Raw genomic sequence first — 57,671 nt, 5'->3', positions numbered from 1 at the left:
TTAGTGTTTGTCAGATCAAGTTTTATCATATCAAGGTTTTTGACCGCGCGACCTGTTGAAGGTCGGGCGATCGGTCAAAACCCCAAAATTATAGCAAATCCGCTGCCATCACCGCTCTTGATTCTTTAGTTTGCACAGCCGGACTTTGTATGTCAAGGCGCGAATTAGATTCGCGCGGTTGAATCAGTTTGGGCTATCAACTGATTTTCCTGCCGCAGGTAAGCTTGAATAAACGGGTCTAATTCGCCGTTCATGACATCTGCGATCGCGGTTGTTTCCACCCCAGTACGCAAATCCTTGACCATTTGGTACGGGTGAAAAACATAATTGCGAATTTGGTTGCCCCAAGCCGCCTCCACCATATCGCCACGAATCTCGGCAATTTCCGAAGCCCGCTGTTCCTTAGCAATCACCAACAGCCTAGCCTTGAGTAATGCCAAAGCTTTTTCCTTGTTTTGCAACTGACTGCGTTCTTCAGTACAGCGGACGGCCAAACCAGTCGGAAGGTGAACGATGCGGACTGCGGTTTCTACCTTGTTAACATTTTGCCCGCCCTTGCCGCCAGCGCGGGAAGTAGTGACTTCCAAATCTTTTTCGGGAATGTCCAACTGTACGGATCGATCGAGAATTGGCATCACTTCAACGCCTGCAAAACTGGTTTGACGCTTGTCGTTAGCGTTAAAAGGCGAAATTCTGACCAAACGGTGAGTGCCTTTTTCCGATCGCATATAACCGTAAGCGTAGCGGCCGACAATTTCCAAAGAAGCAGATTTAATACCTGCTTCCTCTCCCTCGGAAATTTCCATTAAATGTACTTTGTAACCTTGACTTTCCCCCCAGCGGGTGTACATCCGCAGCAGCATTTCTGCCCAATCTTGAGCATCTGTGCCGCCGGCCCCGGCGTTAATCGTCAAAACGGCGCCGCCTTCATCGTAGGGCCCAGATAATAATTGTTGCAGTTCCCACTGGTCGAGTTCGCGGGTTAACTGAGAAAGACTCGATGAGGCTTCTTGGAACAGGGACTCGTCGGCTTCTAACTCCAGCAGTTCTAAAATAGCTTTAGCATCTTCCAAGCTCGTTTGCCAGCCGCGGTATTGGTCTAAATGAGATTTGAAGTCATTGAGTTCTTGGAGGGTTTCTTGAGCTCGATCTTGGTCGTCCCAAAATGCTGGTTGGGCGCAGATTTGCTCTAAGTCTTGAATTTTGGCTGTAAGTGCGGGGATGTCAAAGATAGTCCTGGGTTGTACCCAGTCGATCGGACAATGTTTCGATATTGTGTTTGATGTCTAGAACTTCCACTGTGAGTTCTCCTAGTTGTGGGGTGTATTTTTAAGTTTAGCTGAAATTTCGACATTTCAGCAACTAATCCGTGTATCCGTGTCCAAATCCGTGTCGTGCCTTCCTTCTTATATATACTGCGAACCTGTTGAATTGAAAGTTTTACCGCATTCGTGAGCGCATACGTCCAACCTTTTAGAACAGGAAAAACTTTTTGTGAGGTCTTCGCGAAACCAATCTCTGGCGATCGCATCTTTCACCGATTGAGTTCTGAGAGAATTAAAGCCATTTCCGTACTTTTCAATTAAAGCCAGCATTTGCGGTCTGTAAGTGTGGTTGTAAACAGCGTATTTAGTATGGCTTACCCAACAGCAAGGCCAGAGTTCCGCTTCAAAACTGATGAAAATCTCTTTGCTGGCTTGAGTTTGGCAGCTAATTTCTACATTTCGGTAGTAATTATTTAGGCTACCAAATTTTTCTACAGCTTGGATGAATTGGTCTCCCTGGGGATTTTTATATTGTTCCAATGATGGGGGTTGGAGTTCTTCGCTGGCTGGTTTTGATGGGATAGGCGGAGTTTGAGCTGGTGCTTGAGAGGTTTCGATAGCTATAGCTTGATACCAAGCATAATTTGCTTTTTCTGGTTGCCCCAACTGCGTCAAAACTTTAGCTAAATTGCGATAAGCTCCGGCAAAATTCGGTTTAAGCTCGATCGCCTTTTGGTAATAAGCACTAGCTGGCTGCCACTGTTGCTGTTGAGCATAAAGACTGCCGACATTAGCATAAACTTCTGGAAAATTAGGCTGAATTTTGAGGGCCTTGGCGTAACAATCTGCTGCTGCTTGCATCTTCCCCAAACCTTGAACAGCATTGCCTAAAGTTTTCCATGCTGCTGCAAAATTAGGTTGAATTTTTAGGGCTTGTTGGCTGGCTGCGATCGCCTCTGAGAGCTGTCCTTGTTTCAAACAGTGCTCAGCTTGTTGGTGCAACCCAACAGCCGTCTGTGTTTGATTTTGAGGGGCTGACGCATTATTTGTTGCTGGTTGGTTGGGGCGATCACTCTTAGCCTCTACCTGAGAGTTTTCTGCTTTTTGAGGCTGTTGATTTGCCGACTCTTTGTCATAAATCTCTTTCGCCACGAAACGAGAGGTAGCTTTCGGTACAAACTCGACAAATCCTAGTTGTTGGGCTAAATCCCGCGCTGCTTCTACTTGGTGCTGGTTGTGTTCAAATATCAAGTAATGCCAGACAGCTTTTCCGCCAGCTTGGATAAAGGCATTAACCGACTGCATTATCCTATCCCAGTTGGTATTTTGGCGGTAGATGCTATTAGTATCGGCTAAGCCGTCGATACTAAAAATTACGCGATCGTATTCTCCTGTCATCGCCTTTGCCAGGGCTTGCCACCAGTCTGGATTGCGTCCGCTACCGTTGGTGTACAGGCTGATATGAGGAACTCCCATGCGGTGCAAATATTCGATCGCCGGAATTGTTGTATTGCTAGTCATAGCATCGCCGTAGTTGCCGCACATATACACCAAATCCAACTGAGAGCAAAACTCTTGTGGGAAAATTCTCTCAATATCCTCCATCTTTAATTCCGCCCCCGGCAAAATCGGGTTGCCCGTGCGGGGACACTGCGGGCAAGCTGCATTGCACCTGGAGGTAATTTCTACGCTGACTCTCCTGATATCTTCATATTTTAAGTACATGAGTTTTCCCCAATTAATTTGTGATTAATATTGAAATCGCGATCGACACAATTAGATAGCAATAGTTTTGATTGAGTGATTAAAAATTAAAATTATACCTTATGTCTGTCCGCTGTGAACATGATATAAGTTTTTTGTATGAGGGACAGAGGAGGCGAGGACTACTATCTTGATTCCAAATCTTAATAAAAAAAACCGCGGCCGGATGTCGATCGAGCCGCGGTTTTTTTTAAGCTAAAGTTTCAATTAATCGCGGCTGTTGATAGCAATCAGCAGGCGCAGAATGAAAATGAACAAGTTGATGTAGGTCAAGTACATCGACAGAGCGGCGGGCAAATACTGGTCGTCGCGGTAGCTGCGGGGTAATATGTAAAAATCGACGATCGCAGCGCCGGCAAATATAAACACGCCGATGCCAGAAATGCCAATTTCCAACCAGGTTGGGGTGTAGACGCCAAAGAGAGAGAGCAGAAACTGACCGCCAACGACGACTAACAAAGCAATCACACCTAAACTGATAGTTTTGGTGAGGGCCATGCCGTCTTCTTCAGAAAGGTTGGAGCCAATTTGGCGGGCGGCGATAAAGGTAATGCCGCATCCGAGGGCTGCAAAAGCGATGCCGGAGATGCCGACGCCTTGGGTTCTGAGGGCTGTAAATACCAATCCGCTGAGGGTGTAGCCGGAAAGCAGGCTGTAGGTTGCCAGCAGGGGCAAAGCGGTGTTTTTGTTGCCTTGTTCGGCGGCACCGCGGGCGATGAAGAACAGAATCAATTCTACGACGATCGCGGCGATGAATGTAGGAAAGAAGATCCCGGGATAGTTACGAATCACTCCGAGGCCGCCGTAGGTGCCGACAGCAGTTAAGACAAGTCCGCCGCCCACGAAGGGGAGAGCGTTGGAGATGACGTTCGGGCCTACCAGCGCGTGGTTTTTGGCCTCGCGCACGGCTTCGCGGAAATTGCTAGTGTTACTCACGAGGATTTACCTAATTTTGGCTGAGAATTGCTATCTATCATTTTGACAGCTTTACACTTTGTTTGCAAAATCTGAAAGAGTTTAAAGATTTGATAAAGAATGGGGGTGAAATCACTCCAAAGCAGGGATCGATTGTTTATAATCGACTGCGTACAGGTCTGTGCCGTGTCGCTGTCTCGCACTGTTGCGCGTCGTGGCAAAGCTATAATTGAGTTTAAAGGGCGGGCGCTATCTGCAGCCAGGGGCGAGCTTAAAGTCAATCAAATCGCAGATAGCGAATGTAAATCAATTTTGGATTGGGGATTTACGATTGGGGATTAAGGAGTCTATGCTAGAGGCAGGGGCCACAGTTGACTTTAGGTTTTTGATTTGCAACTTATTTCAAACTAGGGACCTGAAACTTCAATAATCTAAAATCTAAAATCTAAAATCTAAAATCTAAAATCTAAAATCGGTTCCGTTAATTTCTAAGGTAGCTCAGACAGAGGATACCCATAAAATTAATGAATAGATCGAGTTATATCTACAAACTGCTAAAGAGGTAATGTCCAATGCCCACCTTTTTTGATCGCAAATTATTGCCACCTACAGCCGGAATATTATTGGCTGCCGCTGCCGTTATTTCCGGTGGTCAAGCTGCTGTTGCAGCTAATGTCGGAGCCGTTGCTACTGCTTCTTCAGGGCAGGGTTCAGAACATTTGCTGCTGGCTGATAATACCGGTCAACTCCCCCAAGGTACAACTTCTTCAACCCCGAACCGGGGGACGGCAAACCGCGTACCTCTGCCCGTAAGAATTCCTGAGCCTTCGACGGTGGTAGGGTTGGGTTTAGTTGCGGGTTCGCTGGCGCTGACTCGCCGGAGAGTGAGAGTTAAAAATTAGACTTTTTGCCAAAAGTCTAATTTTTGGATTTTTAACCGCAGATAAACGCGGATAAACGCAGATAAATGCGGGTATCAGGATTTTAGCCGATCGCGTCGCGCAGAGCATTTTTAGTCATAGCTGCGATCGACTGTTCGGTAGCTTTGGGCAAGTGATAGTATTTCCCCCCAGAAGTCTTGGCCAATTCCTTCGCAAAGCCAGTCGAAATAAACTTGCTCTCGGTATCAATCACCAGCAACTGCATTCCCAACCCGCGAATTTTGGCAGCAATTTCTAACAATTCCTGCTTAATATCAGGCTTTTCTCCATCTACAATCGGTTCGCCCAAAGAACGAGCCAAAGGAATATTGCCGCGTCCGTCAGTAATGGCGACAATCGCAACTTGACCGATATCTCCAGACTGCCGCGCGTTGACTCCCACCCGCACTGCTTGAGTCAAACCGTGGGCCAGGGGGGAACCGCCTCCGCAGGGCAACCGTTCCAAACGCTTGCGGGCCAAGGCTATCGAGCGAGTCGGCGGTAGCAGCACTTCTGCTTGTTCTCCGCGAAAGGGAATGAGAGCAACTTGGTCGCGGCTTTGATAAGCTTCTGTGAGTAGCTGCATGACTGCACCTTTGGCCGACTGCATCCGGTTGAGGGCCATCGAACCCGAAGCATCGACGACAAATACGACTAAAGCTCCAGCTTTTCTGGCCAAGCGCTTCGCCCGAATGTCTCCCTGCTCCACAAATACACGCTTCTCTCGATTTGTGATTGAGCCGGCGGTGGATTCCTGGTCTGAATTCCTGTCGCGGCGGGCTTTTTGGTAGGGTGCGGCGGCTCTGAGGGTGGCGTCAACGGCGATGCGGCGGACGGGGCCTTTGGGCAATACCGGCTTGACGTAACGGCCTCTATCTTCCGAGAAAATGGTGCTGCGGCTGCCCGATTTGCCTTGGCGGCTGGCGGCTTGGGCGAAGAAAAGCACGCTGGGGTCGAGAATTACGCCTTCGGGGTCGAAGAGAAATTCTTCGGGAATGGTATCTTTTTCTGGTTCTTCTTCAGGTTCCGGGTTGTCTTCATCCTCTTGGTCTTCTTCGTCTTCTTGCTCGTTTTCTGGTTCGTCTTGTTCTTGTTCTGACTGCTTTTGGGGAGGCGGTGGGGGGGGAGGAGGAGGAGAGTTTTCGTCTGGGGGAGTTTGGATGATGGTGGCGCGGGGTACGATGACTAATTCTACGGCGCGGCGCAAATCTTCGGCGTTAACTTCTGTGCGTCCTTCGATGGCGGCGGCGGCTTTGGCGACGCGGACTGCGAATATTTCGGCGCGGTGTCCTTGAACGCCACCCCGGATGGCTTCTTCTACTAGGTAGGCAATTTGTTCGCGTTTAATGCTGACATCTTTGAGCCATTCTCTGGCTAGGATGATTTGGGTTTTGAGGTTGTCGGTGTCTTCGCTGTATTGATTTAAAAATTCTTGGGGAGAGCTGGAGTAGGATAAAGCTTGTTCTACTGCATAGACTCTTTCTTCTATTTCGAGTGCTGCGTCGGCTGAAAGTACGATCGCGATGCGATCGAGCAAATGTTCTCTCAGCGGCCCTTCTTCGGGGTTGTAGGTGGCGATAAATAGAGGTTTGCAGGGGTGTTGGAAGCTAATGCCTTCGCGTTCTATTTGGTTGCGCCCTTCGGTTAATACTGTTAGCAATTGGTTGGAAATGTTGTCATCGAGGAGGTTGATTTCGTCAACATAAAGTACGCCTCGATTTGCTTGGGCTAAGAGCCCGGGTTGAAATACGGTTTGGCCGAATTTTACTGATTGTTCGACATCGACTGAACCTAAAAGTCTGTCTTCAGTGACACCCAAAGGAATTTGAATGAATGGTGTGGGAATTATTTCAGTAGTTAAGGAATTAGTATCGGTGGTGTGGGTATCTTTGCCGCCATTTTCTGGTAACAAGCCTGATGCTTGTTCGGCAAGAATATCATTAGGTTCGGCGTTGCAAAAAGAATCTTTAACAATTTCAATCGGTGGCAGTAAAAAGTGCAATGCGCGGGCCATTACTGATTTTGCTGTGCCGCGGCGGCCTGCGATCGCAACTCCTCCCAATCCGGGATCTACTGCTGCTAACAGCAGGGCTAATTTGATTGCTTCTTGCCCGACTACGGCGGTGAGGGGAAAGGCTGTGGTGGAAGGGCTCAGGTTGGCTGCGGGCATAGGATTTTCGGATGTAAAAATTTGAACTTAATGTTTAGCTTACTTCTTGGAGTATTTTAACTTCTTGCGGCAGAATCACGGTAAAAGTTGAGCCGACTCCTATTTGTGATACTAACTCGATTTTGCCTTGCAGCAGCGTGACGAGCCGCGATACTATTGCTAATCCCAGGCCAGTGCTTTCGGTGGGAAAGAGCTGTTTGCCGGCTTCTCCTGCTTGAAAGAAGGGGTCAAAGATGCGCTTTGTATCTTCGGGGGCGATGCCAATGCCGGTATCTGTAATTGCGATCGCCCACTTTCCGTCTCCAGCAGGGTAGCAACTTAATTCGATGCTACCAGATTCTGTATAGCGAATGGCATTGCTCACCAGGTTGGTCAGAATTTGTTGCAGCCGCTGTGCGTCAGCGATTACTTGTCTTGGGGCGCAGTCGCTGGTAACAGTGAGCTTTAATCCTTTAGCATCAGCAATTGGCTGCATCATTTCTACTACGGTGTTAATTACAGATTGTACATTAGTGGGCCGCAGGTTAAGTTTAATTTTTCCCGCCTCGGCGCGAGAAAGTTCTAGTGTGTCATTAATCATGCGAAGCAAATGTCTGCCGTTACGCAATACTCGCTCGATGTGTTCGATGCCGGGGAGAGTATCTTGGACTTGAGATTGCCATTTTTCTTTTCGCAGAAATAGCTCGGAATAACCAATAATTGAGTTGAGAGGAGTTTTAAGTTCGTGAGCCAAATGGTAGACGTTTTCTTGATGGACGCTGACCAGGCGAGAGAGTTCTTGATTGGTGAGTTGTAACTGAGTTTGGATTTGTTGAAGTTCCTGCAGCCTCTGAGCGACGTAGCTGTTGAAACACTGGGCAATTGCTTCGTCTACTACGGCATCTATCAGCCTAAAAGCTCTGAATACGTCGGCGGTGGTTCCTGCTAGCAATTCTGATTCTAACTGCGAGAATATTACTTGACGCAATAAGTGGTATTCCCGGGCTACTTCGGCAGCATCGTAGCCTTGTTCGGCTCTGAGAAATCCGTGATCTAAACTGGCTTCAATTATTAGTTTTATTTCGCTGTTTTGATATTGGGAAAGCACTGTAGCCATCGCCTCCAGCAGGTGAGGTATGTGATTTTCGATTGCTGAGTGCGGTAAGGCGTCAGCGCTTTCAATTTTCCGATCCTGACGCACTGCTTCAATCCAGTTCTGGACGATAATATCGGTTTTTTCGGCGAGCACTTGGCTGTAGTCCATAATGTCTGCGTGGGGGTTGAGTTTGGCAGAGATTGCCCATGCTTCATTGTAGTTGAGCGATCGCCCGATCGCCATACCAAACTTCGGGCGATCGCGACCCTGCCGAAAGAAGTAGTTTTGAGGTGATTTTTTCCCTGTGCCGGAGAGTTCTTGATGAGCCGCTCCCAGCTTGTTGCTGCCAAAATCAGCACTTAAATTTATTGACAGAAGAGCCAGGAAGTAGTATATTCACTCGAACCGAGACTTTTTAAATTTTAAGTTCTATTATTTTCAGGGGACTAAATGGAAAACGTGCAAGCTGTGATTGCTGCAACAACATTTATATGTGTAATTTTCTTAATAATTACAGAATGGATACACCTCACAGTTGCGGCATTTCTGGGAGCGCTGATTCTGGTTTTTACCCACGTGATGACGTTAAACAACGCGATCGAATATATCGGTCGGAGTCACGCCACGCTGGGCTTATTTTTCGGAGTCATGGTAATGGTGAGAGCCTTTGAGCCTACCAAAGTATTTGAATACTTGGCAACTCAAATTGTGCTTTTGGCTAAAGGCAAAGGCAAAAATCTCTTGCTGGGTATTGTCGCAATTACTACGCCAATTTGTTCGGTTTTGCCCAATGCCACGACAGTCATGCTGCTAGCACCATTAATTCCGCCAATGGCAGAAGAAGTCGGTGTAGATTTTGTGCCGTTACTGATTTTAATGGTATTTGTAGCTAACAGCTCGGGACTGCTGACAATCGTGGGCGATCCGGCGACATTCATTGTCGGCGATGCTATTAACATGAGCTTTACAGATTACCTGGTAAAGTTAAGTTTGGGCGGGGCAATTGCATTAGCAGTGATAGTAGTTATGTTGCCTTGGCTGTTCCGCGAAATTTGGCACAAGAACTTAGACGATTTGGAACATTTGCCGCGCCCAACAATTAATCACCCGCGAGTCTTAGCAGTGGGCGGTGTAATTATAGCTTTCGTGCTGACATTTTTTGTAATAGGAGAGTCACTGCCCGTGCCTATTTCACCGGCAGCCGTTGCTTTGTTGGGGGCTGCTTTGGCAATGCTTTTAGCTCACCATTCCCAAATTGATTCTGTTAATAATATTTTGCGGGATTTAGATTGGAGCACGCTGCTATTTTTTATGTCTATCTTTGTGCTAATTGGCGGTTTAGAAAAAACCGGAGTTATCGCCAGTATATCTGGAATATTAGCAGTAATTTTAGGTAAGAATATTTTTCTGGGTTCTTTAGTTTTGTTATTTTTTGTGGGTTTGATGTCGAGCGTGGTGCCAAATATTCCGTTGGTAGTGGCGATGGTGCCGCTGCTAAAACAGTATGTTGTCAATACCGGACTCGCACCTGCAGAGGTGCTGGCTCCGGATTTTGCAGGGCAGTTTCCACCTGCTGTGCTGCCGCTGTTTTATGCGATGATGTACGGAGCAACTTTAGGCGGAAACGGCACTTTGGTAGGAGCTTCTTCTAATATAGTCGCAGCGGGAATTTCTGAACTGCACGGGCGCCGGATTTCTTTTCAAACTTTTCTGCGTTACGGGCTGCCTGTGATGGCGGTGCAATTAATAACTGCGGCTATTTATGTAACTCTTCGGTTTCTGATTTGAAGAAGTCATTAGTCATTAGTCATTGGGCAGTGGGCAGTGGGCATTGGGCATTGGGCATTGGGCATTAGTTATTGGTCATTAGTCATTAGTTAACAGTCAACAGTCAACAGTTAACAGTAATCTAAACTCCATCCAATTCTAAGGGAAAAATTACAGTGAAGGAGGAGCCAACTCCTACTTGAGAAACTAATTCGATTTTACCTTGCAAGAGCTTGACTAATCGAGCGACAATTGCTAGCCCTAAGCCGGTACTGTCAGGAATGCCAGAACTCAGGGAGTTGTCGGCTCGAAAGTAGGGTTGAAAAATCCGCTCGCAGTCTTCAGGAGCAATACCAATTCCTGTATCTGAGACCGTTACTGTCCAATATTTATCTGGCAAAAGTTCGCTTTTTATTGTAACAGTACCGGCTGTGGTGTAGCGAATGGCGTTGCTGGTTAAGTTTGTGATAATTTGCTGCAAGCGCAAGCAATCTGTCACCACTTGATCGTCTGAGAGATGGCACTCCACAGCTATCTCTAAACCTTTGGCTTTGGCTAAAGGCTCGATTATTTCAACAACCGTGGCGAGTACACCTGGCAGTCTAATTGGAGCTAGCTGTAACTTTATTTGTCCGGCTTCGTACCGCGAAATTTCCAGAGTATCGTTGATCAATCTCAGCAACAGTCTGCCACTGTTGAGGACTCTATCAATATGCCCTATATTGGGAACAGAACCTTTAATTTCGGAATAGTTTTGTTGCTGGCGCAAAAACAAATCTGAGTAGCCGATAATAGAGGTGAGGGGAGTTTTTAATTCGTGAGCTAAGTGAGATAAGTTCTCTTGATTGGCGCGAACTAAGCGAGTCAGTTCTTGATTTGTAAGTTGCAATTGGTTTTGCAAATCCTTGAGTTCTTGGAATCTTTCTTGGGTAAAGGTTTGGAAACATTTAGCAATTACTTCGTCGAGCGCCGTGTCAATTAACCGGTAAGCTCTGCTGACTTCTGCTGCAGAGGCTTTTAACAATTCTGGCTCTAAAGCCTCGAAAGTTACCCAGCGCAGCAAGCGGTATTCCCGCGCAATTTCCTCGGCGTCGTAGCCTTGTTTTGCCCTGAGAGTTCCGTGTTCTAAACTTTTTTCTACGAGTGTGCGAATGTCGCTCTCTTGGGATTGGGAAAGCATAGTTACGATAGCTTGCAGTACCATTGGAATGCTGTCGCGCACGCCATTGTAGGTGAGTTCTTTAGCGGTTTCGAGTTGGTCGTCGGAGCGTACAGCTTCGATCCAGTTTTGTATAATTATGTCGATTCGATCTTGCAGCGCGAGGCTAAAGTCTCTCATGGCTCAAGTAGAGAAATAAGTGGGCGATCGCATTTTATCTCTCTAAGCTAGTTTAATAATTAACTTTTTGAATAGTTTGTCAACTTTTGGGCTTCGCCGATCGCTAATAGCTACTCCTAAAGATCTATTGACAATATAATACGCTCGTGCGAGCTTAAGTTAAATTGGCTTAAAACGTCAAGCCTAATCCTGCAATGCGCGCTCAGACCAAGCCTGTGGCTGGAGCGGAGGAACCAATTTTTGGGGCTAATTTCTACAGAATTAAAAAGCAAAGTTAAAAATTGCTAAATTTGAGTGTAATTTTGGATTTTGAAATCTCAGGAGAAGGACATCTCTCAGTCCTAGCCCGTCAGCTAACTTCGCAGGCATGGAGAAGAGACTGAAAAGCCAAATTTCTGAAAAAGATTGTTTGCCTTCGTCAGTGTCTCAGGTTCGTATTGTTCAAGATTTTTGTACCTGCCCTGACTCTGAAGGAGATTGAAATGTTGATACAGCTTAATTTATCTGCGATCGCACTTGCAGGAGTTGCAACGTGGAAGCGGGTAAAACCCGTTGTCATCCGAGATGCTGTTTTGTTGTCGGCCGCTGGTTTTGACTGCACGGGCGCCGGATTTCTTTTCAAACTTTTCTGCGTTACGGGCTGCCTGTGATGGCGGTGCAATTAATAACTGCGGCTATTTATGTAACTCTTCGGTTTCTGATTTGAATAAGTCATTAGTCATTAGTCATTAGTTGGCAGTCAACAGTCAACAGTCAACAGTCAACAGTCAATAGTTAACAGTAATCTAAACTCCATCCAATTCTAAGGGAAAAATTACAGTGAAAGAGGAGCCAACTCCTACTTCAGAAACTAATTCGATTTTACCTTGCAAGAGGTTCACTAATCGAACGACAATTGCTAGCCCTAAGCCGGTAGTGTCAGGAATGCTAGAACCCAGGGAGCTGTTGGCTCGAAAATAGGGTTGAAAAATCCGATCGCAGTCTTCTGAAGCAATGCCAATTCCTGTATCGCTGATGCAGAGACTCCACTGTTCGTCTGACAATAATTCGGTTTTTATGGTAATAGTACCAGCTTCGGTGTAGCGAATGGCGTTGCTCGTCAAGTTGGTGATAATTTGCTGCAAGCGCAAGTAATCTGTCATAACTTGATCGAGAAGCGGAGTACACTCAACGACGATCTCTAAATTTTTTTCTTTAGCCAAAGGCTCGATTATTTCGACAACAGTGCCGATCGCCGATCGCACATTTGTAGCACTTAGCTGCAATTTTATGCGTCCCGCGTCGTAGCGCGAGATTTCGAGAGTATCGTTAATTAATCTAAGTAAGCGTCTGCCGTTGCTGAGGACTTTATCAATATGTGCCAAATTGGGAACAGAATCTCTAATTGGATAACTGTTTCTTTGGCGCAAAAACAATTCTGAGTAACCAATAATAGAGGTGAGGGGAGTTTTCAATTCGTGAGCTAAGTGAGATAGATTCTCTTGACTGGCGCGAACTAAGCGAGTCAGCTCTTGATTTGTAAGTTGCAAGTGGTTTTGCAACTCCTGTAGTTCTTGGAATCTTGCCTGGGTATAGGTTTGGAAACAATCAGCAATTGCTTCGTCGATAGCACTGTCAATTAAGCGATAAGCTCGGCTCACTTCAGCGCCCGAGCCTTTTACCAATTCTGGCTCTAAAGCATCGAAAATTACCCTCCGCAGCAAGCGGTATTCCCGCGCAATTTCTTGGGCATCGTAACCTTGTTTTGCCCTGACAGTCCCGTGGTCTAAACTTTCTTCTATGACTTTCCCAATGTCACTGTCTTCTGATTGGGACAGCATAGTTACCATCGCTTGCAGTACAATGGGAAGGCTGTCGCGCACGGAAGTGTAGGGGATTTGCTTGGCGGTTTCGATTTTCTCGTCGGCGCGAACAGCTTCGATCCAGTTTTCGGTAATTCTGTCAATTTTATCTTGTAGAGCTTGGCTAAAATCTATCAGGGCTCTTAGATATAAATCAAGTGAACAATCGCATTTTATCTCTCTAGGTTAGTTTAATAATTAACTTTTTGAATAATTGTTGGTCAACTTTTGAACTTCGCCGATCGCTAATAGCTACTCCTAAAGACATATTGACAAAATCAAATGGTCGTGCTAGCTTAATTTAAATTGGCTTAAAACGTCAAGCCTAATTCAGCACTGCGCGATCGAACCAAGCGATCAAACCAAGCCTGTAGCTGGAGCGGAGGAACCAATTTTAGGGGCGAATCTCTACAGAATTATAAAGCAAAGTTAAAAATTGCTAAATTGCCAAATTTAAGTGTAATTTTTGATTTTGAAATCTAAAGAGAAGGACATCTCTCAGTCCTAGCCCGTCAGCTAACTTCGCAGGCATTGAGAAGAGACTGAAAAGCCAAATGTTCTGAAAAAGATTGTTTGGCTTCGTCAGTGTCTCAGGTTGGTATTGTTCAAGATTCTTGTACCTGCCCTGACTCTGAAGGAGATTGAAATGTTCATACAGCTTAATTTATCTGCGATCGCACTTGCAGGAGTTGCAGCGTGGAAGCGTGTAAAACCCGTTGTCATCCGAGATGCTGTTTTGTTACCTGCTGCGGGTTTTTTGGGAATTCTTGGCTTGTGGTGGATTGTTGCCAGCTTCAAAAGCGATTTGATTCCCACTCCCTATCAGGCGTTTATAGCTAATTTAGATTACATATTGCATCCATTTTATCAGCGCGGGCCTGGAGATTTAGGCATTGGCTGGCTGCTGCTAGCGAGTTTGCGACGGGTGTTGGTGGGATTTTTCCTGGGTGCAGCAGTGGCGATTCCCGTGGGATTTACGATCGGGATGTCGAAACCGGCCATGATGGCGCTCAATCCGCTGATTCAAATATTTAAACCGGTGTCGCCGCTAGCGTGGCTGCCGATAGCTTTATCGATTTTTAATTTAGCAGAGCCGTCGGCAATTTTTGTCATATTCATCACGTCTTTGTGGCCGACAATTATCAACACTGCTTTGGGAGTTTCTAGCGTTTCCCAGGATTATCTGGATGTGGCGCAAGTTTTGGAAATGCCCCGCTGGAGGCGGATTACCAAAATAATTTGGCCGGCGAGTTTGCCATACATTTTTACAGGTTTGCGGATTAGTTTGGGGATTGCTTGGCTGGTGATTGTGGCGGTGGAAATGCTGACAGGCGGTGTGGGAATTGGCTTTTTTGTGTGGGATGAGTGGAGCCGTTTAAATCTGAGTTCGGTATTTTTAGCGGTGTTGGTAATTGGCATAACTGGATTGTTGCTCGACGCTGCAGTTGACAAAGTTCAGGAATTGGTAACGCATCGACCGATCATTAATCATTAGTCATTAGTCAGTTGGCAGTTGTTAGGAAAGCAGTTGTCCGTTGTCAACAGTCAACAGTCAACAGTTAACAGTCAACAGTCAACAGTCAACATTTAACAGTCATTAGTCAAATTAAATATGAGTGACAAGTTTTCCAATGAATGGAACCGCCGAGAGTTTTTGCAAGGAATGGGAGCGGCGGCGGCGGGAATGGCTTTATCTGGTTGTGGAATTAGCGCGGATCGATCGGCAAAAGGACTCACAGAAGAAGCCTCAGCCGTAAAGCCGGTTGTCGATTCCCGAACCTTAGAAAAACCAAATTTAACCGTAGGATACGTGCCGGTTAACGATTGTGCACCATTTGCGATCGCCTGGAAAAAAGGCTTTTTCCGCAAATACGGTTTAAACGTCCAACTCAACCGCGAAGCAAGCTGGGCAACCTCCCGCGACGGCGTAATCTTCGGCCGCCTCGACGCCTCCCCAGTCGTATCCGGCGCCGTCACAAACGCCCGAGTTGGCGCCGAAGGAGCGCGCCACGCACCCCTGTGCGCGGCAATGACAATTCACCGCCACGGCAACGCCATGACGATGAACAAAGCTATGTGGGATTCCGGTTTGCGCCCGTGGCACGAATACAACGGCAATTTGGAAGAATTTGGCAAACAATTTCGAGCCTTTTTTGACAGTCAGCCGTCGGAAAACAGGGTTTGGGCAGTGGTTCTGAGTTCTGCTATTTACGAATACTTTGTCCGCTACATATCGGCGGCTGCCGGTGTCGATCCGTTCAAAGAATTTCGGGTAATTATTGTGCCGCCGCCGCAGATGGTAACAAACATCAGGATTGGCGCCATGCAGGCTTACATGGTGGCCGAACCTTGGAATACGCGGGCAATTCAAGGCAATTTGGGAGTGGGTTTTACCTTCGTGCAAGGCAAGGAAGTTTGGCTGGGACACCCCGATCGCCTTTTGGGAGTAATGGAATCATTCATTAACGAAAATCCGAAGACTTATTACTCGCTGGTTAAGGCAATGGTGGAAGCTTGTCAGTATTGCAGCAAGCCGGAAAATCGCAGTGAAATATCGGAGCTGCTGACTGAGCGATCGTTTACGGGGGCGAGACCGAAAAAAGGGGCGATCGACAAATTTACGCGACCGGCAATAGTTGGCGACTACAACTATGGAGGGTTTGACGAAAAAGACCGCACCATACAGTCGGAAGATGCAACTATTTTCTATGACATTCCTAAGAATTTGCCTCAAATACCCGGGAATCATTCAACATTTATGTGGCAGTCTCAGAGTATTTGGTTGATGACTCAAGCCGCTCGCTGGGGACAGATTAAGGAGGTGCCAAAAAATGCTGAGGAATTAGCTAAAAAAGCTTGGAGAACCGACCTTTACCGCAAGATTGTTGCCGAAATGGGGATCGATTGTCCCCAGGAGGATTACCAAGTGGAACCTGCGGAACTTTTTATTGATAAAAAGGCATTCGATCCTAGCGATCCGGTGGGTTATTTGAAGAGTTTTGAAATTCGAGCAAACCGCCCTCAGTCTTTTTTTCAGTCTTAATGTTTGACATCTTGCGCTTTTCCGACCGTCCCCCCAGAGATCAAAGTCCCTGGCTAATAGCTAAAGTCGGTTGAAATAGACTAAAATATTTTAGAAATTACGCAACCGTAAGGAAATCAAATTAACACTTTACTACTTTTTAGGAGAATACCGTGACTCAATACTTTTCTACTTCTCTCGAAGCCAGCAGCCAAGTCCAGAAGAACCATGAATTTCTGGAAATTAACAACTTGTTCAAGGCGTATAAAAGTGCTGACGGTAGCGAATTTAGCGTCTTGGAAAATATCAATTTAAGTATTGGAGAAAACGAATATATTTCGGTAATCGGTCACTCGGGTTGCGGCAAATCAACGCTGCTAAAAATAGTGGCAGGTTTGGAAAAACAGAGCGCGGGAATGGTGACACTGGAAGGAAAAGAAATTCGCAAACCTGGTGCCGATCGCATGATGGTATTTCAGCACTACGGATTGCTGCCTTGGCTGACGGTGCGGGAAAATATTCGGCTGGCAGTTGATGAAGTTTTGCGAAGTCTCAGTCGCCCAGAGAAGATTAGTCTTGTCAACGAACATCTAGCAATGGTAAACTTAACATCGGCAGCCGATAAATATCCAGACGAGATTTCAGGGGGCATGAAACAGCGAGTAGGAATTGCGCGAGCTCTGGCGATTCGACCAAAAATGTTATTAATGGACGAACCGTTTGGAGCGCTGGATGCTCTAACTCGCGGCAAGTTGCAGAAACAGGTGCTGGATATTTGGGAAAATCACAGACAAGCTGCAATGATGATTACTCACGATGTTGATGAAGCTATCTATATGTCCGATCGCATTGTGCTGATGACAAACGGCCCGGCTGCGACGATAGGTGAAATTTTGTCAGTGCCGTTTGCGCGTCCGCGCGATCGCCAAGAATTGCGGGAATCGAAGGAGTATTACGAAATCCGCAACTATGCTTTGAATTTTCTCGATCGCTACTTTACTCAAGACGAATAACACCCGACGGATCGACATAACAATTTACTTAAGAGAGGTTAAGCCTGTGAATCTCAAAACAATGTTAGCGCGTTTTGAAAGTGCATTGGGATACCAAAATTTAGCAGAAGAAATGGTGTTGCTGCCGGAGCCAACCTTACCAGTTTCTAAGAAATCAAAATCCCCAAAACAGGCAAAAACTATCAATTTTATTGTCGGTTACAACAGTTCTCCCCAAAGTCAAATAGCTCTGGATATTACCCTTTGGATGGCGCATCAAACTCGTTTCGTAACAACTAAAGAAGTCACGGTTCAAGTCGTATACGTGATCGACGAATCGCCAAAAAATTACCACGAAGATACTTGCAAAGTTGCTGTAGCAAATGCCTTGGCTGCACAGCAGAAAGTGTCTGATTTAGAGGAAACATTCGCCCTTAGTTGTGCAGCGCCTGCGCTCGCTTTACCAACCGAAATCCCATTGGTATCCCAGCAAAAAAATTGGGTAGATCCGCATTATTTCCAAGCAATTTACGGTCAAAATAATGAGTACGAGGTAGCAGATAAGTTGCTGTGGCAAGCGCGCTGTTTGGCTGAGGAGTGGCGCGGTTTATTCAAAGCTCATTTACGCATCGGGCGGGTTGCTACAGAACTGAGAAATGTGGTTGAATTAGAATCAGCCAACTTACTGTTCTTGGGCTGTGGTTCTGCCAACCATCGGTTGGTTAGGGAACTAGGCAATAATTTTCCCTGCTGCGTACTCGGGATTCCTTCGCCACTCAGCTATCACATGGATGTTCAGCCTGAAGAAAATTTGAGCAAGTTACAGTTGGCGACTACTATACCTGCACGTTAAACTTGTTCGCTCGTTGGGTCAGAATCTAATTATGTAAGTGCGCTAGGCGCACCCTACGACTATAATTCGCGCGCCCAACCTTTTTTGCGTAAGTTCTATATCGATCAAAAATTAAAAATGGTTTTCTCGCTCGAAGTCCTAATTATGAGACAATTAGGACTTTTTTTTGATTGTGGAGATTCTCAAAATTCTAGTCAAGGAAAATTATCGGAACTTATCTGACCGCAGACAATTCGTTAACTAATTTTATCCTTCCCCGGCACACAGAGCGCAGCAGCCGATCGATGGAGCGTTTGTCTTCCTCAGTCAAATTTTCGTCAAAAATAGCAGCCATCAAACCATACCTATCGGCTATAGTAATGTAGCCATTTTGATTCACTTCGGCAAACAGCTCGCCCAAAGCAGATGGAATCAGGTGGACAGGGGTTTGCATAGTAATTGACTCTCTACTCGACGATCGCGCGATCGGGCGTTTTTGCGGTAACAAAAGGCGATCGCACTATAAAAATTTATAGCTGTATTGCCTTTAAACGTGTGACAATAAACAGCAAAATTTGTGAATTAAATCACATTTAAAATTGGCAAATTATGATAAAGCTTGCAGGTGCGTTTTAGGGAAGACCGAGCAACTGCAAACTTGATGTTTTCTAAAGATTGAAAATCACCACTTCCTCCACAGGTTCAGCCAACTCAAACTTAAACACCCGGGAATAGAAATAGAATTCGCCGTCAAGAGTTCTTTTGATATTTTCAGCGCGGCGAAAACCGTGGTGTTCCCCTTCATAAGCAACATAAGCAACCGGCAAACCTTTAGCTTTCAATATTTCTACCATCATTTCCGCTTGATTGGGCGGAACCACTTTATCTTCTAATCCTTGAAAAAAGATAACGGGACAAGATAAACGTTCGGCGGAATGAATAGGCGAACGAGCCACATACAAATCTTTTCTTTCAGGATAAGGCCCGATCAATCCATCCAGATAGCGCGCTTCAAACTTGTGAGTATCCGTGGCCAAAGCTTCCAAATCGCTAACTCCATAATAGCTCGCACCAGCTTTAAACACATCCCGGAAAGTAAGAGCGCACAGAGTAGTGTACCCCCCTGCGCTGCCTCCGGCGATCGCCATTCTTTCGCCCTCAACTAAACCCTTTTGAGCTAAATATTTAGCACCGTTAGCGCAGTCGTCAACATCGACAATTCCCCAACTATTTTGCAGTCTTTTTCTGTATTCTCGGCCGTAACCAGTGCTGCCGCCGTAATTAACATCGAGCACGGCAAAACCGCGACTCGTCCAATATTGAATTTTCAAATTCATGCTGCTAGAAGTAGCAGCAGTGGGGCCGCCGTGACTTTTGACAACAAGCGGCGGCTTTTCACCCGCAGGTGCTGCGAAATCTTGATTTTTCGGAGGATAGAAGAAACCGAAAGCAGTCAAATTGTTTTCCGTGGGGAACTCAATTGGTTCCGGTACAGAAAGATAACCCGGATTGATGCTTAAATTGCTCGATTGGCGCAATATTTCTAGTTTATTTGTTGCTAGATTTAGTTGTACAATAGCTGTAGATTCAGTCGGTGAACCTGCCAGAAAAACAACAGTTTCTCCCCGCCCTTTGACAGACGAAATATCCGTGTAAGGTGTCTCAATTGTTGTCAACTGCTTTGTCGTTAAATCAAGACTCGCTAAATACCACTGGCCATGCTGAGTGTAGGTGCAAATAATTTGGCTTTCCGACACAACGGCATACGTAGACATTCCAAAAACCCACTGAGGAAGTCCGAATTCAGCCGCCATTTCGCACAAGCTGGTTTCTATCTCTGCTTCCCCCTTTACCAAGGAGGGATTGAGGGGGGTTCTAGATTGCCAGCGATAGAAATTCCACCAGTTAGACTTGTCAGAAACAAAATACAAAACTCCATCGGGCGACCATTCCGGTTGAAAAATCGACTCCTCAACCCCGCCAGCAACTAAGTATTTTTCACCTAAAGAACCATCAGCATTAATTTCTGCTACCCACAATTCTGTGCCATCCCACGGCATATTTGGATGGTTCCAACAAATCCAGGAAAGTAGAGAACCGTCAGGACTTAAACGAGGGGAAGCATAAAAATCATTGCCCTGAGTTAAGATTTGAATATCTTCGCCGTTATCTAAATTAATGCTAACAATAGTATTGACAGGTTCGCCCTCACCTGCATGGTCTTCGCGCACGCAAATCAGGCGATTTCTTTGCTTGTCAACTATCGCATCTGCATAGCGAGAATTAGCAGTAGGTGTCAGAGGTTCTGGTTGAGAATTTAATGTTTGAGTATAAATACGTTGGTCGGCAAAATGAGAAAAATAGACAACACCGCCAGCAACTGCAAACGAAGCGCCGCCGTATTCGTTAACGCGAGTGCGAACATTAAAAGGATGCGGTGTCACGTCGCTAATTGTACCGTCAGGAGTGCGCCGCACGAGGACGCTTCTTCCTGCTTCCGAAGGTCTTCCCTCAACCCAATAAATATCATCGCCGTCAATAGCAATTTGTCCGAGTCCGACAGTTCCAGAAACAATTAAATCGGAAGAAATAGGTGATTTCCAAGAGCCGTAAGGTGATACTGTATTCATATAGTTGAGGCAGTTGTGTTTCTCGCACAAAAAAATTAATATTTGTAGTTTACAGTAATTCAGTCACCGGGGAAGCAAAATGTCCAAAAAACTCGTACTAATGGATCACGACGGTGCAGTTGACGACTATCTCTCTGTCGTGTTGCTGATGACAATGGAGGAAGTCGAAACTCTGGGAGTAATTGTAACTCCTGCGGACTGCTACATTCAACCTGCTGTGAGTGCAACGCGCAAAATCCTCGATTTGATGGGGCGTTCAGAAGTGCCAGTGGCGGCGAGTACGGTGCGGGGACTCAACCCATTTCCGGTGTTATTTCGGCGAGATTCCTTTGCAGTCGATCGACTTCCCATTCTAAATGAAAAAGGAACCATTGACACGCCGTTAATATCAGAACCCGGACAAAACTTTATGGTGCGAGTTTTGCAAGATGCAGCCGCACCAGTCACATTAATGGTAACGGGGCCGTTAACAACAGTAGCGCAAGCTTTAGATATCGCGCCAGAAATTGAAAGCAAAATTCAAGAAATTGTCTGGATGGGAGGCGCCCTCAATGTTATCGGCAATGTTAGCAAAGATATGGAACCCGGGCAAGATATGTCGGCGGAATGGAATGCTTACTGGGACCCGATAGCAATCGAGAGAATTTGGCAAACTCAAATTCCCGTTGTCATGTGTCCTTTAGACATCACTAATAATGTACCGCTGACTGTAGAATTTTCCAATCTCTTAGCAAAACAGCGCAAATATCCAATTTCCGATTTAGCAGGACAGTGTTATGCCCTAGCAATATCTCAAGATTACTATTTTTGGGACATTTTGGCAACCGCTTATTTAGCGCATCCCGAATTTTACCAACTGCGAGAATGGGAAACAGAAATTATTACCGAAGGCATCAGCCAAGGACGCACAAAAGTTAAAAGTGGAGGGCGAAAAATTCAAGCAATGGATCAAGTAGACACCGCCACTTTTTACAATTACATACTACAACAGTGGGAAAGGTAAAAATCACCATATCTGCTAGGGACAAGCGAGCAAAATCTCCGTACCAAACCCGCCATGACACGAAGATTTACTTTCTCTTCTCTTCCCTCTCTTCCTCTGCGTCCTCTGCGCCCTCTGCGGTTAAAAAAAATCTCAACTCCCAAATGCAAAATATCAAAAAATGCTGCCACCTCTACCAATCATCCCCTTAGCCCAAACCCCTCCCGCACCTCAAGAAATAGTCCAAATCCAAGAAGTACGACCTCTCCCCGGACAGTTAGACAACATACCAGTATTTAACAGCAATAGTCCAGAAGTAGTGCTGCAAGAAGGAATTTTGCTTTCGACATTTCCCCCGGATGGTAAAAGATTTCCGGCGGCACATTTAAACTTTCCGTTTCAAGGACGTTTCGACATATTTGCCCACCACATAGCCCGCGCACCTTCGCCGGAAGATTTGCGAACCTTATATCAAGGAGTAATTGTTTACAACCCGGGCAATAAACCAGTAAAATTAGATATATTGCAAGCTGCGAGTTATCTCAGCCAACCCGATGCACCTTTTATTGAATTGCCGCCGCAAGTCGATAATTCAAACAGCAATATTTACGCGGGGCCGGGAAGCCGCGCTGTGAATGATATTCTCAGAGGAAGGAGACAGTCAGAGTTTGGGCCTGGGTTAATTATTCCACCGGGAAAAAGCGAACTGTTGATGAATCATCCGATACCCGTTCGGGGATTAGTACCGCCGCTAAACGGTCGATCGACCTTGATGCGGTTGCGGAGCGATGGTATAGTCTATGTTGCCAGTCTGGCGATGTTTGCCCGACTTGACCCAGAGGAAAACGCACAGGGAAACGAGCGATCGCCCAACTTAGCAGAATGGCAAAACTTATTAGACAATGGTAATATAGCCGGGCCGCGCGATCGACCTCCCACACCGCCAGAAATCACCGAAGGTCAACTAATTTACGGCCGAGTTGCCGGTGTAGCATTAGGTTCACAATGGCGAGCACTTCTCTCAGACAACCCCGCCACCTCAAACCTAGCAATTCCCCAACCCGGAACAGCATTTTCCTATCCATTAAGCAGCCTCCCGCGCGGAATGCTGGGCACAAATCAAGTGCAAAGTGCGAGGATGCTAGTCCGCTACCCAGATACAGCATACCGCGCCCACGGCAATTACGGAATTCAATACAGTCTCAGCTTGCCGCTGTACAATTTTACCAGCAAAAATCAAACTGTAACTGTCGCAATTCAAACTCCAATTAAGACAGACAAATTAACTTCAGGTGGACTTAATTTTTTAGAACCTCCGGCACCTCAAACTTTTTTTAGGGGGACGGTTCGAGTGCGCTATACTGATGACAGTAAAGTGCCTCAAACTCGCTACGTGCATTTAGTCCAGCGGCGGGGACAGCAGGGGGAACCTTTAGTAAAATTAGAGATGAAATCGGGAGAAAAACGACTGGTAGAAGTAGATTTTATTTATCCGCCAGATGCGTCGCCGCCGCAAGTTTTGACAGTGAAAACAAATTAAATTCTAGCGGCTGCTACGGGTAGGCAGACGGCTACAAAAACAATGCGTAATTAACCAGATTTGATATTAGTTTCGCGTGGCGCCAACTTGGTTGGTGTCTAGTCGGTATTGGCAAAAAACAAGATGAACTTCTCAAAAAGATTCTGGGTAATTGCTTGCTTTGTGTACGTTTTAATTCTTGTCAGTATCATGCTTTTAGCAGGTACGGGGAAATTAGTCAACTTTCCTCTCGCTCATCCGCCTTATGACAAACTCGGTCACTTTATTTTGTACGGAATAGCATCTTTTTTGTGCCATAGAGCAACTGGCAAAAAAAATATCAATTTGTTTAATTATTCAATTCCTTTCGGGCCCGCAATTTTTACTATGTTCACTGCGGCAGAAGAAATGCTGCAAGCCATTTTACCAAATCGTACTGCTAGTATTGAAGATTTTTTATATAGTTTTTGCGGGATTGCAGTTTTTTATTGGATTGGAGAAGTTTGGGATAGAACAAAAGGGCATTGATGATATAGAAGGAAGTTCGGCAACGGATTCCGCAACGGATGTCAGGAAGAAGGAAGTTCGGCAACGGATTCTGCAACGGATGTAAAGGATAGAAGGAAGAAGGAAGTTCGGCAATGAGCACTGTACAAGATGTAACGGATGTCAGGAAGAAGGAAGTTCGGCAACGGATTCTGCAACGGATGTAACGGATGTCAGGAAGAAGGAAGTTCGGCAACGAGCACTGTACAAGATGTAAGGGATGTCAGGAAGAAAGAAGAAGGAAGTTTTTAGAGTGCACAATCCGAACCTGTTGACGAGTGTCAGCCACTTTTTTTACTGGTGACTCTGCCCGCACGGATCAAGAGATATGGGTAGCAGAAACGGGAGCAACTGTCAATATGCTGGCTGCTGCTGCAGTTAAAAAGTGATTTTTTTGAACTCATTTAACATTAGCAATTAACCGGGATTTCCAATCTGAACAATGTATTGGAGAGCGTTTAATCACTCTCTTCCAAAAAGGTTTGTACTCGACCGCTTGGTCGCAAAACAACTCTAATTTTCGGGTTTTTGCCATTAGAAACGGCAGAAACAAACGGCTCGCCGACTAATGGCATATTAGCTTGCTCGATATAATCTGCTGCTGCTTTTCCCATCGGCACAATACTTTGAACTGACCCATTTTCATCGATCAGCACGCTGTATTCCAAAGTTTGTTCCATTCCTTCTGGAGGCTTCCAGCGTTCCTCAAAGTAAGTTCTAGCTTCTGAAACTTGAGGAATTGTATCAAATAAAGTGCGGTTTTTTTGGCTTGCCGCAGCCTGGTTGTTGTCCTCGGACTCGGTGGTTGGTTGAGCGTCCTCAAGCGGTGGGAGTTCGGTACTGGCGGGGGGGACAATCGGCTCGATGGGGCTGGGGAAGGGCTGTGGCGGGGGAACGGGAAATCGGGAAGCCGACAGGGAGGGCGGCAGGGGGGGCGGTACGGCGGGAGCTAGTCTCGGCGGTAGGGGGGGCAGCACGTAGGGTACTGGTGCGGGTGCTTGGGGGGCGGAAATGGGCGGTTCTTCGGGGGCGGGAATAGTGATTGTTTGCCCTTGAGGGAAAGCTGGGGCGCTCTGTGGGGCGCTGGCTGCGCTGCCGTTGGGGGGAAATAGCAGGGCTGGCTGCTGGATGGGGCTGGGTTTGTTTGTGGGGGGAGTTGGGGCGAGGGCTATGGGGGGCAAGCTGGGGCTGGGGGAGGCGGCGGTGTTGATGGGCGGGGGCGGCAGGGGCGGTAAAGTGGGTGTGGCGGCGGGTGTTGGTGCTGGGGGTGTCGGTAGGGCGGCAACAGGACTGGGGGAGACGCCGGCAGCTAACTGGGGGTTTCCTGGATCGGGGGCTGTGGCGGTTTGGGGGGAGGTGGCGGATCGATCGAGCAGTTTGATAATTCCTGTCGTCAGGCCCGCGCTGGCGACCATCATTGCTGCCACCTTGAGCCAGGGCGACGACAGCGGCCGTCGGGGTTCGCGGTTGAGGTTGGGAAGCGCCATCACTTCGGCGGCGCAGTCATCTAGTGCTGTGGCCAAGTCAAACAGTTGCAGGGTGCTCAAGGGAACTACTGGCCCGGATTCTACGGCGCTCAAAGAGCCTAAAAACAAGTTGTGGGCAAGCAAGCCGCGGGGTTCTAAGCGGGGGGGAACCGGAAGGTAGGAGGTTGGGAGAGAGTAGGGGTTTGAGGTTGCTAGTTCGGAAGTGTTGACGGATCGATCGAATATGACGGCGTTACGCGCGACTTCTGGCGAGTCTGATCCCGCAGGGATACGGCCTGTTTGAGATGTGAGGTTGTTTTCCCAATCGCGGGCTTCGCCGAGCAAGTTTTGGACGTAGTTGCTGACAGCTTCGTGGAGGGTTTCGAGTTGAATTCGATCGCCCCTGAGAGTAACGTGTTGGGTATCTGGCAGCCTGGGGTCGTCGAGTCGCAGCTCGAAACTTAAAGATTTAAACACCGGTTGGCCCGCCCAGCGAGATAGAGGCGAACTTTTGGCTGTAATTTCCAGCGTGCAAGTGGGGGGCGTGTACCGTTTGAGAACCATAGCAGAAAGTCTGTTGACTGTGGACTGTGGACTGTTGACTGGTGAGTGTAGACTGTTGACTGTGGTTTAATTCTTAGAGCCGAAAGTCTGTTGACTACTGACTACTGACTACTGAGTGTTGGTTAATTTTTAGCACGGTCTAGAAGAGCCAGCCAGAGGCGGCGGTGGCCACCGGGACTGCTGTAAAACAGCAAATCGATCAGGAGTTTGAGGGCCAAATCAGTCAACTCTCGGGCCGATAAATTTTCTGCATCTTCCATGCGCGAGCCATAAGTGTTGCTGAACCTGTCAATATAATCTCCCAGCAAAGCGATGGTGTGAGGTTCGCGGTTTTGCTCTGCCATTTGTTCGAGCAAAGCAACAGCCCGGCGGATTAAAGCTTGGTGCTGTTTTGCCAAATGACAGCTTATCAAAACGAGCGATCGAGCTTCCTCCACATCGAGTTTTTTGCGCCCTCCCTGACCTTTCCGCAGCGGGTTAGATTGGCGCAGCCGCCACAAAGCTACCCGATCGGCTACCATTGGCTCTAAATTCAGTTCGGCTGCTACCTTGAGCATCGCCTCGGAGCCAATTTCTGCCAGTGCTTCTAGGGCTAGCAGCACTAAATCCAGTTGGGCTTTAATGTTGTCCAACTGGGTAGGTTCTGGTGCTTTTTGGGTCAATTCTTCCCAGTTGGGAGATGGGCCCGTTTCGTTTGTGGGAGCGGAGGACTTTACGGTCGAGCGCATGGCTTCAGCACGGGAAATTAAGACTGGTTGAGGCAGGATATCAAACAGTATGCACTGATTAAAGCTTTTGGGCCTGTGGGCAACAGCACATCTGTTAAGTTGTCTCCATAGCTCGTTGCTTTGATTCCGGCAATCCTAACTGTTGGACGGAGTTGCGGGCTAAAAGTTGCGGCTTCAAGTTCGATCGATCGCAATCCGCAAAACCCAGAGATTTTTACTTCTAACCATCCTACGCCGCAGAGCGACCGAAATCAAATCAGTGCTTTGAAACTATCGGGACTTATATCAATGCAAAGATCCTAGCGCTCTCGAATGCTACTTATAGTCTGTCGCTACTTATAGTCTGTCAGATTATAGTTGTCATTGCTTCATCTGGCGCCATCTATGGATATTACGGAGCAATTTGGTAAAAAAGTTAGACATTTCAGAAAGCTCAGAAATCTTTCCCAAGATCAGCTTGCAGAACTATCTGAATTACATCGCACCTATATTGGTTCAGTTGAACGAGGTGAAAGGAATATAACGCTACTTAATGCCAGCAAAATAGCCAAGGCATTATCAGTTAGTCTAGCCGATCTGGTAATTGATGATGACTGAAAGAAGACTAGAGCAAATTTTAGCAAGATACCAAAACTCATTTACCGATAAAATTTATGCAGAAGAGAATGAAGAACACGATATTTTAATGGATGTGTTTTGTATTTCTCCAATAATAAAAAAAGAAAATAGGCAATATTGGGGACGTGAGTTAGGTATGTGTTGGCAATTGTTAGTTACTGAAACGTGTAAAACATATTGCAGTAGCTTTCAGCCAGCATTTAAAGTTGGAAGCGATGAGCCGTGCGATCTGATTGTTGATGGGTACGCAATAGATACAAAATATCGTATTGGTTCAGGAGACTCTGGAACACTGAAAAAGTTCAAATCTTATGGCCCACTACTTCGTACTTATAATTACGAACCCGTATTTTTAATTCTCAGACAAGATAATTTGCCCGCAGCTATTACAGCGTGCCAAGTAGGGACTTGGAAAGTCTACACTGGGGACAATTCGTTTGAGTTCATAAAAACAATAAGCGGGTTTGATTTAAAGTCATTTCTTATTGAAAAAGTGGGAGAATTCCCTGTATACCGCTGAAACTATCAAGGCGCTTGTTGATAATCTCTATGTAGTCAGGTACTATTTCAATGCCAATATACCTAATGCCAAATTCTTGCGCCGCCAGCAATGTGGTTCCAGATCCTGCGAAAGGATCGATTAGAATAGAATTTTCCAAACGCGGTACAAATATTTCGACCAGCTTTCTCATTAGAGCGATTGGTTTAACGGTGCAATGGACGTTAAACTCCTCGGTTTTCTCACGCTGTATACCTTCTAAAATATTTGACTGAAAACCACCAAACTGATCTTTAGTATAAAATAGACCAGTACCATACTCCTGTAGAGTTTCCAAGTAATTATTGACCAGTGGTTTTTGAAGTACGCAGATTGCTTCCCATTCATTCCTCAAACAACTGTGCCAACCATCCCATTGTTCAGAATTTTCATATCCTTTCTTCTCTAACTGTTGTTTGATATTGACACCTTTAGGGATACCACTCGATCTTTTATAAACAAGAATATCTCTCGCATAGAAACCAGCACTTTCAAGTGCTACTTGTACGTGAGCAACAGTCCGCGTGCTGTTGAAAACTAAAACTGTCGCACCCGGTTTGCAGATCCGAAAAAGCTGCTCGCCCCACTCAAAGCACCACTTTTCATAATCCAGAGTGTTGTTACGATTCCTTTGATACCATTTTTCGTTTCTGACTCCACCTGCTAAACCACTGCCATAGGGAATGTTTTTAACAAGGGTTTTATTTCCCTTGCCATTGACTTTTTCAATACGCCTTTGAATTTCTGAGTCATCCCATTTATGACCAATAAATTCATAATTATAAGGTGGGTCAGTGATACACGCTGAAATATAATTTTCTGGCAATGTCTTCATTACTTCACGACAGTCGCCCACCAAAACTTCATTTGAGGGATGTTTTTTCATTAGTCAGGCAGTTACTAAAGTGGTAAATCAACTCTTAATTAGGCAACATTTGCAGTATAGTATTCATTCCGGTTGCATCAGTATGATGATATGTTCGTTGCGACTTGTTGTGCTGCCGAGAACTATATAATTACGAGTCAACCGGAAATGCGTAACTCCTGACTATTTCAAATAAACCACCGTCACACCTGCACCTCCTTCTTTTTGACTGGCGAGCTCAAAGCGGGAAACCTGCGGGTGATTCGCGAGGAACTCGTGAACGCCGCGCCGCAACTGTCCCGTACCTTTGCCGTGAATTATCCACAGCACTCCGTATTCCACGGCCTTGGAAAGAGCTCTGTCTATTTCGATTTCCGCGTCTGAGACTCTCGCACCCCGTAGGTCGATCGAATTATTAGCAGTGCGAATGGCGATTTCGGGATTGGGTTTTGCAGGTTCCGCCGCTGCTTGCTTAGCTTTAGCCGTAGCGAGTGCTTGTGCTTGGGCGGCCGCCTTGGCTAATTGAGCTTTAGTTTCGGGTTTTTCACCGTCGAGGGATTCAATTTCTCCTAGTTTGACAGTCATTTTCATAATCCCAAACCGAACGCTCAACTCTTCGTTAGCGTCGGGGCCGCTGAGGACTTCGGCGGTTTGGCCCAAGCTGGGAATGCGGATGCGATCGCCCACTTTCGGCATAAAACTCGGTTTGGGTTTAGCCGGTTGCTGTCGAGAGGGCAGGTGTTTTTGGGAAATTTGATTTAAGGTTTCTGTCGCTTGTTGGGCATTTTGAGCCGTCTGGTTGCCCGACTGCAAGCGACGAATGATTTGAGCAATTTCTGATTTTGCCGACCCTATCGCCTCATTTACTGCCACTTCCTGAGCTATTTTTAGTTCTCGCTCCCGCTCTTGCAAAGCGGCTGCTTTTTGAGAAACTTCTCTGTGCAGTTTTTCGGTTTGGTGTAGCAGTTGAGTTGCTTCTCTGGCTTTGGTTTCCTGTTTCCGGCGCTGTGCTTCGAGTCCAGCAATCACTTGATTGACATCTTGAGAGGCTCCCCCGACATAGGTTTGAGCTTCTTCGACAATTTCTGCTAGCAAACCGAGTCTTTTGGCAATAGTCAGGGCGTTGGAACGTCCGGGAATTCCCCACAGCAAGCGATAGGTTGGCTGCATGGAATTGTCGTCAAATTCTACTGAGGCATTTTCAAAACGGGAGTCTTGATATTTGAGGGCTTTGAGTTCGCCAAAGTGGGTAGTTGCAACTGTTAATAGGGAATGTTGGGCGAGGTATTGCAACAGGGCGATCGCCAATGCACTGCCTTCTGAGGGGTCTGTCCCCGCTCCTACTTCGTCTAACAAAACTAAAGATTTTGGAATTGGTAATTGGGAATTGGTAATTGGGATTTGGGGTTGGGAAATTTGTAATTTAGGTTTGAGGATTGGGAGAGCAGAAACAGTGTTCTGTGTATCTGTGACTTCTTCGTCTTGCTGTTGGGAATTAGTAATTGGAAGGTTTGAATTTTCTTCCCCTTCAGCCTGCGATTTATTGTGTAAAACTTCTAAAATGCGGCTGATGCGACGGATATGGCCGGAGAAAGTAGACAAACTTTGCTGCAAAGATTGTTCGTCGCCGATATCGGCCAAAATATTGTCGAACCAAGGCAATTCTACGGGTTCGCGGGCGGCAACAAACATTCCGGCTTTCGCCATTAAAGCTGCCAAGCCCAAGGTTTTGAGGGTGACAGTTTTGCCACCTGTGTTAGGACCTGTGATGGCGACGACGCGGATGTGCGGCGCGATCGTTAAATCGACCGGCACGACTGGAAAGCCTTGCTCGTGATGTTGCTGCCAAACTAATAAAGGATGGCGCAACTGGCGCAGGGTAATTTGCGATCGCAGGTTGCGAATTAATAATTGACTGTTTTCTGAGTTTTCCTCATCTTCTTTTTCCTCATCTTCTTTTTCGGGATTTTTTGGTGCTAATTCGGGTTCTCCCAATTCGATAAATTTCGGCGGATTTGCTTGCAACCAAAAACTATAACGCGCTTTAGCGACCGCTAAATCTAAAGTTGTAACTACCACCACCAATCTGTCTAAATCGGGTTTTACTGCTGCGACTTGCTCCGTGAGGGCGCGGCGGACTGCTTCTTCTTCGGCTTGTTCTTGCCTGAGCAACTGCCGCATTTGGTTGTTAAGATTGACTGTGCTGTGGGGTTCTACGTACAGTGTCGCGCCGCTGGCCGAGGAGTCGTGAACGATGCCCGGTATGGCATCTTTTTGGGGAGCTTTGACTGGAATGACAAAGCGTCCGCTTCTTTGGGTAATTAGCTGTTCTTGTACGGCGTTGGATTGACGCTGCAAAATCCCCTGCAATATTTGATAAATGCGATCGCGCAACTGCCGCATTTGAACTCTAATTCCTGCTAATTTAGGAGTGGCTCTGTCTGCTACTTGAGCGCGATCGTCTATACAGCGATGGATTTCTTGCTCTAGTTCGGGATAAGTCCGCAATTGGGCTGCCAGTTCTTTGAGCGTCGGCACATCTGCCTGAGAGTCAATTATCCGGCGCAATTGCCTTGCTCCGGCGAGGGTAGTAGCAATTGCCAGCAATTCTTCGCCGCTGAGCAAACCTTGCAGTTCGGCTCGCTGCAGCGAAGTGCCGATGTCTTGGATTCCTTCAAAACTCAAAGCACCGCCAGCGCGGCTCTCTAACTGGTAAGCTTCCTGAGTTTGGGCTAGGAGTTCTGCTGTTTGAGCTTGAGTTGCCGGGATTTCGAGGTCTAGGGCGGCGGCGACGCCAAGTTTGGTGGCCGCGAAGGTAGCCAAGTGCTGACACAGGCGCGGCCATTCTAATAGTTCTAGTGTTTCGGCTTGAATCAAAGTTGAGGTGGTGTTGGTAATTGGCATTCTCAGGCGCTGACCGAGAAGGTGAATTTAACGAGACTATTAATTGATTTTAAAGTTTTTTATTGTTTCCTGGCGCAATTTGAGAAACTATCTGCGATCGCCCTCAGCAGTCTTTCGGCAGAAAGCTCTGATGTACCATTAATTACGAAGGAGAAAATTTGCATTTTTGCATTGCCCGTCTAAAATTATACCTTCTAGTGATACCAGTCCCCAAAAAATATGCAACTCTAGGCAAGCTCCCAACTATTATTATACAGTAAGTCATTACCAATTTTTTGCTCTAAAATATAAAATCTAAAATGGTATGGGCGATTTGGGGTTTTGAGGGAGCGGGCATCGGTTGTTTTTTGATGTAATTGAACTATTTTGGAATTTTAAATCTGTCAGCGCAATTCTGGCGGTTGTATCCTAAAAAGTAATTTGTGGAGTTAGTAGAAGTATGGCAAAGATTCTGGCGATCATCGGGGATACTGTGACTTTTCAAGTTGTCCAAGAGTTACTCAGCCAAGATGGGCATCAGGTGAGAGTCGTTTCCGACGATAAGGAGAGTTTAGAATTGGCGAGGGAATTGTCCCCCGATGCGATAATTTGCGACGGGACTTCGCCTCAAATCAACTTTTTGGAGGTGTGCCGGCTGCTGAAAGCCGATGGAGAATTGGCGACAGCCTATTTTATTCTGCTGACAACACCGGAGCAATTTGATGAAATTCAAGAATTGGATGCGCCCTTTGACGATTTTCTGTTTAAACCGATAGTTAAGCAGGAATTATTGGCGCGGGTGCGCGCGTCTCAGCGATCGCGCGAGTTGAGGGCGCAGTTGGCTCTCACCCAGCAAGAATTGCAACTGTCGCGCGATCGAATGCTGCAAACAGAAAAAATGTCAAGTTTGGGCGAATTGGTATCAGGTATCGCCCACGAAATTAACAACCCAATTACTTTTATTTACAGCAATCTAACTCACGTCCAAAGCTACGCTACCGATTTAATTGACCTGCTGCGATTGTATCAAAAACAGCTAGTAGCTCCTGGAGCGGAAATTCTGCAAAAACAACAAGATATGGATGTGGAATTCGTACTCGACGATTTATTAAAAATTGTGAGTTCCATGCGTACCGGGAGCGATCGCATCCGCCAAATAATTTTGTCGCTACAGGATTTTTCCCGCAGCGATCGATCGGGCTGGCAGTTATTTGATGTTTCCGACGGTTTAGAAAATACTCTGTTATTGTTACAGCACCGCTTGCCGGCTCGCGAGGGAAGGCGAGACATCAAGGTGATCAAACAATTCGGCAATTTGCCACAGATTGAATGTTACGCAGGGCTGCTCAATCAAGCTTTTCTGAATATCATCAATCACGCGATCGATGCTTTGGAAGAGTCGGCTCAAGAGTTAGAGGAGTTGGAATCCATCAAATTTAAGCCAGTCATTTTGATTACCACTCAGGTGGTCGATGCTCAGCGAATTTCGATTGAGATTGCTGATAACGACATCGCACATAGCAAAGATACCACAGCCGAAATTTCTGAGCCATTTTTGGGAGCAAAACCTGCGGAACCACCCATATCATCGGGACTTGCTCTCAGCTATCGGATAATTGTAGAGCAGCACAAAGGAGAGTTCAAGTGTTTTTCCGAACCGGGTAAAGGCACTAAAATTCAGATAGAGATTCCGCTGCGTCACAGTTAATTAACAGTATTTACCGTTGGTGGGGGCGGGTTTTTGAGATAGTTTGTTTTAGCCTGAAATTCTTGTGAATCCGCCCCTACAATGACTGCACTTTTTTAAGGTAAAATTTTGTAGAGGGAATGGCAGAAGTTATCGAAAAGAGACTTGAGTTGATATTTAAGAGATTTGAAGGAGAGAGGAAGAGAATAGAAATATGAATAATTCCAAGAGGGGAAACCACGGGAGATTGCCCCTACAAAACACGGTTATGTAGATGTTGCGTGTCTAGGAGTGGAATAACTAAAGGGAGACTTGCGCGCCTTGAGTATCGAGGCAGATCGCCCTTACATCTGCCTTTACCTCAAATTCCATCCAAGCAGCCGCCATTTCCCTCACAACCGCATCAGCATTAGTAGCATCCGTTAAAGCCAAAAGCGTTGGGCCCGCACCGCTAATTACCATTCCACAAGCCCCTGCATTCACGGCGGCTTGTTGCACCGCTTCATATCCCTTAATCAGTGATTGCCGATAAGGCTGGTGAATTTTGTCTTGGAGGGCGCAGCGCAGCCAGTTTTGATTGCCACTTTCCAAAGCCCGCACTAGCAAACCGAGGTGTGCAGCATTAAAAATCGCGTCAGCCTTACTGTAATCTGCTGGCAAAACTTGGCGCGCTTCGGCTGTAGAAAGCTCAAAATCGGGAATGGCTACCACGGGCACAATATTTGGATGCCAGGGAATGTCGCAAATTTCCCAGGAACCCCCCCCCTGCCCCCCCTTACTAAGGGGGGGTTGGGGGGGTGGATTGCTAGCAGCGAGGCGACAACCTCCGAGTAAAGCGGGGACAACGTTGTCTGGATGTCCTTCAAGTTCGATCGCCAATTGCATCACTTCCACCTGACTCAAAGGCTTTCCGGCTAATTCATTTGCACCGACTAACCCACCGACAATAGCTGTGGCGGAACTCCCCAAACCTCTAGCCAGCGGCACTTGCATATCTATATGTATGGCTACAGGGGGCGGCGATTGGTTGAGGCGATCGTATAACTTGAGAAAAGCTTGATAAGCGAGATTGCTGTCGTCTGTCTTGACTTTGGCGGCTTCTTTGCCTGTAACAGTAATTTTTAGTTTCTCTGTTGCTGAGGGTTCGAGTCGGGAGAATTGGAAGCGGTTGTAGAGGCTTAAAGCGGCGCCGATGCAGTCAAAGCCGGGGCCTAGGTTGGCGGTTGTGGCGGGTACGGTGACGGTGACAGTGGAAGTTTCGGGCATTTTTTGAATAGTTAATTTGGAGTGTTTAACCGCAGACGGAGACAGATGAACACAGATGAATTTTTGGTGTTTGTGCGATCGACTATTTTAACTGATTCCTAGAACATCTTCGTAAATTTGTGCGATCGGGCATTGAAAGTCTACGCTAGCCAAGCGAACTTCTTCGCCCTCCGCGTAAGGGTAAAGTTCCCAGCGCCCTTCTGCATTGCGCTGGTAAGATTCTACACTGATTCTTTCTTGGTTAATAACTACGTATTCTTGTAAAGTTTCTAAGGTGCGGTAGTCGGCAAATTTATTTCCGCGATCGAATGCTGCTGTTGTTGGAGATAAAACTTCTACGATTAAGCGCGGGTAGCGTTTGAAATATTCCAGGCTTCTATCTCTTTCATCGCAAGTCACCATGATATCTGGATAGTAAAACACGTCGGCTTGCTCAATTCTGGCTTTCATGTTTCCCCCATAGATGCGACAACCTCTGCCTCTAATATGAGTTGTGAGCAAGTTTACTAAGTTGATGCAAATAGTTTCATGGGCATCACTTGCTCCTGCCATTGCATAAATTTCGCCTTGTCTGTATTCGTGCTTGATGGGGCTGATTTTTTCGCCTTCTAAATAGTCTTCTGGGGATGCGTACTTGTGACTTTTGTTGGCAATCATAATTGCTCTTTGTTAAAGACTAACCATATTATAATTATAATATGTTTTCAAAAGCCATTTATTCTTGCAGCATTTCAAGGTGCTTGATGGCATCTTGATAATCGTTGGTATTGCCATCTTTTTGATAGAGTTCGGCTGCTTTCTGATAATCGGCGATCGCCCCCGGTTTGTCTTCTAAGAATTCGCGGGCTCTGGCGCGGTTGTAGTAGGCATCGCCGTAGTTGGGGTTAATTTCAATTGCGCGATCGAAATCCGCTTTAGCTGCTGAATAGTCTTTGAGATTGCGGCCGTGGATGATGCCGCGTTTGTTGTAGGCTTTGGCGTAGTTGGGGTTGAGGCGGATGGCTTCGGTGTAATCGGCGATCGCCCCTTGAATATCTCCAGCCTCTGATTTGGCTAAAGCACTATTGAATAAATCTTCAGCAGGATTTTGAACAATCGTTTTTTGAGCTATTAATATTGCGGAGGATTTAGCAGAAACAGGGGATATATTACCAAAGATAGTAAAGATTACTAGAGTAGCAATTAAATTGTAAAATGATGATTTCATAATTTAGGCAAAAATTTGAGCTACAGAACAACTAAAACCGGGCAACAAAGGGGAAGTTAGTTCATCATTGTTCAACAGTGTAGCAATGATCCTTAAACTTGCTTGTTCCCTGCGATAAACTTCTATTTGTCGCAACCGCCAATTCACAATCCAGTATTCCTGTACTCCTCGTACCGAATAGAGTCTGAGTTTCAAATCTCTATCCCGTCTTTCATTGTCTGCACCGGGGGACAATACTTCAACAACGAACTCAGGCGCGGCGGTTAAATAGCCTGCTTCGTCTAGCAAGATAGCCAAGCGTTCATTGCTGGCCCAAACTACATCAGGAATAACGTTATCAGCATCCGTGAAAATTATACCCGGATTGATTCCTGCTCGTCCTAAATTAGTCTCTCGCGACCAAGTATTAAGTTCTTGGTAGAGGTTGCCTATAGCCTGTTGATGACCCCAATGCGGTGCTCTAGTCACAAATAGCTCCCCATCAATAATTTCATAACGATCGCCGTTATCGGGCAATAGTTCTAAATCGGCGGTAGTCCAGCGTACTTTATCAGATATTGTCTGGTTCATACAAGCACTCTTGATAGGTGATAGAAACATTCTAAACGATCGAGCTTCTACACGATCCACAGCTTGAAACAATCGGCATACACTGACTTTCGCTTTCTGCAGGCGAAACTCAGAATATTGAAACCCGCCTGGGTGCGGGTTTCGTTTTTGTTGATGCGATTTGGCATCGCCGAATTGTCCGATCGGCAAATTTAAAATTATTTAAAATTTCAAATCGCGCGGTTACTTCAAAATAGTTTTAGAAGCAATCCGAGTTTTCTTGCGATCGGCTTCACTCAATTGTTCACCAGATTGCAAACGAGTAGCAGAGGTTTGCAGCACAGTTGCGGCACTTTTATCGCCCATTTGCAAAGCAGTTTTAGCTGCTGTTTGCAGCATCGTTGCCGCGCCGGCGCGATCGCCCTGTTGCAATCTAGTTTCTGCGAGTTGAGTTTGGCGGTATTTAGCCAAAGCTAAAATGTGCTGCTGTACAGTCGGGTTAAGAGCCGGCTGATAAACTTTCTGGACATTAGCAGAAACTGCAACAGGATCGGAAAGCAAACTTTGACCGACAGTCGGATCGTCGTAGCGAATTTGCAATTGCCCGATCGCCTGTGTACCTTCGGGCAACTGTCCAATATAAATATTAGCCAAAACTACTCGCTCTATATCCTTCATTAAATCTCCCAGGCGCACCATAAAGCGATCGCCCTCTTGCTGTACCGGTAATTCGATCGTATCCGGGGAAACTTGGGCGATCGGTTTGAGTTCGGCTAACCGTACTTTTGGCATCAGTGAAAATAGCAAATAAGCATTAGTCAAACCTACACCTTGGATGCGAGTAAATAGTTTGCCAAACTCGTCAACCGCATCTTCGGGACGCTGAATGTGAGCCAGAGCACCGCCGCCAGCGTCAGCAATCTTTTCCAAAATATCCTGGTTCCAGTTATCGCCAAATCCCAAAGAATTTAAAGTCATGTTGTAGTCGGCAGCCAATTTAGCCAACTTCAAACAGCGGCTGTCGTCGCCGTGTTCGTTTTCGCCGTCAGTCAGCAGAAATGCTTGAGATATAGCTTCTTTTTTGCCTTTGCCCAACTCTTCAATACCTAACTTAATGCCCTCATCAATTGCTGTGCCACCGGCCGAGCGCAATTGCTCAATTTGCCGTTTAATGCTGCTGGGATCTCCTACAATTTGATTGGGGACGAGGACTTTGGCTTTATGATCGAAAGCCACCGCGCAAAAGCGATCCCCAGGCTTCAACCTGTCTAGCAACCGTCCGGCGGCTTGTTTGACGGTTTCCAAGGGGCGTCCGCCCATAGAACCGCTGTGGTCGAGAATCAGGCACAGGTTTAAGGGTACGCTGGAGTCGATCGAGCTTGCCGTCGCAGACACCGAAATCGCTAGCTGGCGCTGCGTTGAGGGCGCAGCAGCGTCAAGGTTAGGGTCGTTTAAAACCGGGAGCAAACTAACTTTCATGCGGGATACCTAAAGATTGCGTTAGTATTTCTTTAAGAATAGCTCCATCAGTTCAGGCAACATTTCGGTTATATGAACACACCAATTAAAGCTGTGCAATCGCCATACTACGGGGAAGGGAACTCTCGGACGCCACCTCCCGATTTGCCATCCCTGTTGCTGAAGGAGCGGATCGTTTATCTGGGGATGCCTCTGGTGCCTGCGGTAACAGAACTGATTATCGCTGAACTGTTGTTCTTGCAGTACGAAGACCCGGATAAGCCGATCAAAATCTACATCAACTCGACCGGCACTTCTGGTTACAGTGGCGAACCCGTCGGCTTTGAAACAGAAGCCTTCGCTATCTGCGATACGATCAGGTACATTAAGCCGCCTGTGCACACTATTTGCCTCGGTTCGGCAATGGGGATGTCTGCGATGCTGTTAGCGGCTGGTACAAAAGGCTTTCGGGCGAGTTTGCCGCACGCTTCGATTGTGTTGCACCAACCCAAGGCTTACACGCGGGGTCAAGCAAGCGACATTCAAATTCGGGCTAAGGAAGTGCTGGCAAATAAAGCGACGATGCTTGAGATTTTTGCAAGCTGTACTGGCCAACCGATCGAAAAGATTACTAAAGATATGGATCGGTTGCTGTACATGACGCCCCAGGAAGCTAAAGAATACGGTTTGATCGATCGCGTTCTTGAAAGTTCGGAAGAATTGCCGAAACCGCTGCCTGCAGGAGTCATCTAACTGGGAATGGGGAATGGGGAATGGGGAATGGGGAATGAGTAAGAATTAAGGGTTAATGGCTAGTAGTTTCTACCCTGATTAGTTATTCAATAGTCTTTTTATGACTAACAATTCCCAATTACCGATTCCCAATTACCAATGCCCGATGCCCGATGCCCAATTGCCCGATCACCAATTACCAACTAAACGGAGTTCCGAATTATGCCTATAGGTGTGCCAAAAGTTCCCTACAAAATGCCGGGTGGTTATGATACTCAGTGGATTAATATCTACGATCGCCTCTACCGGGAACGAATTATTTTCTTGGGCAGGGACGTTGACGATGAAATTGCTAATCAAATCATCGCTGTGATGCTCTATCTTGATTCGGAAGATTCAGGTAAGGATATTATTTTGTACATCAATTCCCCAGGCGGAATGGTGTCGGCAGGCATGGCTATTTTTGATACCATGCAGCACATTAAATCGGACGTGGTGACGATTTGTGTGGGCTTGGCTGCTTCGATGGGTTCTTTCCTGTTAGCTGCCGGTGCGAAGGGGAAACGGTTAGCTTTGCCTCACTCGCGAATCATGATTCACCAGCCTTCTGGGGGCACGCGGGGACAAGCAACGGATATTCAGATTGAGGCGAAAGAGATTCTGCGGCTGCGCCACGAACTCAATAATATCTATGCTAAGAATACTGGCAAGCCGATCGAGAAAATCGAGAAGGACATGGATCGCGACTATTTCATGTCCGCTGAGGAAGCCAAGGAATACGGCTTGATTGACAGAGTGATCGAAGAGCGTCCGTAAGTTGTTTGTTCGCTTCAGTAGTGCGGGCAACCCTCGCACTACAATCTAGTTCGCAGTAAATTGTGGCAGAATCTTTACATTTAAGGATTCTGCCATATTTAATGGTATTATCAACGCTCATTCATGCTAGATGGATATTGCAGATTATTACCGACAGTTAGGACTCAGGTCTGGTGCGAGTTTATCGCAAGTTAAGGCCTCTTATCGGCAGTTAGCCAGACAGTATCACCCCGATGTGAATCCGGGAAACGAACAGGCTAAGAATAAGTTTATTGCTATTACTGAGGCTTATAAGTTCTTGGTGAATGTTGCCCCCCACCATGTTGCGGGGTCGAAAGTTGCCAACTCAACTGTGCCGCCTACTTCGACACCGCCGGATCAGAGGGTGAAAGCTCAACCGCAGGCAGTTAAAGTGACTCGAAAAGAGGCCGCGGTTCAATCTAATGCGGATCTGTCGGCGGTGGAACAAAAGTTAAAGCAAGATGCTTATGTTGAGTTGCAGCAGTTGCTGAAATATCAGAGGTTCCCGCGGGCGATCGCCTTGATTGAGGGTTTGGCCCAGCGGGTTCCCGAAGATTTGGAGGTGCGTCAGTGGCAAGCCATCGCCTATCAGCGCTGGGGACGGCATTTGATCGGAGAAAAGCAGGTTGATAAGGCGAGAATTTATTTGAAAAAGGCTGTGAAAACTGACCCTCACAATCGGGCTTTGTGGGCAGAAGTTGAGCGGGATTTTCGCCGGCTGGAAGAGATTTATTGAAGCGATGTTGCGTCCCCCTTTTGCAGGGGGTCTGCGTCGTGAATTTTTAATTTTTCTAAAATAACTTGGGTATTTTCAGGTCGGTTTTCCGGTAGCGGTTCCATCAATTCGTCGATCGAGTCTAGGAGTAACGGGTCAATATCTACAGCCTGGTTCCTCCAATTAATTTTACCAGTTTTTTCATTAACGGGAAAGTAGCTCGGCTCTATGCCTGTTAATAAATGTACAAAAGTACGCCCTAGGGCAAAAAAGTCCGATCGCACCCCTGCTTTACCTAGAATTTGTTCCGGTGCGGCGTATCCAGCAGAACCTATGGGTGCGGTATCTATATCTGCTTCTGTGGCGGCGCCGAAGTCAATTAATCTCAATTTCCCAGTGGCTTCAACCATCAGGTTGGATGGCTTAATATCCCGATGCACTAAATGGTATTTGTGGATTTCCTGCAAAATATGAAGCATTTGTTGCAGCCAATCAAGAGCGAGATTTTGAGAAACGTACTGTTTTTTAGTTAATAATTCTGCCAAGTTTTCTCCGGTAATTTTTTCCATCACCAAACAAGACAGTTTTTGGAAATTATGAGGGAGTTTAATTTGGAAATAACCATCAGGTTCGACTTGGGGAACGGAGCCCTTTCCAGCCAGCCAAATCAAAACTCGCGCTTCTTGCTTGAACAAGCGAACTAAATCGGGGTTGTGGGTGTGTTTCAAGACTTTTAAAATTTTGACAGTTCCCCATTCGTTTTCCCCGGTTCCCAAATCTTCGACTTCAAAAATGTCTGTGGGGCGTCCGGGATTGGGCGATCGCACTGGTTTAAGGATACGATAGCGATCGCCAATTAACAAATCCGTGCCACAAGCCTGACAATTTTGAGCAGCAGCAGGATTTTCGCGTTGTTCGCATTGAGGATTGATGCAGTAAATCATCGGCCTTGATACGTCCACGACAGACGGATTTAACAAATTGATTCAATTATTAGCATAAAACCCAGCAGTTCTGACCTTACTACTGGGTTTATATTTACCGCCCATTTACGCACGCTATCACATTTAAGTCAAGGATTTAAGATTAATAGCATCGCGCTCTACCGATTGAGCTACCCCCCTGCGTTTGGTAGAGGGGGCTGGATATGAGCCAGCAACCTCGATGATGTTATTTTTTCCTGACATTCGTTTTAGCGATCGGCGGTGAATGCTGAGTTTAGAGTAATAACTTGCTGTTGAATTTGTACGCAATGCTGCCTCTGCCAATTGGGCTACCCCCCTATTTTGGGTAGAAGGGACAGGAGTCGAACCTGCACTGTCACATTTGTACGGTTTAAGTTGAAGTTTGAGTTTAAACTTGTACTCTGTTTATATCTTAAACCATAACTATCAAAAAAGCAAGCAATTAGCGGAAAATAAATTGAAAGATTCGCTCTCCCACTCTCTGTTCCTCAACTTCATAATTGTTAGCTTCTTCGCGGGCGAACATAACAGCTTGCTGCAAGATTTCCACCCTTTGCAGCAACTCATTGATCCGCCGCGCTGGCAAAGCTCCAGAAAACTTGACCGTGCGCCAATAGCCGATCGTAATATCTTCGTAATAAACATCGACTTGAGCCGGATGGTGTTCGGTAGCTTCAGCTTTAACGTGATTGCGCGGAGTTTTAAAAGTCTTGAGAGTTTGCACCGGTTCTGTGGCCCAACAGTCTGCCGAAGCATCGAAGTTCCAAGTCTCGGAAGCATCTAAGACTGGAAGTTTTTTGATAAATGCTTGCAAATCTGCTAACTGCTTTTCAATGAATAGCAAATAGCTGACGGGAACTTGGCTCAAAAGCACGTTTCCGTCTACAGTTACGTCCGCGCGGGCGCTACAATTTGTCCAATCTTTGGTTGCGGTTACGTCGAAGAGTTTGGTCAAAACTTCAGTCGTTTTGCGGATAATCTCTTCTGCTTTGACTTCAACTTTTTTGGACTCTGGCGGCAGTTGTTCGCCTTCTTCGTCTTTGGGACGGTAAGTGCGGGAGATTCCAGAAAGCACAGCGGGCTTCTGGAGAGCTTTTTGAGCTTCTGCCAGTTCTTGAACCGAGCGGCTTTTGATGCCTTTTTCGATCGCAATAATCTGATTTAAGCGTGCCATTGTTCGATTTTATTGACGCTGAACTCATATCAAGCCGGGTTGATACTGATCATCAAATTGTTTGTCCTGTGGCTTTTAGAGCTTTGATAACTCTCCCTCCTCAGTACAAACCTCACGATCGTTCTTTAACCAAACTTGCTCATTATGTAGTATGACACACTTCACAATAAATTACAAGCTTTCTTTTCTAGGCGCGGTGCCAAGAAAGTCCGCCGCTACCGTGCCCAGCAATTTATCCCTCAAAAACTCGGCAAAATCTCTAGCGTCGCTGCGGATCAAGTGAACGCCGTCATTGGTACGCCATTCTCGCTCTTTCGGGGGTGGCAGCCACTCAAAACGATCGGATGGAAACAGCTTTTTAGCCAATTCTTGGACTTGTTTTCTCCTGATTGCAGCGTTAACTCGTGACTCTTGCGGTATGTCAAATAAAACTACTTTCGCCCCGCTATTTTTTTTGATTTCTGCGATTTGACTTTTAATAAACTCAGCTTCTTTTTTTATAGCTTCTGCATCTTTTTCAGACAAAGGTTGACTTTGAATATCAACTATCGTTTGGATAGTTTTTTGCGATAAGTCGGGAGTAAGATATCGACCTTCTAATCTGTCTAGAGCCTCTCGCGTCACTTTGTGATTTGGCTTCGATCGACTTTTAAAAAAATCCACAAAAATGCTAATCGGACGGTATTCCTCTCTCATCATCGGTAGATACTGGCGTAACCAATAAAAAAGAGGATGATACAAAGAATCCATTAATTCTGTATCTATTTTGCGAACAATAGTATCGTTAATTTCTACCAAAACAATAGGAGGCTTGCTTGTACTTCTTTTAACTATTTCTAAACCTGTTTGGCTCGCTCCTCCCCCCACAGCTATGCTCTTTACGCCCTCTCCAATGTCTTTAATATTAAGGTTGGCAGCTAGAGAACTACCTACCATTACCATTTTTAGATCGGAATTATCCTGATATACATACCTTTGAGTTTTAACAATATTATTTTGAAGCAGGCTAACTCCGTCGGAAGCAGGCAAAACTCCGCCGGTGACGAGCACTTGATAAAAGCTCATTATAAACAGAAAAATTAGTATCGGCCGTAAAATCGGTCGCAACGGGAATTTGACAAACATAGAACACCTTCTAGAATTGGAAATAAATAAATTGTTTCGAGCTGCCACTGTTGAGGAATATCATTGCTAGCATAATTCCTAAAGCTAAATCTTGATAAAGGCTCCAGACTTTTTGACCGTTTTTATTTGAATCCTGTTTCATCCGATTTTGCCAAGTGGGAAAATGGGGAATGTGATAAATCACTACTGGTAGCGAAAAAATTAGCGTCGGAATAATGTGACTCCAACCGGGCTTGACTTTATAGTTGCGAACTAAAGTAACTGCGAAGTCAACCGCTTCTTCAAATCGAGGCAGTTTGAAAAGCAGCCATCCCACGGAAACAAAAGAGAAAATTCCTAAAACGCTAAGGCTGTCCAATAATAATTGCTGCCAGATGGGTTTGGTTTTTACTTGATTTGATTCTTGTAATTTGTTTTTGGATTTGTCGAACCCAAAAAAGCGTTCTACTGCTAAACCTAATCCGTGATAAATTCCCCAAACTGCATAACTCCAAGCAGCCCCATGCCATAATCCTCCTAAAGTCATTACTATCATTAAGTTAACATAAGTTCTGATTTTCCCTTTGCGGTTTCCGCCGAGGGGAAAGTATAGATAATCTCGGAGCCAAGTTGAGAGGGAAATGTGCCACCTTCTCCAGAATTCCGAGAGGGAACGCGAGATGTAGGGAAAGTCGAAATTGTCGGGAATTTTGTAACCCAAAGCACCCGCAAAACCGATCGCAATTAAGGAGTAACCGGCAAAATCGGCGAAAATTTGTATTGAGTAGCCAAACAGCAGTGTCAGGTTGGTAATAGTTCCAAATCCTCGGTAGTAGGGAAAGCTAATCCAGAAGGTATAGTCTTTTAAGTTGTCGGCGATGACCATTTTTAGGAAGTAGCCGACAACGAGCGAGCGAAAAATGAAATTCCAAGGAATATCTTTAAAATATTTAGGAGCAATCTGGGGATAAAATGTCTGAGATTTTAAAATCGGGCCTGACAGCAAATTGGGGAAAAAGCCAATAAAAAATGAAGTATTTAGCAGGTGTTGGCTAAAGTTGGGCGAGACGTAAGTGTTGGCTGCGGTTTCGCTTTTGTTTTTTTGAGTCAGTACGTCTACGATTAAACTTATGCCTTCAAATGTGTAGAAAGAAATGCCGATAGGCAGAGGCAATTTTAAGAATAAATAAGCAATGCTGCCTTCGGAGCGAGCAATATTAAAAACCTCGGCAACAAAGTTAGTTAGCAAACCCGCGTATTTAAACAAGCTCAAAATTAATACATTGAGAACGACTCCCGATAAAGCCCAAAAAAATCGCTGTTTCTTGTCAGAATTTCGGGCAACTTGAAAGCTGACTGTAGCGTTGATAATAATGGAGAGTAGCAGGATCAGCAATAGTGCGGGGGCGCTCCAACTGTAAAAAATAAAGCTGGCAATGATCAGGATGGGAACCTGCAATTTTTGCAACGGAGGGAAATAATATATGGCGAAAACAATCGCAAAAAATACTAAAAATTCAATACTGTTAAATAACATAATTTATGATTTCGCTCTTTTACGTAGCCTGTGACCCACTATATCAAGCGCCTGGGACTAATGGCAAGAGTGACCCAGAACCCGATCGCGATCGCGCATCCTACCAAACTGTAGCAAATATCACTGTTTGTTAGCGCTGCGACTACCTCTTGAGATAGATGCGGAAATCCCTCCCAGGGCGCGTTGTCATATCGGGAAACATTTCTTAACATATAGATAACAAAGGGAATCCGAGGAGACACCAAAAATCCTTAAGCCCTTGGGGTGCCCCGGTTAATCAGACTTTTCGCAAACAAGGGCTAAATCAATGAACAAGCAGCAAAACTCCGAAGTTTCAGCATTTTTGCCCATGCTCCAAAAAGGCATTTGGCTGTTTGGGATTCTCTCTTGGATATTCGGGCTGACAGATAGAACTATTGCACTATTATCTGACGGATATTTGTCGGCGATCGATATTGTCCAGCTATTTACAGCATCATTTTTCTTCATTAGCTGGCTGTTTTTAAGCCCGTTTTTGGGTCTTAACTCCCAGAGTCAGCCGAAGGAAGAAGCATCTCCCTAGTTTTTAAGTTGTAATGTTAGTTTCTCGATCGCTCTTTGTTTCTTCTGGGGCAAACCGGGCCGGCCAAATGCGATCGCAAAAAAACAAAGTTCCCGCCGTCACGCACAGCGGAATCGCCAACAGATTCAACAGCGGAATGCTCACCAAACCCAAACAAACCAAACCAAAACTCCCGCTGGCCGGCAAACTCGCCCAAATGATCTCCAACTTCTCCTGAAAAGGTCGCCTCCGCCTCTCCAAAGGTGCATCTAAAAAGTCCAAACAGACAATAGTCGCGCCCAAAGCTACGCCACCCAAGCTGCTAAGAATAGAGCCGATGCCAGGGATAAAATGCAGCAGCAGCAGCGGTATGCCGAGGCTAAACAAAATTTGTAGTTTTCGCAGTTCAAAGGCGATCGCCCTTTGAATATCCCCAAAACTACTCGCCAAACTCATTGGTGCTTCTGCGGGCAATTGACCGTTCCGCAGGAGTTCCAATTGTTCGGAAAGTTTGCCGTACCAGGGCGAACCTAAAATCACGCCAAACTGCACTAACAAAAATCCAATTATCAGCAAAAGTCCTGACACTAGGATTACGCGCAGCAGCCAGCCAAAAGCGACTGTTAACCCGCCGAGAAAGCTCAGCCAAGTGGGAAAACTAGCAATTAGAGCATTAAATCGGACGGATAAATCGGCAACTAAAACGTCTATCCCTGCCAAACTGGGAAATAGCAAGCTTAAATAAAGAGCAATACCAATTATAAAATTTAGCACCACGGGAACTAATACATAAGTCCACAGCTTGGGAGTTTGCAAAATCAGCGTGAAAGCTCGCAAAGGATAGGTGAAACCTGCCAGGAGTCGAATTGGTGCGGTAATGGCGGCGTGGGCGGGGTTTGAATTTAGCTGTTTTGACATATTTTCTGCTTTTGAGGACTCGACTCTATTTTCTATTATCCACTTTCCATTATTATTGCTGATGAGGATTTATCGCAGGTAGCCCAACAGTGAAGCTTTTTATTTACCATACCCCGGAACTTACGCCAGCCGACAAAATGCCGGCTTGCGCGATCGCAGTTGATGTGCTGCGGGCGACTACGACAATGGCAACGGCCCTGAATAATGGGGCGGAAGCTGTCCAGGTTTTCAGCGACTTAGAGAAGCTAATGACCGAGAGCGAAAACTGGCCTGCAGATAAGCGGATTCGCGCTGGAGAGCGCGGCGGCGGCAAAGTTGACGGATTTGACATGGGGAATTCTCCACTGGACTGCACGCCAGAAAAGGTGACTGGGAAGCGAATTTTTATCAGCACAACTAACGGTACTCGGGCTCTGGAACGAGTGCAAGCGGCTGCAACTGTGTTAACGGCGGCTTTGATTAACCGCAAATCTGTGGTGCAGTTTTTGTTAAATAAACAGCCGGAAACTATTTGGATTGTGGGTTCTGGTTGGGAAGGGAGTTATTCATTGGAAGATACGGTTTGTGCTGGTGCGATCGCCCAAAGTCTCCTAGCAGAAAGCGGTATTCCTGCGAGCGATTTTGCTGGTAACGATGAAGTATTTGGGGCTATTGCTCTTTATTTGCACTGGCAAGATCGGTTACACGAATTGTTGGAAAGGGCCAGCCACGGTCAGCGCCTTCTCGGTTTAGGTGTTATTGAAGATTTAAAATATTGCGCGCAAACGGATACTTTAGATGTGCTGCCTGTGCAGCGAGAACCGGGAGTGTTGGTTAAGTCGGATTTTAAAATCCCTCAAGCTAATTTCTGGGTTCCATCATCCGAAAAAACGGCGAATTGAAATTTTCTGCAAATGCAGTATTAGTAAGGTGCGCCTAGGCGCACCCTACGAAAATTAGTAGGTAGTTAATGAACAATATTTTTTTAAAGCAAGTAGAATTAAACATACTTGGTAGGGACAAAACATTGTTTTGTCCCTAGTCTATTGCAGGCAATTGAGAATTGCTGTCTTGACCGCCGAAGCGCTGAATTAAACACTCGGCAATTCTGGCTGCTGCACCGGGTTCTCCCATGCGCCGCCAGCCATTTTCAGCGATTAGCTGCAACCTATCGGGGTCGCGGAGCAAAGACTGCACGGCGCCGGCAACTTCAGCGGGATGTTTGACTAAAATTAATGACGGGCCTAACAGGCGACTTTGAGCTTCTGCAAAAGCGAAAGTAAATTGCGGGCCGCTTCCGGGAATGGCGATCGCCGGTTTTCCTAAACCTACAAATTGTTCTGTAGCCGTTCCTGCCATTGCTATTGCTAAATCTGCTTCGTACAAACAATCGTTAAAACTTTGCTGAGTCAAAATCATCGTGGCGTTTCTCTGCACAAATGTCAGGGGCAATAGTAAATTAGGAGATTCTTGCTGAATTTCTTGAGCGCTAGAAACAGGAGGTCGCAAAATACTTCCTTCACGCCGCTGTGTTCTAATTTCGCCGTCTTGTCGCCAGCCGAAAAATTCTAAACTAGGTCGCAAAGCTTCTAAGTTTAACTCTGGAGAAATGGCTCCGAAAAATAACAATTTGCGATCGGCAAACAGCGACAAAATTCCGGCTACAGCCTCTACTATTAGCAGCCAATTAGCATAGGCTTCCGGCGCTCTAGAACCGGGGAGTAAGGTGATGATGAGCGATCGCTCAATTTCCCGAAACTCTGCATCAGGGCCGTAAAAACCGACTGGGTTTTCCGGTTCGAGTCCGTCCATCATCGGATTTCCGAGATTGTAAGCGGGAATTCCCAGCTTTTGTAAAGTCTCGGCGGTCAGCGCGTCCCTGGCAAAAACGGCTCTACAGCGCGATCGAGTCATCAACCAGCGCTCCCAAGGCAAATAAACGGATCGCGACCAACTCCACCCACCAAAGACCCTGGATTTGCGACCCAGAGGCCCGTCCTCGTCCCGCAAATAATACTCGGACTTAGCAGTACCGACAAAGGCATAGGGCGCGCCGCTGAGCCAAGCAAACAGCAGCGGTACAATATCACCGCAGGCTAAAATAACGCCGTCTTGATTCCCAGACTGTTGTTGGGTCCGCACCCAAGCGCGGATGGCTTTAAACTGAGCGATGGTCAACTGAAGCAGGCCGCCTTTGACATCGCGCAAAAATTCCCTCCCGTCCATGTAAATAAAGCCGCCCGAAGGCATTCGCTGCACCGGGCCGATGATGCGGGCGTTTTCTAGTTGAGCGAAAGCTTGCCCTTCACCCACTAGCGGAAACACGGCTAATTCTGGCGGATGCGGGTGCTGTTGCAGTTGCTGCAAGATGCGAAGGGCGATCGCGTCTTCTCCGTGGCCGTTACTGAGGCAAAGTAATTTCAATCCCAACTCTCTCAAAAACTGTCTCTGAATATATAGAAGCAAGATTAGCCGCAGGATGCAAGGTGGTATAGCCGAAGGAAGAAGTAAGTGGAGCGACGATCGCACGAGGCGGGGAGTTTTTGGTAAAATACCAGATTAAACTCCTATTTTAGAGGTAAAATCGGATGGTACAAACCCTGCCAAAATCTTTGACACTCCAAGAGTTTCTGAAGTTGCCAGAAACCAAACCAGCCAGCGAGTACATTGACGGTGCAATCATTCAAAAACCGATGCCTCAAGGAGAACATAGTGTCATTCAAGGCGAGTTGACAAGTGCTGCTAATGCTACTCTCAAACCTCAAAAGGTGGCGCGAGCATTTCCAGAACTACGGTGCATTTTTGGCGGTCGAGCGATCGTTCCAGACGTGAGTGTATTCACTTGGGAGCGCATTCCCCGTAAAGAAAATGGTGGTGTGGCAAATGTGTTTGCGATCGCCCCGGATTGGACAATTGAAATCCTCTCCCCCGACCAAAACCAAACTAAAATTACTAAAAATATTTTACATTGTCTCAAACACGGAACTCAAATGGGTTGGTTAATCGATCCAGAGGAGCAATCGGTTTTTGTATATCGGCCGACTCAATCAACGGAGGTGTTTGACGAAGCGGAACAGTCATTGCCCATGCCATCTTTTGCCAGGGAATTGCAACTGACAGTAGGAAATTTATTTGGTTGGCTATTAGAGTGAAACAACAAAATATTAGAGTACGAGGGAGGGAGAGGGGGTGAGAATTTGACTAGTTTTGATATGGGAACGAAATATGCAGTTTAGATGCACAACAGCTTATCCGACAATACAGACAGTGCACTGAAAAGGTGCAAATTCTGAAGGGGGCATTGAGAAGTGGGCAGTGGGCATTGGAACTGACAACAAATAACTAATAACTAATGACCACTGAATACTGACTACTGACCATCGATATATTGCTTTAAAGTATTCCGAATTTGTTTGAGCTGAAATCCCTTAGCAAGTTGGCGCAGCTTCGAGACAAACGGCACTAAATTAGGTTCTAAACTCTCCAGGTTAGCACTCTCCTCAAAAATTTCTTCAATGTCGCCCATAGCTGCGAGTTTCAAAAGTTTTGCTACTGACTCAGCAGCCGCAGGTAACAAAGAAGAATAAGCAGGAAAATCAGAGGCTGGTGACAAACTGGGAGTTTTGCGTTTGTTGTTTTCCGAAGATTCCCCATAAATCCATTCTAGTCCCAAATGCACGCGCAACTGTTCTAAAAAGTGATTTGCTTCGATTGGTTTGGGAAGAAAAGCATCGTACCCTGCGAGGATGCTCTCTTGCTGCGTAGCCTCGAAAACGCTAGCTGACATAGCGATTAACACAACATCTTTTACTTCCGGCAACTGCCGCAGTTTTCTTGCAGTTTCTAAGCCATCCATTACAGGCATCCGCAAGTCCATTAAAATCACATCCGGTTGAAATTCAACTGTTTTGCCGAGGCAGTCTTGCCCGTTTTTCGCATCGGCCACCTCAAATCCCAAACGCCGCAGCAGCCTGCACAACAAATCGCGATCCAGTTGATTGTCATCCACGATTAGCACTTTGCGCTTGTTGCCGCTAAAACCCACAAGCCAGCGTTTTTCCTGCAAAGGAGACACCTCCAAGTACCGTTTAGCTGCGGGCAATTCTAAATCTACCCAAAAAGTGCTGCCTTTTCCCAAAGTGCTGTGGACGCGAATTTCGGTACCCATTAGTTTCGCTAATTTCTGGCTAATTGAGAGTCCAAGACCTGTACCTTCAACAAACGTATTGCCTCCTACTTGGTGGAAAGGCAAAAATATTTCTTCTAACTTGCTTCGCTCTATTCCAGTGCCGGTATCCTCGACTTGAAAGCGAATTTTTAAAGCGTGTTTGGCTGCGATCGGATTGTGGGCGAAGCGCATATAATTTTGTTTCAGTTCCGAACTCAAAGTCGAGAACTCATAATTTTCTCCTTGGCCTCGACTCCAGGCCCCTGTGCCGACATAGCCGACTTTGAAAGTCACACCGCCACTGTTAGTAAATTTCACGGCATTGCTGAGTAAATTTATGAGAATTTGGCGCAATCTTTTTGGATCGACACGAACGCAGCTAGGCAGGGGAGAGACTTGTTCGTAATGGAATAAAATTTCTTTTTGAGATGCCCGCATCTGAAAGAGATCAGCAATGTTTTTCGTGAAATTTAGAAAGTTTAACTCTTCCGGGTAGAGCTCCATTTTTCTAGCTTCAATTTTGGAAAGATCTAAAACATCGTCGATTAACATCAGCAGGTGTTGACCGCACTGTTGAATATTGCTGAGACTTTCTTGGTGATCTGAGTTTAAGTCTTTGTCGGTTTTGAGGATTTGAGCGTAACCTAAAACGCCGTTTAAAGGCGTGCGTAGTTCGTGGCTCATATTGGCAAGAAATTCGCTTTTGGCGCGGTTGGCACTTTCTGCTGCTAATGCAGCTTGTTGGAGGGCAGATTCTGCCAGTTTGCGATCGGCAATTTCCGTTTGTGCTTGTTGAAATAGCGTCGATTGCTGGATCGCGATCGCCAATTGCACGCACAATTGCCGGAGGGATTCTATTTCTGAGGAATCCCAGGGACGGGGGCCGCTGCAATCCTGGGCGATCAGCAGTCCCCAGAGCTGATTTTCTGCGGTCGGTTGGGTCTGTGAAATGCTTTCTCGTGCTTTTAAAATCGGCACTATTAAGTTAGCTTTTACTTCAAATCCTTCGAGAAATTTCATGTGGCATTCCGTCAAATTTTCCCGGTAAATATCTTCCATAGATCTAATACCGCCTTGCTGATAAATCTCAACAAATTTTTCTCTAAAACAGCCATCAATATTGTTAAAATTTAGCAGCGAAATTCTATTTTTTGCCACGGATTCCACAACAACAAAGCCGCTCCAGTCGGGATTAAAACGGTAAATAACTGTGCGGTCTGTTTGCAAAAATTGCCGCACTTGTTCGACAGCAGTTGTCAGGACTTCTTCTAAATTTAGGGAGGAGCGAATGCGATCGAGCATGGCCACTACCAGCCGTTCTCGCCTTAATTGCTGCTCCAGTGCCATCTCCGCTTGTTTACGTTCGGTGATGTCGGTAATTACTCCCACTAACCCGATTAAATGACCAGTTTCATCTTTAATGCCGTCGGCGCGAAATAAAGTTGTTACCAGTTCGTTGTTTTTAGTGTTGATTTTGAGTTCGCCTTGCCAAGATTTGCCTTTACGGATCGTTTTAAACATTTCTAGCAGCACTTTAGTTTGGGGGTAAATTGCTGTTAATCCGCCTGCTGTGTTTAGTTCTTCTGCTGTGTAGCCGTACTGTTGAACAAAGGCTTGATTGTGGTAGAGCGATCGCCCTGTCAAGTCAGCAATGCCGATCGCATCGCTGGTGCTTTCCACCGCTTGAGTAACTCGCAGCAAATCTAGTTCTGCTTGTTTGCGATCGCTAATATCAGTAATAGTGCCGATATAGCCTTTAATTTCCTGCTTGTCTCCGATTTCTGCAATTGCCTGACCGATCACCCAGATTACCCGACCGTCTGGACGCTGAAAGCGGTATTCTGATTTAAAAGGAATTTTGTCAATAATTGCTCGATGCCATTCATTTTTTACCCGATCAACATCGTCGGGATGTATGGCATTCATCCAGCCAATTTCGGCTGCTAATTCTGCATTTAATCCCGTAATTTCGCTCCACCGTTGATTCACATAAAGGCAATTTCCCAAGGTGTCGGTATGGAATATGCAAACTGGCGATGCTTCTGCTAAAGTTTGGTAGCGTCGCTGGCTCGATCGTAGGGCTGATTCTACCTGTTTTCTATTAGTTATATCGCGGACTATAGAAATGATTTCGCCACCGAAAAGCATTGTTAGCGACAATTCTTGAGGGAACTTAGTACCGTCCCGGCGCTGACCGGTAGCTTCTATATTGCAGTACCCTTTTTGCAGGAGCATCGGCATTATTTGTAATTCAAAAAATATATTTTCTGCTTTACTGTAGAGCATTTTCCATTTCTTCCCATACAGTTCGCTAGGGCTAGCCAAGCCGTACATCTTGAGATAAGCGTCGTTGGAATAAATACATTCTTTATTATTATTAAAAATGGCGATGCCGTCATAAGCAGCGGACATTGCTACTGCTTGTCGCTGGAGTTGGGACTCTGCTTGTTTACGAGAGGTAATATCGTGACCGACTGAGTAGATTAAACCTTCTTCGCTAAATGGCGATGCCGTCCACAGGAAGTATTTGTAAGAACCGTCTTTGCAGATGTAGCGGTTTTCAAAGGAGATACTGGACGTACCCGCGATTAGTTTTGCTCCTTCCGCTGCGGTGGCTTTTCGATCGTCGGGATGAACAAATTCGATCATTGGCTTGGCAAACAATTCACTAATACTGTAGCCTAAAGCTGTTGACCAAGCTGGGTTTAAACGTTTAAAATGACCGTCAAAACCTACAATACAAAGCAAGTCTAAGGAGATGGTAAAAAAACGATCGCGCTCTGTTTGTGCCTGCTTTAATTCAGTGATATCCATCACTAAACCATCCCAGAGAATATCGCCTTCGCTGCCAGATTTGCTCTCATTAGTGAGCCTTTCTGGTCTCGCCGCTCCTTGCAGCCACTTAACTTTTCCAGATGGTAAAGTCTGCCGCCACTGCTGCTGCCAAGGTTCCAGCGTTGTGGCTGAAATGGCGATCGATGTTTTTAAATCTAAGAGATCGTCTGGGTGAATTCCCTTGGAAATCAGTTCCGCATTTTGCTCTATTGCTTCTGCCTCTAATTCGTAGAGTTGGCGGCTGCCTGAAGAGATGTAGGGGAAAGACAATTTTCCCGTGGCTGACATTCGTAATTGATAAATTATTCCCGGCAGGTTAGCTACCAATTTTTGAAAGCGAGCTTCGCTTTGTTCCAGTGCTTTTTGTTGCTGTCTGTATTCGGTAAAATCTCTAATTGTACCCACTATTACTTTACTGCCGTCTGCTATTTGGAAGACGCTTTTTTTGGTAGAAATTATGTGTTCTCTCCCTGCCGAGTCTGTGAATTTTTCTTCGGTTTCCAAGCAGATCCCCGTTGTCAATACTTCTTCATCTTTAGTCCAAAAAACAGCAGCTTCTGATTGGGGGAAAAAGTCATAATCTGATTTGCCGATCAGTTCTTGCCGCGATTTGCCGACCAACTGACAAAAAGCATCATTTAATATCATCCAGCGGTGTTGCTCGTCTTTGACAAAAATTGGGTCTGGCGTAGCATTTATGGTGTGGTTTAAAAATTCTTCTGACGCTTTCAGTTTTGCTTCGTAGCGGTAGCGATCGCTCACGTCCAACACTACTTCGATTATCCGGTCGATAGACCCGTCCAGGCGGCGGAGGCAGCGAAGGGAAACTCGCGTGTGAACTATTTCGCCATTTTTTCTGAGCCACCTTTTGTCTAAGATGTAACCGTCGAGCCTACCTGCTAACATCTGAGAAAATTTTTCACAATTACCCTCCAAATCCTCTGAATGAGTCAACTCTAGCCAATTCTTTTGCACGAGTTCATAGCGCTCATAGCCCAGCAAATTGCACAGGGCATCGTTAACTTCTATCCAGTGGCAATTTAAAGGAATTTCGCTGTCAATAATTGGAGCGATGATTGCAATGCCGATCAGGGAATTTTCCACCACCGAGCGATATTTTTCTTCACTTTTTCGCAAAGCATCTTGACTGTTCTGGCGTTCTATGGCGTAACGGAGCGATCTAATTAACAGTTCGCTGTCGATTTTTCTTTTTACCAAGTAATCCTGTACGCCGACCGAAATTAACCGCAGGGCAAGTTCTTCGTCGTTTTGGGCGGTCAGAACTACGATCGGCACATTTACCCCGTACTCTTGTACCCGAGCCACCGTCTCGATTCCCAGACTATCTGGCAGTGAAAGGTCTAATAAAATTATGTCAAAAGTTTCTTGATTCAATCGCTGCTGCGCTTCGCTGAGACGCTCTACTTTCGTCAGCACTATACGCTGCGATCCACCTATTTCTGACAGTAAATCTTCAATCAGCTCAGCTTCCTGAGGGTTGTCTTCTACTAACAGAACTTTAAAGCAGATAGGAGGCAAAGCTAAGTTAAAAACTGCTTTCATAATATTTTTTAATCAGAAAATCTTAAACTAACTTGAATTTTAGCTTTTATTTTCAGGGCAATTATTCAATTGCCCATACACATATATCGACCGTAATATTGCGGGTGAGCAAGCACTACAAAAATTATATTTAATTATTATTCTATCACGCACTAACTAGACTGTCAACGGGAAAGATTTTTTATTCTAAATGGCAATTTATACCAGTTAAAAAAAGAATCCAAATGTAGCATATATGCCAAGCTAAAGAGTCACAATAATGACCCATTATTTACTTATTATATTTGCCATATAAAATGGGGGTAACTTGTGGAGCGTATTTTATATTTATGAATTAAAATATAGAAATCAATTCAGTTTGCCTACCTTATAGCTTATACCTTTTGACGACAGGATCTCTCAATTAAGCTAGAGTAAAGTAAAAAGTTGAACCTTGCTCCGGTTCCGATTCCACCCAGATACATCCGCCGTGAAGTTCCACAATTTTTTGACAAATTGCTAAACCAATACCTGTCCCAGAATATTCTCTTTGAGTATGCAAGCGCTGGAAAATTTGAAAGATACGTTTTTGATGCTGGGGAGCAATCCCAATTCCATTATCGGAGACAGAAACTAACCAGTTTTCCTCCTGTTTGCAAGCGGTAATATGAACCACAGGCGGTGCATCGTGGCGATATTTAATCGCATTGCTGACTAAATTTTGAAATAGCTGTACGAGTTGAGAAATATCCCCCATTACCGTGGGTAATTCGCTGTAGGTGACAACGGCTTTAGTCTCGCGGATCGCCCCTTGCAAGTTCGCCAGTGCTTGCTCGACTGCATGATTGCAATCTGTCAGTTGAAAAGGTTTCCGACTCCGGCCCACGCGGGAATATTCGAGTAAATCGTCAATTAAAGTTTGCATTCTGGTGCAGCCCTGAACGATATTGCCGATAAACTTACTACCTTGGCTGTCAAGTTGGTCTTTGTAGCGTTTTTCTAAAAGTTGAGCGTAACTGGCAATGGTTGCTAAAGGCGCTTGCAAGTCATGAGAAGCCACATAAGCAAATTGTTCTAGTTCTGCATTTGAACGCGCCAATTCTTGGTTAGATTTTAATAGAGCAGATTCGGCGCGCTGGCGGTGGGATATCTCTTGTTGAAGTACCAAATTTTGCTCTTGCAGAGCTTTTTCAACAGCGCGGCGGGTGCTGATTTCTTGTTGCAAAATTTGGTTTTTTTCCTGAAGAGTTTTTTCGACTGCTAAGCGGCTCGTGATTTCTTCTTGCAGCAGCATATTTTGTTCTTTTAGCTGCTTTTGTAAATTCCGGAGGCTGAGGTGACTTTCGATGCGGGCGAGCACTTCTTCAAACTGAAATGGCTTGCTGATATAGTCAACAGCTCCCACAGCAAATGCGTTTACTTTGTCAAATACTTCATCTTTAGCGCTGATAAAAATTACCGGGATTTCGCGAGTTTTTGCTTCTAGTTTCAAGTGCTGACAGACTTCGTAGCCGTTCATTTCCGGCATCATTATGTCGAGCAAAATCAAATCTGGTGGATTAGAATTGCAGGCTCTCAAAGCCATTTTTCCGTTAATCACGCAGCGAGGGGTGTACCCCCTCTGAGTCAACATCGTAGACAACAGACGCAGGTTTTCTGGTGTATCGTCTACTACTAAAATGTTTCCTAACGGCGTCCCTGGTTGCTGATTGTTCATTGATTATTTCCCAGTTACTATTTTCTTCACAAAAAATGTTGGCAGCTATTTTATTTAGAACTTACGGAAAACACCCGGTTTCTAGTAGGAATATTGGGGAAAGAAAATGAGGAATCCGCTCATAAACCGGGTGTTTAGCCGTTTGTGTACAAGCAAGTCCTGTTATTGTTCGTTTACCAATCCTCAAATCCCCAGCAGCAGAGTCAGAGCATTATTGTTCCAAGTCAATCCTTTGTCTAAAACTTTAAATCCCGCGACTTCGCACATAGCTTCTAAAGCAGTAGCTGTAGGCAGCCACCAGCACGGCGCAAAATCGTTCAGGTCAAAAACTGCTTTCTCAGTTATCCCTATAAGTTGGTTGTTGTTGATGTATGGCCGCCAATAAGCTGTTAAAATAGCTCGTTCAGCGTCGTCCAAAGCGGGAATAAACATTACTCCAGAAGCGGGAATTTCATAGTGGCCCAACTCATTTTCTATTACTTCTTGGGTAATAACTGAAGTGAAGATTAAATGCTCGCGAGTTATCTGACGCAAGGCAACTAAAATCTGCAACGGATGGGGGTGATGGTACAAAACTCCTGCACAGTGAGTTACATCGTAAGGCTCGCCAATGTCTGCAAGCTGAATCTGAGTGATATCTTGATTGATACAGTGATAATTAGCAATATTTAAACTTGTCATGCGATCGTGAAAATCTGGCCACCACTGGAGGGATGCCGGCATCGCATCAATCATTGTCAGAGAAACTGCACCGTATTTGCTAGCTACAGATACTTTTTCGTTGACAGTTCCCCACAAGCCGCCGACTTCTGCAAAAGTCTTGCCTTTGACTACTCGGGCGATATAGCGATCGCGAATATCCTTAGCCTCTAACTCTAATAATAGAGTAGATTCCCCTGTTTGACGCTGTTTTTCTAAAATTTCCTCTAATTTTGGGGATATTTCTGGATCTTTTGGTCTAATTTCTAATGCCATCAAGTACAACATTATGGCTTCGTTAAGCCGATCGCTCTCAGCAAAGTTTTGGGCTATTTGGCAGTAAAATTCAGGAGCGTGCAGCGGCTGCATTTGGTGGTGATAGTAGCTAGTTGCTACATCTGAATCTACCGGAGTTCTTTTAATTAGAGCCTCACCTAACTTTATGTAAATTTTCGGTAGAGACGGGTCGATTTGAAGCGCACAAAGGTAGGCGGAAACAGCATCGTTCCATGCGTGACTTTCACTCAAAGCATCGCCTAAATTGTAATAAGACCAAGAAATAGTGGGATTAAGTTCAATAGCACGTTGGTAAGCGGTAGCTGCGGCTTTCCACTGTTCGGCTTTTAACAGCGCTGCTCCTAAATTGTGGTAAGTCCAAGAGAATTCTGGATTGAGTGCGATCGCCCGCCGATAAGCGAGTGCTGCTGCAGCAAACTTTTGAAGTTTAACTAAAGTCAAAGCTAAGTTATAATGAGACCAAAATAAATCCGCATTTAGTGCGATCGCCCGTTCGTATGCAG

General features: G+C 45.8%; 48 protein-coding genes and 2 riboswitches (1 of these 50 only partly in view). Of the genes, 21 read left to right on the top strand and 27 right to left on the bottom strand.

What is annotated here, in order from left to right:
- Positions 1-164 precede the first annotated feature (164 nt).
- The 3 genes from prfB to QUA77_RS02100 all read right to left on the bottom strand — a co-directional run bounded on the left by prfB (position 165) and on the right by QUA77_RS02100 (position 3,965).
- Positions 165-1,299, bottom strand: a protein-coding gene (gene prfB, locus QUA77_RS02110; protein ID WP_333449102.1) for a peptide chain release factor 2 whose coding sequence is annotated in 2 segments (ribosomal slippage) — positions 165-1,226 and positions 1,228-1,299 — 1,134 coding nt in all. Because the reading frame shifts where the segments join, the coding sequence is not laid out codon by codon here.
- Between the two features lie 107 nt (positions 1,300-1,406).
- Positions 1,407-2,990, bottom strand: coding sequence for a tetratricopeptide repeat protein (locus QUA77_RS02105; RefSeq protein ID WP_333449101.1), 1,584 nt, complete (start codon positions 2,988-2,990; stop codon positions 1,407-1,409).
- 246 nt (positions 2,991-3,236) lie between these two features.
- On the bottom strand, positions 3,237-3,965 hold the full coding sequence (locus QUA77_RS02100; protein ID WP_333038293.1) for a Bax inhibitor-1 family protein: 729 nt from the start codon (positions 3,963-3,965) through the stop codon (positions 3,237-3,239).
- Positions 3,966-4,516: 551 nt separating this feature from the next.
- Here QUA77_RS02100 and QUA77_RS02095 point away from each other — a divergent pair.
- Positions 4,517-4,846 (top strand): PEP-CTERM sorting domain-containing protein, encoded by a 330-nt coding sequence (locus tag QUA77_RS02095; RefSeq protein WP_333449100.1) that lies wholly within the window; start codon positions 4,517-4,519, stop codon positions 4,844-4,846.
- Positions 4,847-4,928: 82 nt separating this feature from the next.
- On the opposite strand, the gene bchD is transcribed toward QUA77_RS02095, so the two are convergent.
- Together bchD and QUA77_RS02085 are read right to left on the bottom strand one after the other, a co-directional pair.
- The gene (bchD, locus tag QUA77_RS02090) at positions 4,929-7,034 is read right to left on the bottom strand and encodes a magnesium chelatase ATPase subunit D (protein ID WP_333038287.1); all 2,106 of its coding nucleotides are present in this window, start codon (positions 7,032-7,034) and stop codon (positions 4,929-4,931) included.
- Positions 7,035-7,068: 34 nt separating this feature from the next.
- Positions 7,069-8,352, bottom strand: a complete 1,284-nt coding sequence (locus QUA77_RS02085) for a HAMP domain-containing sensor histidine kinase (protein WP_333038286.1) — start codon at positions 8,350-8,352, stop codon at positions 7,069-7,071.
- 207 nt (positions 8,353-8,559) lie between these two features.
- Between QUA77_RS02085 and QUA77_RS02080 the strand changes: the two genes are divergently transcribed.
- Complete coding sequence (locus QUA77_RS02080; protein ID WP_333038283.1) at positions 8,560-9,897, top strand: ArsB/NhaD family transporter; 1,338 nt, start codon at positions 8,560-8,562, stop codon at positions 9,895-9,897.
- Positions 9,898-10,018: 121 nt separating this feature from the next.
- On the opposite strand, the gene QUA77_RS02075 is transcribed toward QUA77_RS02080, so the two are convergent.
- On the bottom strand, positions 10,019-11,215 hold the full coding sequence (locus QUA77_RS02075) for a sensor histidine kinase (protein ID WP_333038282.1): 1,197 nt from the start codon (positions 11,213-11,215) through the stop codon (positions 10,019-10,021).
- 170 nt (positions 11,216-11,385) lie between these two features.
- A riboswitch (cyclic di-AMP (ydaO/yuaA leader) is annotated at positions 11,386-11,598 on the top strand.
- Positions 11,599-11,697: 99 nt separating this feature from the next.
- On the opposite strand from QUA77_RS02075, the gene QUA77_RS02070 reads away from it, so the two are divergent.
- A complete protein-coding gene (locus QUA77_RS02070; RefSeq protein ID WP_333038280.1) occupies positions 11,698-11,865 on the top strand; it encodes a hypothetical protein in 168 nt (55 codons plus the stop codon).
- A gap of 135 nt (positions 11,866-12,000) precedes the next feature.
- On the opposite strand, the gene QUA77_RS02065 is transcribed toward QUA77_RS02070, so the two are convergent.
- Positions 12,001-13,191 (bottom strand): sensor histidine kinase, encoded by a 1,191-nt coding sequence (locus QUA77_RS02065; protein WP_333449115.1) that lies wholly within the window; start codon positions 13,189-13,191, stop codon positions 12,001-12,003.
- 215 nt (positions 13,192-13,406) lie between these two features.
- A riboswitch (cyclic di-AMP (ydaO/yuaA leader) is annotated at positions 13,407-13,602 on the top strand.
- 100 nt (positions 13,603-13,702) lie between these two features.
- Between QUA77_RS02065 and ntrB the strand changes: the two genes are divergently transcribed.
- From ntrB to QUA77_RS02045, 4 genes are all read left to right on the top strand, one after another.
- On the top strand, positions 13,703-14,551 hold the full coding sequence (gene ntrB, locus QUA77_RS02060; RefSeq protein WP_333449099.1) for a nitrate ABC transporter permease: 849 nt from the start codon (positions 13,703-13,705) through the stop codon (positions 14,549-14,551).
- Between the two features lie 117 nt (positions 14,552-14,668).
- Positions 14,669-16,099, top strand: a complete 1,431-nt coding sequence (locus QUA77_RS02055; RefSeq protein ID WP_333449098.1) for an ABC transporter substrate-binding protein — start codon at positions 14,669-14,671, stop codon at positions 16,097-16,099.
- 152 nt (positions 16,100-16,251) lie between these two features.
- The gene (locus tag QUA77_RS02050; protein WP_333038269.1) at positions 16,252-17,091 is read left to right on the top strand and encodes a nitrate ABC transporter ATP-binding protein; all 840 of its coding nucleotides are present in this window, start codon (positions 16,252-16,254) and stop codon (positions 17,089-17,091) included.
- A gap of 46 nt (positions 17,092-17,137) precedes the next feature.
- On the top strand, positions 17,138-17,923 hold the full coding sequence (locus QUA77_RS02045) for a universal stress protein (protein WP_333449097.1): 786 nt from the start codon (positions 17,138-17,140) through the stop codon (positions 17,921-17,923).
- Positions 17,924-18,137: 214 nt separating this feature from the next.
- Here QUA77_RS02045 and QUA77_RS02040 read toward each other — a convergent pair whose 3' ends face one another.
- Entirely contained in the window at positions 18,138-18,356 is a 219-nt protein-coding gene (locus QUA77_RS02040) for a hypothetical protein (RefSeq protein ID WP_333038265.1), read from the bottom strand.
- A 214-nt stretch (positions 18,357-18,570) separates the two neighbouring features.
- Entirely contained in the window at positions 18,571-20,532 is a 1,962-nt protein-coding gene (locus tag QUA77_RS02035) for a S9 family peptidase (RefSeq protein WP_333449096.1), read from the bottom strand.
- A 79-nt stretch (positions 20,533-20,611) separates the two neighbouring features.
- Here QUA77_RS02035 and QUA77_RS02030 point away from each other — a divergent pair, with 79 nt between their 5' ends.
- From QUA77_RS02030 to QUA77_RS02015, 4 genes are all read left to right on the top strand, one after another.
- The gene (locus QUA77_RS02030) at positions 20,612-21,535 is read left to right on the top strand and encodes a nucleoside hydrolase (protein ID WP_333449095.1); all 924 of its coding nucleotides are present in this window, start codon (positions 20,612-20,614) and stop codon (positions 21,533-21,535) included.
- 160 nt (positions 21,536-21,695) lie between these two features.
- On the top strand, positions 21,696-23,054 hold the full coding sequence (locus QUA77_RS02025) for a DUF3370 domain-containing protein (RefSeq protein WP_333449094.1): 1,359 nt from the start codon (positions 21,696-21,698) through the stop codon (positions 23,052-23,054).
- A gap of 123 nt (positions 23,055-23,177) precedes the next feature.
- A complete protein-coding gene (locus tag QUA77_RS02020) occupies positions 23,178-23,561 on the top strand; it encodes a VanZ family protein (RefSeq protein ID WP_333449093.1) in 384 nt (127 codons plus the stop codon).
- A 138-nt stretch (positions 23,562-23,699) separates the two neighbouring features.
- Positions 23,700-23,831, top strand: a complete 132-nt coding sequence (locus tag QUA77_RS02015) for a hypothetical protein (protein WP_333449092.1) — start codon at positions 23,700-23,702, stop codon at positions 23,829-23,831.
- A gap of 206 nt (positions 23,832-24,037) precedes the next feature.
- Here the strand turns inward: QUA77_RS02015 and QUA77_RS02010 are convergent, their stop codons facing one another.
- Together QUA77_RS02010 and QUA77_RS02005 are read right to left on the bottom strand one after the other, a co-directional pair.
- The gene (locus QUA77_RS02010; RefSeq protein ID WP_333449091.1) at positions 24,038-25,609 is read right to left on the bottom strand and encodes a DUF4335 domain-containing protein; all 1,572 of its coding nucleotides are present in this window, start codon (positions 25,607-25,609) and stop codon (positions 24,038-24,040) included.
- Between the two features lie 122 nt (positions 25,610-25,731).
- Entirely contained in the window at positions 25,732-26,337 is a 606-nt protein-coding gene (locus tag QUA77_RS02005; protein WP_172192148.1) for a DUF3038 domain-containing protein, read from the bottom strand.
- Between the two features lie 384 nt (positions 26,338-26,721).
- Here QUA77_RS02005 and QUA77_RS02000 point away from each other — a divergent pair, with 384 nt between their 5' ends.
- Together QUA77_RS02000 and QUA77_RS01995 are read left to right on the top strand one after the other, a co-directional pair.
- Positions 26,722-26,934 (top strand): helix-turn-helix domain-containing protein, encoded by a 213-nt coding sequence (locus QUA77_RS02000; RefSeq protein WP_242715747.1) that lies wholly within the window; start codon positions 26,722-26,724, stop codon positions 26,932-26,934.
- Complete coding sequence (locus QUA77_RS01995) at positions 26,924-27,475, top strand: hypothetical protein (RefSeq protein WP_333449090.1); 552 nt, start codon at positions 26,924-26,926, stop codon at positions 27,473-27,475. The genes QUA77_RS02000 and QUA77_RS01995 overlap by 11 nt, the downstream gene beginning before the upstream one ends.
- On the opposite strand, the gene QUA77_RS01990 is transcribed toward QUA77_RS01995, so the two are convergent.
- Together QUA77_RS01990 and QUA77_RS01985 are read right to left on the bottom strand one after the other, a co-directional pair.
- Positions 27,438-28,379, bottom strand: coding sequence for a site-specific DNA-methyltransferase (locus tag QUA77_RS01990; protein WP_333449089.1), 942 nt, complete (start codon positions 28,377-28,379; stop codon positions 27,438-27,440). The genes QUA77_RS01995 and QUA77_RS01990 overlap by 38 nt on opposite strands.
- A gap of 162 nt (positions 28,380-28,541) precedes the next feature.
- Positions 28,542-31,235, bottom strand: coding sequence for an endonuclease MutS2 (locus QUA77_RS01985; protein ID WP_333449114.1), 2,694 nt, complete (start codon positions 31,233-31,235; stop codon positions 28,542-28,544).
- Between the two features lie 466 nt (positions 31,236-31,701).
- Here QUA77_RS01985 and QUA77_RS01980 point away from each other — a divergent pair, with 466 nt between their 5' ends.
- Complete coding sequence (locus tag QUA77_RS01980; protein WP_333449088.1) at positions 31,702-32,949, top strand: response regulator; 1,248 nt, start codon at positions 31,702-31,704, stop codon at positions 32,947-32,949.
- A 279-nt stretch (positions 32,950-33,228) separates the two neighbouring features.
- Here QUA77_RS01980 and thrB read toward each other — a convergent pair whose 3' ends face one another.
- From thrB to QUA77_RS01955, 5 genes are all read right to left on the bottom strand, one after another.
- The gene (gene thrB / locus QUA77_RS01975) at positions 33,229-34,194 is read right to left on the bottom strand and encodes a homoserine kinase (protein ID WP_333038240.1); all 966 of its coding nucleotides are present in this window, start codon (positions 34,192-34,194) and stop codon (positions 33,229-33,231) included.
- A gap of 87 nt (positions 34,195-34,281) precedes the next feature.
- Positions 34,282-34,851 carry a Uma2 family endonuclease gene (locus QUA77_RS01970; protein WP_333038238.1) on the bottom strand — a complete coding sequence of 190 codons (570 nt, stop codon included), beginning with the start codon at positions 34,849-34,851 and terminating at the stop codon, positions 34,282-34,284.
- 58 nt (positions 34,852-34,909) lie between these two features.
- Positions 34,910-35,401: a tetratricopeptide repeat protein gene (locus QUA77_RS01965; protein WP_333449087.1), complete on the bottom strand. Its 492-nt coding sequence runs from the start codon at positions 35,399-35,401 to the stop codon at positions 34,910-34,912.
- A 3-nt stretch (positions 35,402-35,404) separates the two neighbouring features.
- Positions 35,405-35,971 carry a Uma2 family endonuclease gene (locus tag QUA77_RS01960; protein ID WP_333038235.1) on the bottom strand — a complete coding sequence of 189 codons (567 nt, stop codon included), beginning with the start codon at positions 35,969-35,971 and terminating at the stop codon, positions 35,405-35,407.
- A gap of 222 nt (positions 35,972-36,193) precedes the next feature.
- Entirely contained in the window at positions 36,194-37,429 is a 1,236-nt protein-coding gene (locus QUA77_RS01955) for a VWA domain-containing protein (RefSeq protein WP_333038233.1), read from the bottom strand.
- Positions 37,430-37,501: 72 nt separating this feature from the next.
- Between QUA77_RS01955 and QUA77_RS01950 the strand changes: the two genes are divergently transcribed.
- The 3 genes from QUA77_RS01950 to QUA77_RS01940 all read left to right on the top strand — a co-directional run bounded on the left by QUA77_RS01950 (position 37,502) and on the right by QUA77_RS01940 (position 39,713).
- Positions 37,502-38,161 carry an ATP-dependent Clp protease proteolytic subunit gene (locus QUA77_RS01950; protein WP_333038231.1) on the top strand — a complete coding sequence of 220 codons (660 nt, stop codon included), beginning with the start codon at positions 37,502-37,504 and terminating at the stop codon, positions 38,159-38,161.
- A gap of 201 nt (positions 38,162-38,362) precedes the next feature.
- A complete protein-coding gene (locus QUA77_RS01945) occupies positions 38,363-38,956 on the top strand; it encodes an ATP-dependent Clp protease proteolytic subunit (RefSeq protein WP_190741966.1) in 594 nt (197 codons plus the stop codon).
- A gap of 130 nt (positions 38,957-39,086) precedes the next feature.
- Entirely contained in the window at positions 39,087-39,713 is a 627-nt protein-coding gene (locus QUA77_RS01940) for a J domain-containing protein (RefSeq protein WP_333038228.1), read from the top strand.
- Here the strand turns inward: QUA77_RS01940 and QUA77_RS01935 are convergent.
- From QUA77_RS01935 to QUA77_RS01920, 4 genes are all read right to left on the bottom strand, one after another.
- Positions 39,707-40,636, bottom strand: a complete 930-nt coding sequence (locus tag QUA77_RS01935; protein WP_333449086.1) for a serine/threonine-protein kinase — start codon at positions 40,634-40,636, stop codon at positions 39,707-39,709. The two genes, QUA77_RS01940 and QUA77_RS01935, sit on opposite strands and share 7 nt — an antisense overlap.
- Before the next feature lie 463 nt (positions 40,637-41,099).
- A complete protein-coding gene (locus QUA77_RS01930) occupies positions 41,100-41,831 on the bottom strand; it encodes a DUF7873 family protein (protein ID WP_333038224.1) in 732 nt (243 codons plus the stop codon).
- Positions 41,832-42,002: 171 nt separating this feature from the next.
- Complete coding sequence (locus QUA77_RS01925) at positions 42,003-42,896, bottom strand: hypothetical protein (protein WP_333038221.1); 894 nt, start codon at positions 42,894-42,896, stop codon at positions 42,003-42,005.
- A 70-nt stretch (positions 42,897-42,966) separates the two neighbouring features.
- On the bottom strand, positions 42,967-44,472 hold the full coding sequence (locus QUA77_RS01920; RefSeq protein WP_333038219.1) for an MBOAT family O-acyltransferase: 1,506 nt from the start codon (positions 44,470-44,472) through the stop codon (positions 42,967-42,969).
- 5 nt (positions 44,473-44,477) lie between these two features.
- Between QUA77_RS01920 and QUA77_RS01915 the strand changes: the two genes are divergently transcribed.
- Both QUA77_RS01915 and QUA77_RS01910 read left to right on the top strand, forming a co-directional pair.
- Complete coding sequence (locus QUA77_RS01915; RefSeq protein WP_333449085.1) at positions 44,478-44,606, top strand: hypothetical protein; 129 nt, start codon at positions 44,478-44,480, stop codon at positions 44,604-44,606.
- Positions 44,607-44,779: 173 nt separating this feature from the next.
- A complete protein-coding gene (locus QUA77_RS01910) occupies positions 44,780-45,034 on the top strand; it encodes a hypothetical protein (RefSeq protein WP_333058797.1) in 255 nt (84 codons plus the stop codon).
- A gap of 3 nt (positions 45,035-45,037) precedes the next feature.
- Here QUA77_RS01910 and QUA77_RS01905 read toward each other — a convergent pair whose 3' ends face one another.
- Entirely contained in the window at positions 45,038-45,931 is an 894-nt protein-coding gene (locus QUA77_RS01905; RefSeq protein ID WP_333038212.1) for an EI24 domain-containing protein, read from the bottom strand.
- 89 nt (positions 45,932-46,020) lie between these two features.
- Here QUA77_RS01905 and QUA77_RS01900 point away from each other — a divergent pair, with 89 nt between their 5' ends.
- Positions 46,021-46,812: a 2-phosphosulfolactate phosphatase family protein gene (locus QUA77_RS01900; protein WP_333449084.1), complete on the top strand. Its 792-nt coding sequence runs from the start codon at positions 46,021-46,023 to the stop codon at positions 46,810-46,812.
- Between the two features lie 136 nt (positions 46,813-46,948).
- Here QUA77_RS01900 and QUA77_RS01895 read toward each other — a convergent pair whose 3' ends face one another.
- On the bottom strand, positions 46,949-48,334 hold the full coding sequence (locus QUA77_RS01895; protein ID WP_333038207.1) for a lipid-A-disaccharide synthase-related protein: 1,386 nt from the start codon (positions 48,332-48,334) through the stop codon (positions 46,949-46,951).
- Between the two features lie 164 nt (positions 48,335-48,498).
- Here QUA77_RS01895 and QUA77_RS01890 point away from each other — a divergent pair, with 164 nt between their 5' ends.
- Positions 48,499-49,062, top strand: coding sequence for a Uma2 family endonuclease (locus QUA77_RS01890; RefSeq protein ID WP_333038205.1), 564 nt, complete (start codon positions 48,499-48,501; stop codon positions 49,060-49,062).
- Positions 49,063-49,280: 218 nt separating this feature from the next.
- Here QUA77_RS01890 and QUA77_RS01885 read toward each other — a convergent pair whose 3' ends face one another.
- The 3 genes from QUA77_RS01885 to QUA77_RS01875 all read right to left on the bottom strand — a co-directional run.
- Entirely contained in the window at positions 49,281-54,476 is a 5,196-nt protein-coding gene (locus QUA77_RS01885; protein WP_333449083.1) for a PAS domain S-box protein, read from the bottom strand.
- Positions 54,477-54,879: 403 nt separating this feature from the next.
- Positions 54,880-56,172, bottom strand: a complete 1,293-nt coding sequence (locus QUA77_RS01880; RefSeq protein ID WP_333038202.1) for an ATP-binding protein — start codon at positions 56,170-56,172, stop codon at positions 54,880-54,882.
- 183 nt (positions 56,173-56,355) lie between these two features.
- Positions 56,356-57,671: the 3' portion of a tetratricopeptide repeat protein gene (locus QUA77_RS01875; protein WP_333038199.1), read on the bottom strand. It continues 1,003 nt past the right edge of the window; 1,316 of the gene's 2,319 nt are visible here — the last part of the coding sequence; its start codon lies beyond the right edge, outside the window; the stop codon is at positions 56,356-56,358.

The sequence above is a fragment of the Microcoleus sp. K5-D4 genome, from assembly GCF_036704575.1.
GTDB lineage: Bacteria > Cyanobacteriota > Cyanobacteriia > Cyanobacteriales > Microcoleaceae > Microcoleus.
This window is presented reverse-complemented; position numbering and strand designations above follow the sequence as displayed.

Excerpts from the sequence above, each read along its gene's own strand:
- QUA77_RS02105 (WP_333449101.1), bottom strand. The coding sequence starts at position 2,990 with ATGTACTTAAAATATGAAGATATCAGGAGAGTCAGCGTAGAAATTACC.
- QUA77_RS02095 (WP_333449100.1), top strand. The coding sequence starts at position 4,517 with ATGCCCACCTTTTTTGATCGCAAATTATTGCCACCTACAGCCGGAATA.
- bchD (WP_333038287.1), bottom strand. The coding sequence starts at position 7,034 with ATGCCCGCAGCCAACCTGAGCCCTTCCACCACAGCCTTTCCCCTCACC.
- QUA77_RS02085 (WP_333038286.1), bottom strand. The coding sequence starts at position 8,352 with ATGGCGATCGGGCGATCGCTCAACTACAATGAAGCATGGGCAATCTCT.
- QUA77_RS02080 (WP_333038283.1), top strand. The coding sequence starts at position 8,560 with ATGGAAAACGTGCAAGCTGTGATTGCTGCAACAACATTTATATGTGTA.
- QUA77_RS02075 (WP_333038282.1), bottom strand. The coding sequence starts at position 11,215 with ATGAGAGACTTTAGCCTCGCGCTGCAAGATCGAATCGACATAATTATA.
- QUA77_RS02070 (WP_333038280.1), top strand. The coding sequence starts at position 11,698 with ATGTTGATACAGCTTAATTTATCTGCGATCGCACTTGCAGGAGTTGCA.
- ntrB (WP_333449099.1), top strand. The coding sequence starts at position 13,703 with ATGTTCATACAGCTTAATTTATCTGCGATCGCACTTGCAGGAGTTGCA.
- QUA77_RS02055 (WP_333449098.1), top strand. The coding sequence starts at position 14,669 with ATGAGTGACAAGTTTTCCAATGAATGGAACCGCCGAGAGTTTTTGCAA.
- QUA77_RS02040 (WP_333038265.1), bottom strand. The coding sequence starts at position 18,356 with ATGCAAACCCCTGTCCACCTGATTCCATCTGCTTTGGGCGAGCTGTTT.
- QUA77_RS02035 (WP_333449096.1), bottom strand. The coding sequence starts at position 20,532 with ATGAATACAGTATCACCTTACGGCTCTTGGAAATCACCTATTTCTTCC.
- QUA77_RS02030 (WP_333449095.1), top strand. The coding sequence starts at position 20,612 with ATGTCCAAAAAACTCGTACTAATGGATCACGACGGTGCAGTTGACGAC.
- QUA77_RS02025 (WP_333449094.1), top strand. The coding sequence starts at position 21,696 with ATGCTGCCACCTCTACCAATCATCCCCTTAGCCCAAACCCCTCCCGCA.
- QUA77_RS02020 (WP_333449093.1), top strand. The coding sequence starts at position 23,178 with ATGAACTTCTCAAAAAGATTCTGGGTAATTGCTTGCTTTGTGTACGTT.
- QUA77_RS02015 (WP_333449092.1), top strand. The coding sequence starts at position 23,700 with ATGTCAGGAAGAAGGAAGTTCGGCAACGGATTCTGCAACGGATGTAAC.
- QUA77_RS02010 (WP_333449091.1), bottom strand. The coding sequence starts at position 25,609 with ATGGTTCTCAAACGGTACACGCCCCCCACTTGCACGCTGGAAATTACA.
- QUA77_RS02005 (WP_172192148.1), bottom strand. The coding sequence starts at position 26,337 with ATGCGCTCGACCGTAAAGTCCTCCGCTCCCACAAACGAAACGGGCCCA.
- QUA77_RS02000 (WP_242715747.1), top strand. The coding sequence starts at position 26,722 with ATGGATATTACGGAGCAATTTGGTAAAAAAGTTAGACATTTCAGAAAG.
- QUA77_RS01995 (WP_333449090.1), top strand. The coding sequence starts at position 26,924 with ATGATGACTGAAAGAAGACTAGAGCAAATTTTAGCAAGATACCAAAAC.
- QUA77_RS01990 (WP_333449089.1), bottom strand. The coding sequence starts at position 28,379 with ATGAAAAAACATCCCTCAAATGAAGTTTTGGTGGGCGACTGTCGTGAA.
- QUA77_RS01980 (WP_333449088.1), top strand. The coding sequence starts at position 31,702 with ATGGCAAAGATTCTGGCGATCATCGGGGATACTGTGACTTTTCAAGTT.
- thrB (WP_333038240.1), bottom strand. The coding sequence starts at position 34,194 with ATGCCCGAAACTTCCACTGTCACCGTCACCGTACCCGCCACAACCGCC.
- QUA77_RS01970 (WP_333038238.1), bottom strand. The coding sequence starts at position 34,851 with ATGATTGCCAACAAAAGTCACAAGTACGCATCCCCAGAAGACTATTTA.
- QUA77_RS01965 (WP_333449087.1), bottom strand. The coding sequence starts at position 35,401 with ATGAAATCATCATTTTACAATTTAATTGCTACTCTAGTAATCTTTACT.
- QUA77_RS01960 (WP_333038235.1), bottom strand. The coding sequence starts at position 35,971 with ATGAACCAGACAATATCTGATAAAGTACGCTGGACTACCGCCGATTTA.
- QUA77_RS01955 (WP_333038233.1), bottom strand. The coding sequence starts at position 37,429 with ATGAAAGTTAGTTTGCTCCCGGTTTTAAACGACCCTAACCTTGACGCT.
- QUA77_RS01950 (WP_333038231.1), top strand. The coding sequence starts at position 37,502 with ATGAACACACCAATTAAAGCTGTGCAATCGCCATACTACGGGGAAGGG.
- QUA77_RS01945 (WP_190741966.1), top strand. The coding sequence starts at position 38,363 with ATGCCTATAGGTGTGCCAAAAGTTCCCTACAAAATGCCGGGTGGTTAT.
- QUA77_RS01940 (WP_333038228.1), top strand. The coding sequence starts at position 39,087 with ATGGATATTGCAGATTATTACCGACAGTTAGGACTCAGGTCTGGTGCG.
- QUA77_RS01935 (WP_333449086.1), bottom strand. The coding sequence starts at position 40,636 with ATGATTTACTGCATCAATCCTCAATGCGAACAACGCGAAAATCCTGCT.
- QUA77_RS01930 (WP_333038224.1), bottom strand. The coding sequence starts at position 41,831 with ATGGCACGCTTAAATCAGATTATTGCGATCGAAAAAGGCATCAAAAGC.
- QUA77_RS01925 (WP_333038221.1), bottom strand. The coding sequence starts at position 42,896 with ATGAGCTTTTATCAAGTGCTCGTCACCGGCGGAGTTTTGCCTGCTTCC.
- QUA77_RS01920 (WP_333038219.1), bottom strand. The coding sequence starts at position 44,472 with ATGTTATTTAACAGTATTGAATTTTTAGTATTTTTTGCGATTGTTTTC.
- QUA77_RS01915 (WP_333449085.1), top strand. The coding sequence starts at position 44,478 with ATGATTTCGCTCTTTTACGTAGCCTGTGACCCACTATATCAAGCGCCT.
- QUA77_RS01910 (WP_333058797.1), top strand. The coding sequence starts at position 44,780 with ATGAACAAGCAGCAAAACTCCGAAGTTTCAGCATTTTTGCCCATGCTC.
- QUA77_RS01905 (WP_333038212.1), bottom strand. The coding sequence starts at position 45,931 with ATGTCAAAACAGCTAAATTCAAACCCCGCCCACGCCGCCATTACCGCA.
- QUA77_RS01890 (WP_333038205.1), top strand. The coding sequence starts at position 48,499 with ATGGTACAAACCCTGCCAAAATCTTTGACACTCCAAGAGTTTCTGAAG.
- QUA77_RS01885 (WP_333449083.1), bottom strand. The coding sequence starts at position 54,476 with ATGAAAGCAGTTTTTAACTTAGCTTTGCCTCCTATCTGCTTTAAAGTT.
- QUA77_RS01880 (WP_333038202.1), bottom strand. The coding sequence starts at position 56,172 with ATGAACAATCAGCAACCAGGGACGCCGTTAGGAAACATTTTAGTAGTA.